At 35.1% G+C, this 57,671-nt stretch carries 50 protein-coding genes (1 of these 50 running past the window's edge); 33 read left to right on the forward strand and 17 right to left on the reverse strand.

The genetic code is table 11. The annotated features are described in order from the left end of the window. The first annotated feature begins 44 nt into the window (after window positions 1–44). The 5 genes from NCE97_RS10880 to NCE97_RS10900 all read left to right on the forward strand — a co-directional run bounded on the left by NCE97_RS10880 (window position 45) and on the right by NCE97_RS10900 (window position 3,936). Window positions 45–1,154: a papain fold toxin domain-containing protein gene (locus tag NCE97_RS10880; protein ID WP_353779230.1), complete on the forward strand. Its 1,110-nt coding sequence runs from the start codon at window positions 45–47 to the stop codon at window positions 1,152–1,154. Window positions 1,155–1,161: 7 nt separating this feature from the next. Next, window positions 1,162–1,512 (forward strand): hypothetical protein, encoded by a 351-nt coding sequence (locus tag NCE97_RS10885; protein ID WP_353779232.1) that lies wholly within the window; start codon window positions 1,162–1,164, stop codon window positions 1,510–1,512. Window positions 1,513–1,844: 332 nt separating this feature from the next. Beyond that, the gene (locus tag NCE97_RS10890) at window positions 1,845–2,906 is read left to right on the forward strand and encodes an RHS repeat domain-containing protein (protein WP_353779233.1); all 1,062 of its coding nucleotides are present in this window, start codon (window positions 1,845–1,847) and stop codon (window positions 2,904–2,906) included. Continuing rightward, window positions 2,896–3,384 (forward strand): hypothetical protein, encoded by a 489-nt coding sequence (locus tag NCE97_RS10895; protein WP_353779235.1) that lies wholly within the window; start codon window positions 2,896–2,898, stop codon window positions 3,382–3,384. The genes NCE97_RS10890 and NCE97_RS10895 overlap by 11 nt, the downstream gene beginning before the upstream one ends. A gap of 120 nt (window positions 3,385–3,504) precedes the next feature. After that, window positions 3,505–3,936 (forward strand): RHS repeat-associated core domain-containing protein, encoded by a 432-nt coding sequence (locus NCE97_RS10900; protein WP_353779237.1) that lies wholly within the window; start codon window positions 3,505–3,507, stop codon window positions 3,934–3,936. A gap of 110 nt (window positions 3,937–4,046) precedes the next feature. Here the strand turns inward: NCE97_RS10900 and NCE97_RS10905 are convergent, their stop codons facing one another. Together NCE97_RS10905 and NCE97_RS10910 are read right to left on the reverse strand one after the other, a co-directional pair. After that, on the reverse strand, window positions 4,047–4,199 hold the full coding sequence (locus NCE97_RS10905) for an SsrA-binding protein (protein ID WP_353779238.1): 153 nt from the start codon (window positions 4,197–4,199) through the stop codon (window positions 4,047–4,049). Window positions 4,200–4,789: 590 nt separating this feature from the next. Then, window positions 4,790–7,279 (reverse strand): TonB-dependent receptor, encoded by a 2,490-nt coding sequence (locus NCE97_RS10910; protein WP_353779240.1) that lies wholly within the window; start codon window positions 7,277–7,279, stop codon window positions 4,790–4,792. A 102-nt stretch (window positions 7,280–7,381) separates the two neighbouring features. Between NCE97_RS10910 and NCE97_RS10915 the strand changes: the two genes are divergently transcribed. Then, window positions 7,382–7,744 (forward strand): CoA-binding protein, encoded by a 363-nt coding sequence (locus tag NCE97_RS10915; protein WP_353779241.1) that lies wholly within the window; start codon window positions 7,382–7,384, stop codon window positions 7,742–7,744. Here NCE97_RS10915 and NCE97_RS10920 read toward each other — a convergent pair. Next, entirely contained in the window at window positions 7,721–9,178 is a 1,458-nt protein-coding gene (locus tag NCE97_RS10920; protein ID WP_353779243.1) for a sodium:solute symporter, read from the reverse strand. The two genes, NCE97_RS10915 and NCE97_RS10920, sit on opposite strands and share 24 nt — an antisense overlap. 77 nt (window positions 9,179–9,255) lie before the next feature. On the opposite strand from NCE97_RS10920, the gene NCE97_RS10925 reads away from it, so the two are divergent. From NCE97_RS10925 to NCE97_RS10940, 4 genes are all read left to right on the forward strand, one after another. Continuing rightward, the gene (locus NCE97_RS10925) at window positions 9,256–11,760 is read left to right on the forward strand and encodes a T9SS type A sorting domain-containing protein (protein WP_353779244.1); all 2,505 of its coding nucleotides are present in this window, start codon (window positions 9,256–9,258) and stop codon (window positions 11,758–11,760) included. Window positions 11,761–11,848: 88 nt separating this feature from the next. Further along, complete coding sequence (recR, locus tag NCE97_RS10930) at window positions 11,849–12,466, forward strand: recombination mediator RecR (RefSeq protein ID WP_353779246.1); 618 nt, start codon at window positions 11,849–11,851, stop codon at window positions 12,464–12,466. 9 nt (window positions 12,467–12,475) lie between these two features. Continuing rightward, window positions 12,476–13,573, forward strand: a complete 1,098-nt coding sequence (locus NCE97_RS10935) for a glycosyltransferase family 2 protein (protein WP_353779248.1) — start codon at window positions 12,476–12,478, stop codon at window positions 13,571–13,573. Between the two features lie 90 nt (window positions 13,574–13,663). Further along, entirely contained in the window at window positions 13,664–14,989 is a 1,326-nt protein-coding gene (locus NCE97_RS10940) for a dihydrolipoamide acetyltransferase family protein (protein ID WP_353779249.1), read from the forward strand. Window positions 14,990–15,063: 74 nt separating this feature from the next. Here NCE97_RS10940 and NCE97_RS10945 read toward each other — a convergent pair whose 3' ends face one another. The 3 genes from NCE97_RS10945 to NCE97_RS10955 are packed head-to-tail and all read right to left on the reverse strand — an operon-like array spanning window position 15,064 to window position 16,232. Beyond that, window positions 15,064–15,315 (reverse strand): hypothetical protein, encoded by a 252-nt coding sequence (locus NCE97_RS10945; RefSeq protein ID WP_353779251.1) that lies wholly within the window; start codon window positions 15,313–15,315, stop codon window positions 15,064–15,066. Then, the gene (locus NCE97_RS10950; protein WP_353779252.1) at window positions 15,308–15,688 is read right to left on the reverse strand and encodes a hypothetical protein; all 381 of its coding nucleotides are present in this window, start codon (window positions 15,686–15,688) and stop codon (window positions 15,308–15,310) included. The genes NCE97_RS10945 and NCE97_RS10950 overlap by 8 nt, the downstream gene beginning before the upstream one ends. A 4-nt stretch (window positions 15,689–15,692) precedes the next feature. Beyond that, window positions 15,693–16,232 (reverse strand): RNA polymerase sigma factor, encoded by a 540-nt coding sequence (locus NCE97_RS10955; RefSeq protein WP_353779253.1) that lies wholly within the window; start codon window positions 16,230–16,232, stop codon window positions 15,693–15,695. Between the two features lie 191 nt (window positions 16,233–16,423). Between NCE97_RS10955 and NCE97_RS10960 the strand changes: the two genes are divergently transcribed. The 9 genes from NCE97_RS10960 (at window position 16,424) to NCE97_RS11000 (ending at window position 21,711) form a co-directional block, all read left to right on the forward strand. Beyond that, window positions 16,424–17,200 (forward strand): exonuclease domain-containing protein, encoded by a 777-nt coding sequence (locus NCE97_RS10960; RefSeq protein WP_353779255.1) that lies wholly within the window; start codon window positions 16,424–16,426, stop codon window positions 17,198–17,200. 370 nt (window positions 17,201–17,570) lie between these two features. Continuing rightward, entirely contained in the window at window positions 17,571–18,182 is a 612-nt protein-coding gene (locus NCE97_RS10965; protein WP_353779257.1) for a fumarylacetoacetate hydrolase family protein, read from the forward strand. Then, the gene (locus NCE97_RS10970) at window positions 18,183–18,521 is read left to right on the forward strand and encodes an Hpt domain-containing protein (RefSeq protein ID WP_353779259.1); all 339 of its coding nucleotides are present in this window, start codon (window positions 18,183–18,185) and stop codon (window positions 18,519–18,521) included. Beyond that, window positions 18,521–19,768, forward strand: coding sequence for a competence/damage-inducible protein A (locus tag NCE97_RS10975; protein ID WP_353779260.1), 1,248 nt, complete (start codon window positions 18,521–18,523; stop codon window positions 19,766–19,768). Before NCE97_RS10970 ends, NCE97_RS10975 begins: the two co-directional genes overlap by 1 nt. A 79-nt stretch (window positions 19,769–19,847) precedes the next feature. Continuing rightward, window positions 19,848–20,084 carry a 50S ribosomal protein L28 gene (gene rpmB, locus NCE97_RS10980; protein ID WP_353779262.1) on the forward strand — a complete coding sequence of 79 codons (237 nt, stop codon included), beginning with the start codon at window positions 19,848–19,850 and terminating at the stop codon, window positions 20,082–20,084. 29 nt (window positions 20,085–20,113) lie between these two features. Then, on the forward strand, window positions 20,114–20,296 hold the full coding sequence (gene rpmG, locus NCE97_RS10985) for a 50S ribosomal protein L33 (protein WP_353779263.1): 183 nt from the start codon (window positions 20,114–20,116) through the stop codon (window positions 20,294–20,296). 7 nt (window positions 20,297–20,303) lie between these two features. Beyond that, complete coding sequence (locus tag NCE97_RS10990) at window positions 20,304–20,456, forward strand: DUF4295 domain-containing protein (RefSeq protein WP_353779265.1); 153 nt, start codon at window positions 20,304–20,306, stop codon at window positions 20,454–20,456. Between the two features lie 148 nt (window positions 20,457–20,604). Further along, on the forward strand, window positions 20,605–21,558 hold the full coding sequence (ftsY, locus tag NCE97_RS10995; protein ID WP_353779266.1) for a signal recognition particle-docking protein FtsY: 954 nt from the start codon (window positions 20,605–20,607) through the stop codon (window positions 21,556–21,558). A gap of 27 nt (window positions 21,559–21,585) precedes the next feature. Then, the gene (locus tag NCE97_RS11000) at window positions 21,586–21,711 is read left to right on the forward strand and encodes a hypothetical protein (RefSeq protein ID WP_353779268.1); all 126 of its coding nucleotides are present in this window, start codon (window positions 21,586–21,588) and stop codon (window positions 21,709–21,711) included. Between the two features lie 92 nt (window positions 21,712–21,803). On the opposite strand, the gene NCE97_RS11005 is transcribed toward NCE97_RS11000, so the two are convergent. Next, complete coding sequence (locus NCE97_RS11005; protein ID WP_353779270.1) at window positions 21,804–22,874, reverse strand: fibronectin type III domain-containing protein; 1,071 nt, start codon at window positions 22,872–22,874, stop codon at window positions 21,804–21,806. Window positions 22,875–23,006: 132 nt separating this feature from the next. Here NCE97_RS11005 and NCE97_RS11010 point away from each other — a divergent pair, with 132 nt between their 5' ends. Continuing rightward, the gene (locus NCE97_RS11010) at window positions 23,007–24,692 is read left to right on the forward strand and encodes an amidase family protein (protein WP_353779271.1); all 1,686 of its coding nucleotides are present in this window, start codon (window positions 23,007–23,009) and stop codon (window positions 24,690–24,692) included. Here the strand turns inward: NCE97_RS11010 and NCE97_RS11015 are convergent. Next, the gene (locus NCE97_RS11015; protein ID WP_353779272.1) at window positions 24,689–25,804 is read right to left on the reverse strand and encodes a serine hydrolase domain-containing protein; all 1,116 of its coding nucleotides are present in this window, start codon (window positions 25,802–25,804) and stop codon (window positions 24,689–24,691) included. The genes NCE97_RS11010 and NCE97_RS11015 overlap by 4 nt on opposite strands. An 81-nt stretch (window positions 25,805–25,885) precedes the next feature. Between NCE97_RS11015 and rimO the strand changes: the two genes are divergently transcribed. Beyond that, on the forward strand, window positions 25,886–27,190 hold the full coding sequence (gene rimO / locus NCE97_RS11020; protein ID WP_353779274.1) for a 30S ribosomal protein S12 methylthiotransferase RimO: 1,305 nt from the start codon (window positions 25,886–25,888) through the stop codon (window positions 27,188–27,190). 70 nt (window positions 27,191–27,260) lie between these two features. Here rimO and NCE97_RS11025 read toward each other — a convergent pair whose 3' ends face one another. Together NCE97_RS11025 and NCE97_RS11030 are read right to left on the reverse strand one after the other, a co-directional pair. Beyond that, complete coding sequence (locus tag NCE97_RS11025) at window positions 27,261–29,276, reverse strand: DUF8740 domain-containing protein (protein WP_353779276.1); 2,016 nt, start codon at window positions 29,274–29,276, stop codon at window positions 27,261–27,263. Between the two features lie 14 nt (window positions 29,277–29,290). After that, window positions 29,291–29,767 (reverse strand): T9SS type A sorting domain-containing protein, encoded by a 477-nt coding sequence (locus NCE97_RS11030; RefSeq protein WP_353779278.1) that lies wholly within the window; start codon window positions 29,765–29,767, stop codon window positions 29,291–29,293. 143 nt (window positions 29,768–29,910) lie between these two features. Between NCE97_RS11030 and NCE97_RS11035 the strand changes: the two genes are divergently transcribed. Together NCE97_RS11035 and NCE97_RS11040 are read left to right on the forward strand one after the other, a co-directional pair. Then, entirely contained in the window at window positions 29,911–30,474 is a 564-nt protein-coding gene (locus NCE97_RS11035) for an RNA polymerase sigma factor (protein ID WP_353779279.1), read from the forward strand. Further along, a complete protein-coding gene (locus NCE97_RS11040; protein ID WP_353779281.1) occupies window positions 30,467–31,096 on the forward strand; it encodes a tetratricopeptide repeat protein in 630 nt (209 codons plus the stop codon). The genes NCE97_RS11035 and NCE97_RS11040 overlap by 8 nt, the downstream gene beginning before the upstream one ends. Here the strand turns inward: NCE97_RS11040 and NCE97_RS11045 are convergent. Together NCE97_RS11045 and NCE97_RS11050 are read right to left on the reverse strand one after the other, a co-directional pair. Then, the gene (locus NCE97_RS11045) at window positions 31,093–34,062 is read right to left on the reverse strand and encodes a CHAT domain-containing protein (protein WP_353779283.1); all 2,970 of its coding nucleotides are present in this window, start codon (window positions 34,060–34,062) and stop codon (window positions 31,093–31,095) included. The two genes, NCE97_RS11040 and NCE97_RS11045, sit on opposite strands and share 4 nt — an antisense overlap. A gap of 208 nt (window positions 34,063–34,270) precedes the next feature. Next, window positions 34,271–36,754, reverse strand: a complete 2,484-nt coding sequence (locus NCE97_RS11050; RefSeq protein WP_353779285.1) for a M14 family metallopeptidase — start codon at window positions 36,752–36,754, stop codon at window positions 34,271–34,273. A gap of 85 nt (window positions 36,755–36,839) precedes the next feature. On the opposite strand from NCE97_RS11050, the gene bshC reads away from it, so the two are divergent. Then, window positions 36,840–38,441, forward strand: a complete 1,602-nt coding sequence (gene bshC, locus NCE97_RS11055; protein WP_353779286.1) for a bacillithiol biosynthesis cysteine-adding enzyme BshC — start codon at window positions 36,840–36,842, stop codon at window positions 38,439–38,441. A gap of 4 nt (window positions 38,442–38,445) precedes the next feature. Here bshC and NCE97_RS11060 read toward each other — a convergent pair whose 3' ends face one another. From NCE97_RS11060 to NCE97_RS11070, 3 genes are all read right to left on the reverse strand, one after another. Continuing rightward, on the reverse strand, window positions 38,446–39,432 hold the full coding sequence (locus NCE97_RS11060) for a cadherin repeat domain-containing protein (protein ID WP_353779287.1): 987 nt from the start codon (window positions 39,430–39,432) through the stop codon (window positions 38,446–38,448). A 21-nt stretch (window positions 39,433–39,453) separates the two neighbouring features. Next, window positions 39,454–40,413 carry a hypothetical protein gene (locus NCE97_RS11065; RefSeq protein WP_353779289.1) on the reverse strand — a complete coding sequence of 320 codons (960 nt, stop codon included), beginning with the start codon at window positions 40,411–40,413 and terminating at the stop codon, window positions 39,454–39,456. 192 nt (window positions 40,414–40,605) lie between these two features. After that, window positions 40,606–42,465 carry a tetratricopeptide repeat protein gene (locus tag NCE97_RS11070; RefSeq protein ID WP_353779291.1) on the reverse strand — a complete coding sequence of 620 codons (1,860 nt, stop codon included), beginning with the start codon at window positions 42,463–42,465 and terminating at the stop codon, window positions 40,606–40,608. A gap of 104 nt (window positions 42,466–42,569) precedes the next feature. On the opposite strand from NCE97_RS11070, the gene guaA reads away from it, so the two are divergent. The 7 genes from guaA (at window position 42,570) to NCE97_RS11105 (ending at window position 49,309) form a co-directional block, all read left to right on the forward strand. Next, on the forward strand, window positions 42,570–44,105 hold the full coding sequence (guaA, locus tag NCE97_RS11075) for a glutamine-hydrolyzing GMP synthase (protein WP_353779292.1): 1,536 nt from the start codon (window positions 42,570–42,572) through the stop codon (window positions 44,103–44,105). Between the two features lie 14 nt (window positions 44,106–44,119). Continuing rightward, the gene (locus tag NCE97_RS11080) at window positions 44,120–46,060 is read left to right on the forward strand and encodes a LysM peptidoglycan-binding domain-containing protein (RefSeq protein WP_353779293.1); all 1,941 of its coding nucleotides are present in this window, start codon (window positions 44,120–44,122) and stop codon (window positions 46,058–46,060) included. A 47-nt stretch (window positions 46,061–46,107) separates the two neighbouring features. Further along, entirely contained in the window at window positions 46,108–46,647 is a 540-nt protein-coding gene (locus tag NCE97_RS11085) for a DUF922 domain-containing protein (RefSeq protein ID WP_353779295.1), read from the forward strand. Next, window positions 46,647–46,877, forward strand: coding sequence for a DUF3820 family protein (locus NCE97_RS11090; protein WP_353779296.1), 231 nt, complete (start codon window positions 46,647–46,649; stop codon window positions 46,875–46,877). The genes NCE97_RS11085 and NCE97_RS11090 overlap by 1 nt, the downstream gene beginning before the upstream one ends. Before the next feature lie 63 nt (window positions 46,878–46,940). Next, window positions 46,941–48,344: a M20/M25/M40 family metallo-hydrolase gene (locus NCE97_RS11095; protein WP_353779297.1), complete on the forward strand. Its 1,404-nt coding sequence runs from the start codon at window positions 46,941–46,943 to the stop codon at window positions 48,342–48,344. Between the two features lie 2 nt (window positions 48,345–48,346). Then, window positions 48,347–48,928: a hypothetical protein gene (locus tag NCE97_RS11100; protein ID WP_353779299.1), complete on the forward strand. Its 582-nt coding sequence runs from the start codon at window positions 48,347–48,349 to the stop codon at window positions 48,926–48,928. Next, window positions 48,929–49,309, forward strand: coding sequence for a VOC family protein (locus tag NCE97_RS11105; protein ID WP_353779301.1), 381 nt, complete (start codon window positions 48,929–48,931; stop codon window positions 49,307–49,309). It abuts the gene before it with no gap. Here NCE97_RS11105 and NCE97_RS11110 read toward each other — a convergent pair. Together NCE97_RS11110 and NCE97_RS11115 are read right to left on the reverse strand one after the other, a co-directional pair. Then, window positions 49,304–50,107, reverse strand: a complete 804-nt coding sequence (locus NCE97_RS11110; protein WP_353779303.1) for a M23 family metallopeptidase — start codon at window positions 50,105–50,107, stop codon at window positions 49,304–49,306. The genes NCE97_RS11105 and NCE97_RS11110 overlap by 6 nt on opposite strands. 42 nt (window positions 50,108–50,149) lie before the next feature. Beyond that, window positions 50,150–50,839 carry a DUF6090 family protein gene (locus NCE97_RS11115; protein ID WP_353779304.1) on the reverse strand — a complete coding sequence of 230 codons (690 nt, stop codon included), beginning with the start codon at window positions 50,837–50,839 and terminating at the stop codon, window positions 50,150–50,152. Between the two features lie 414 nt (window positions 50,840–51,253). On the opposite strand from NCE97_RS11115, the gene NCE97_RS11120 reads away from it, so the two are divergent. After that, a complete protein-coding gene (locus tag NCE97_RS11120; RefSeq protein WP_353779306.1) occupies window positions 51,254–53,038 on the forward strand; it encodes a T9SS type B sorting domain-containing protein in 1,785 nt (594 codons plus the stop codon). Between the two features lie 564 nt (window positions 53,039–53,602). Further along, a protein-coding gene (locus tag NCE97_RS11125; protein ID WP_353779307.1) for a T9SS type B sorting domain-containing protein crosses the window boundary here: on the forward strand, window positions 53,603–57,671 show its 5' portion. The gene runs 770 nt beyond the window's last position; the window shows 4,069 of its 4,839 coding nt (coding positions 1–4,069); the start codon lies at window positions 53,603–53,605; its stop codon lies off the right edge, out of view.

Genomic DNA, 57,671 nt, shown 5'->3' on the forward strand with positions numbered 1-57,671 from the left:
TGAAATCGCCTTAAAAGGTGTAAAAATATAAGTCTGCATTTGGGATGCTAATCCCGAGACGCCACGGCGCCACTGATAGCTACCGTTACGGCTTCCAGGGACAGGAAAAAGACGATGAAGTTAAAGGGGAGGGAAATAGTTATAACTTCGGCAGTAGAAGTATTTACGATGGACGGGTAGCAAGATTCATTTCTTTAGACCCAGATGCTAGAAAATATCCTTCTATGTCACCTTACGCTTTCGCTGCAAATAATCCAATTTTTCTGATAGATTATGACGGTAGAGGGCCAATAATACCAGAATCATGGTGGAAAGGTAAAACTTATGCTCATGGTTTCTTAGCGGGAATTATAAATACGGGAGTTGCTGATGTAGAATCTCTTCTTAATATCGGCATATTTGGAACATTAGGAGCTGGAATAGAATTAGGTTATGAGAATCATAAAAACAGTTTAAGCAATCCTTTAAGTAGAGAAAATTACTTCTATGGTTATGGTATATGGGGAGAATTTGCTATGGCAGCTGTTGATGATGTTGATAAAGGTATAGAGACCGTTGAACTATTATTTAAAGATAAAGAAGTAAGGGAAAAATTTTATAACGCCGTTAAAGAAAGTATAGGTGAATTTAAAGATGATGCAACTTTTCAAAATAGTCCCTCTGATGCAGGTTATGCCCATGGACAATTATTAGTAAGAGTTTTAGAGACTTTAGGTGCCAGTAAAAATATACAAGCATTTTTAAAGACAGGGAGATTAAGTATAAGCTTAAGCCAAAAGTGGAGTCTAACAAAAAACGGTTTTTCGGGTAACAAACTTATAAGTAATATAAGAGAGGTAATTTCTACCATACCCCAATCATTAAAGAAAAAATTTGAATGCGATAAATTTGCGTCAGCTTTAATGGATGGATTAAAAGACAAAAAAATTAAGGGTACACACTTAAGAGTTGAAAATATCGCTGGCCCTAACGTTATCTCTAAAAAACATGGAGTTATAGGTGAATCAGGTTTTCATGAGGCAATTTTGATAGATGATATGGTTTTTGATAATATGAATCCTAATGGAATAGAATATAGTAAGTGGATTGATGATTTAGATATAGATTTGAATTATAAAATGGGCGCACAATATATAGAAGAAACTAAATTTTAAAGTATAAATGAATTACTCAAAAAAGAACCTAAAAAGTCTAAATATTAAAGAATTAGTTGACTACATTAAAATAAAATATCATACTATTTTTGATTATAGAGATATTTATCACTTATTCTATTTTTTAAATGGATTCTTAATGGCTAAAATTCAGTTACAGAAAAGTGAAGAAATCGATAATTATTTTCAAAAGTATTTTTCAACTTGGATGTCTGAAAAATTTCAAAATCAAATAGACCATAGTACTTCATGGGTAAAAATAATTGACAAATTATATTCTGAAGAAGAAGCAGTAGATAAGTTTTTTGTTTTTTTTGATGATTTTATAAAAGAATTTGATGCCTCCACTATCCGCTAGCATATAGCTAGTAGCGTTAATAGGGTAATGTAGTAAAAAAGGTCATGGACTAAAATGTGGCTGTAAATAAATGAAAACCAATGGTCAAAATAAAAACTCAACTATTGGTTTTCTATGTTCATTGAAATAAATGTTACTGGTTTTTGGGTTGGGTATTTTTGTTTTACCACCAGCTATAAGCTAGCGGTAGCGAGGTGTTTTCTAAAAAAATGATTAAATATGGTTACAAAAAATGTAAGATCAAGTTAATAGATTTAACTACATTTAGAGAGACCAAAAACGTTCATTGAAATCGCCAAAAAAAGGTGTAAAGTTATAAGTCTGCATTTAGGATGCTAATCCCCAAGCGCCACGGCGCCACTGATTGCTACCGTTACGGCTTCCAGGGACAGGAAAAAGATGATGAGATTAAGGGCGAAGGGAACTCCTTGAATTTTACTTTTAGAATGTATGATCCAAGACTAGGTAGATTTATGAGTCACGACCCTTTATTTAAATCTTTCCCTTGGAATAGTCCTTATACTATAAGTGAAAATAGATTGATAGAAGGAATTGATTTAGAAGGTGGCGAATTTCAATGGTTTATGATACAGGCAGAAGCTGGTGTTTATGGTAAGACTGTTCAGAAAATAACTAGAGGTGTTGGTAAATCTATCGAAAAGACTGTAGATGGAATTGTTTTTGTCGCTCAAAACCCTGGAGACGCACTAAGAGGTACAAAGGATTTTGTTGTAGGAGTTGTTGTTAAAGGTTCGGGCGTGCCTAAATCAAACGCAGAGGCAACGTTACAATATATAGATGAGAAGTTTGATACAAATACTTTAGCTACAAATAAAGCCTTTGAAAGTGCTATTGTCGAATCTGCTGATAAAGTTGTAAATGGCGATTTAGAAGACAGGACCGAAGTTGTTACAGATGTCCTTACTGGAATTTTAGGAGCTAAAGGAACAGATAAAATAGTTAGATTAGGAAAGTTTGCTTTATTGAAAAAGGCAAAATTTGCTGATTTCCCAAGAATTACTAATAAAGTTAAAAATGATGTTCAAACCAATCCTGAATTTGGCACTAAAAAATATTGGAGCAACAAGACCGAAATTAAAGATGGATTAATTTTTAAAGATGGAAAACAATACTCAGGCGCAAGTGAATATGTCGTTACTACAAAAGGAGAATTGATTTTAGGGAAAGGTCATGATTTTATGTCAGGAAATGCAGATGAAGTTTTTGGAGCGGGAAAATTGTATATTGAAAAAGGTAAAATTGTGGAAATGACAAATGAAACAGGACATTTTAGGCCTACTATGGCTGAAATGAAAAAAACACTAGAAGGGTTAAGGAAAGAAGGTGTTGTTGATCCAAAACTAAAAGAACCGACAGATTTATATGGAAATTAATAAAGATTATTCGCCTATATATGAAAAGTTCAACTCTATAAGAGATGATTTAAGACCTAAATTGATTCTATCAAATAATGATTATAATTTATTAGAAGATAATGGGTTGGCTTTTATCACAGATTCTTTGAAGCATTATTCCTCTTCTGATATCAAGAGATTATTTATTTTGGTTCCTGAAGTATGGTTTGAGATCGATAGAAATACTATAAAGCAGCTACTAAAAGATATTGACAATAAGTATTATGCTTTTGAAGCTTTCCATGGTCTTTTCTTATTTCTTTTTGATATTATAAGACTTGATCTTCATAATTTACTAGCCGAAGAAATTACTTTTAATAATAAATTTATTAACGAATTTATTAAAGAAAAGAGGGATGTTTTAAAAAATAATTCTCAAAAAGAGTCAATTGAATTTAAATTTATTGATGTTGATAAAAATAAATTTCAAAGAATAAAACAAAAGCTATCTTACTAGATAGTTTTTTGTCAATAAAAGCAAAAAATATTTATTTACATTCAAAGCAGTCTTAATAAAGCTAAAACGTTCATTGAAAATCGCCTTAAAAAGGTGTAAAATTATAAGTCTGCTTTCGGAATGCTAATCCACAAGCGATATGGCGCTACTGATGACTACCGTTACGGCTTCCAGGGACAGGAAAAAGACGACGAGATTAAGGGCAAAGGGAATAGTTATGATTACGGGAATAGATTCCATGATCCTAGAGTAGGTAGATGGTTAAGTTTAGATGCTGTAAGCAAATCTCATCAAGGTAATTATAATTTTGCCAGTAATAGTCCGAAAATGCTTATTGATAAACGAGGAGACGATGATTATTACTATGATGCTATAACAAATAGTATGTATGTAATACGAAATAGTGCTCCTCATAGATTTTTCTTTACTGAATATATTTATAGTGATAGCGAAAATGGGATATGTGAGTTATTCGAAAAATATAAAATAATAATGGACAATGAATTTCCAAGTGAAGAATTAAATTTTGCAATTAAAATCAGCGACAAATGAGCCTTGTGCTATAATTGCGATGAGGCTTTTGAAGCAATTTTAAATTAAAAATTTCATTATAATACATTAAGCAATCTGGTCAATTAGACTGTTTATTATTATCCTTACATTTAATCCAAAGCATTTTTGGTTACAAACCAGCGCCATCCTATTATGGCCATTTGTATCTTGCTGGCGCTAGCCAGATCTAATTGGCTTTTTGAATAACTTGGGAGGAGAGCTTTGTTAACTTTGGCAAGAAGCTTAAAAAAGGCTTTTTTCATTGTGAGGGTTGTTAGACACTGTAAAAATAGTAAAACTTATTCTAGAACTAAGCTTTACATTTTATGGTCTAAGTGATTAGCCGAAAATTACATCAATAATCAGCTTTGCTAATGTCATCATAATTCTTTGGTTTTTGGGTTAATATTATACTTTGTTTTTCGATTGAGTTTTCAATATATATCAAGAGTCAATCACCCACCAAACAAAATGGTGAAAAACAATATAATTGAATATGAATTTATAAGTAAAAAAGTATAATATGTTTCAAATTTTTGTGACTTGTCTTCAATTAAGTTTTTAATTGTAATTATAATTGCTTACTATAGTTTTTAATTATAATAATTGAAGGGTGTTTTTTGAGTATTTTTTTTTGACCAAGGCAAATTTCCTTGAAAAAAGTAGCTTTTTGAAGGTTTCTATCTTTTTTGGTATGAAAAGGAGTAGTATTGTAACACAATATTTTATGATAAAAAAACGCCTCTTTTGAGGCGTAAAAATAAAAACCCGAAGTCTAAACTTCGGGTTTTCTAATCTAATGGCCATACATTAACACTAACCATCAACTATTATGTTAGCCATCAAATAATCTTTATAGGAAACCTCCGCTTCCAGATTTTTCATCATTATCTCTTCGTTTACGAGATTTTGCTCTGTATTTACCACCACCAAAACGGTATGATAATCCTGCAAATACAGTTCTGCTTTCCCAATTGAAATCTCCAAACTGATCGAACGGTCTGTCTCCTTCAAACTTAAACTGCATCGTATTGAAGATATCATTAAAGTTAAGATTAAACGTTGCTCTACCTCCTAAGAAGTTGTAACGCATTCCTGTATTAACGAATGTAAAAGGTTTTTGGTCAAACTGAATTCCTTTGTTTGTCCCTCTGTATAATGCAAATAAAGAGAACGATAACGATTTGGAAACTCTAAAGTTATTGAATGCTCTAAAGTTCCAGATGATATTATCTACAGAAACGACATCAGTACGAATGTTTGATTCAGCAGCAACAGGTTCAGCATCAAAATCAATGATACTTTCTGCAATACTCTTTTGAGTTTGTGCATAGAGATCAAAACTACCATTTATACTCCACCATTTTGTTGGTCTGTAGTTTGAAGAAAACTCAATACCATAAGCTTCTGTATTATCAAAGTTGTCGAATGTAAGAATCAGCCTTGGAACTCTTGTATCACTATTTCTATCTACAAATACAGCTCTGTTGATTTCGTCCTCAATAAATCTAACGAATACACCAGCTGTAATACTACCTTTTTCAAGCTGTCTTGTGTAGTTTACTTCAAGAGAATTTGTAAACTGAGGTTCTAATGCTTGATTTCCAAAAGAAGAAATCAGTACAGTGTTCCATTCAGGTAAAGGATTTACTTGTCCAATTCCAGGTCTGTCGACACGTCTACTATAACTAAACTGATAAGAGTTTTTCTCTGAAGGATTATAAGTTACAAACGCAGAAGGATACACCTGGAAATAATCATTTTCAAAAGGTGTTAGAACTTCCTCATTAGTGTCCAAGAATACTTTGAACGCATCTGCATCCACATTAACAGACTCTGCTCTAAGACCTACTTGATAAGACCATTTTTCTAATGTTTTACCATAAGTAGCGTAAGCCGAGTAAATGTTTCTAGTATATTCAAAATCGGTCATTGTTGGCACATACTCCGTCGCATCCATGTTCAACTCTCTTCGGTTAGACTCATAGTCTATGGTACTATTGAAAAGACGCGCTTGTAATCCCAATTCTAGTTTAGACTTTTCCGATAATGGATTTACATAGTCTAAGTTAATCGTTGTACGATCTCTATCAGTATCTGTATCTTCCTCAAAATTTGGTCTAACGTTGTTGCCAAAGAATCTATTATCTGTCATGGCATTGGCATCAAATAAATTATAGTCAACTTCTAGCTCTATGTTGTGCCCTTCTTTAGCAAAGTCTAGTTTATAGTTGAAGTTGTATTGCTGAGAATTGTTGTCGTTGAAGTTGTTGAACGTTTGGTTGTTATCATCCTCAGGAGATAGAGGGAATCTAACGCGTGTTAGACCTTCTGTATCACCATCAAATATATTTTGATTTGTGAAGAATGATAGCGTGTTTTTATCATTCAAATAAAAATCTACACCTACCTTAAATAAATGTGACTGACCTCTGTCTAAAAAATTAAACAGCTGTACAGACTGATCATCAACTCTTTCAAGGTTACCATAGTTTTCATTTCTATTGATGTTGTTGCTATAGTTTCCGTAGAAATTGAATTTCCCGTTTCTGTAGTTCATGTCAATAGAACTATTGAATTTAGGATTGTCTTGGTAGGCTAAACCAACGTTTAGGTTTCCATTAAACCCAATCTTAGTATTCTTATGCAGAATAATATTGATGATACCACTCAATCCGTCTGGATTGTATTTTGCAGAAGGATTAGTAATTAATTCAATTTGCTTAATAGAATTAGAAGGAATCTGTCTCAATAATTGTGCAGCAGGAATGTTAGATAATTTTCCATCTACCATCACCTGTACATTCTGGTTACCTCTTAAGCTTACATTACCAGATTGCTGATCAACAGATACAGATGGTAAGTTGTTCATAATGTCGCTGGCAGTAGGACCACTTGTAGTAAGGTCTTTACCAACATTAATTACTTTTCTGTCTACTTTTTGTTGAATCGTAGAAACTTCAGCAACAACGGTAACTTCGTCTAGGCCTTCAGCTTCTTCTTCGAGATTGATGTTGCCGAGTTTTACATTGTAACCACTGTCACCTCCAATGGTAACTTCTTTGGTAACTGTTTTGTATCCAATGTATGTGATGTTTACATTGACTTTACCTTCAGGGATTTTGGTTATCTTAAATTTTCCGTCATCATCAGTAATACCACCAGTAATGGTTTCACCAGAAGCACTCAAAATAACTACGTTTACATAAGGTAATGGTTCATTTAGTTTTGCGTCCATAACCCTTCCAGAAATAGAACCATCTCTTGTTGAGTTACTGGCAGAAGGTTGTGCATAGATTAATGAAGTAAAAAATAATAAGCACAGAACGATTGATTTTTTCATTGAATTTGATTGATTAATTTGTTGTTAATGGATAGACGTTTATTTTTATATTGTGTTACTTGATTTAACACTAGTTAACAACATTTTAACATTTGAGATCGAATGCGAAAAAAAACCTTATTACTTGGAGCGTCAGAGAATCCTAGTCGATATTCTAATATTGCAATAAGAAGATTAATTAATAGTAATATTGATGTAGTAGCCATAGGTAATAGAAAAGGAGAAGTTGAAGGTGTAATTATTGAAACAGACTTAAAGCATTTTCAAGACATAGATACAGTCACACTTTATCTAAATCCTCAACGACAGAAGCAATACTATGATTATGTGCTTTCTCTTAGTCCAAATCGTGTGATTTTTAATCCAGGAACTGAGAATATGGAATTCGTTAAATTACTACATGATAACAATATAGATGTTGAAGTAGCCTGTACTTTGGTATTACTTTCTACGAATCAATACTAACCCAATGAAGGTGAGTAACCCGTTAATAGGCAATAACTCATAACCTACTTTGTATCCAAATAAATTTTCAGGCGGAATTTTTGCCAAGGCGAAAGTGGTCAATACAGATACTATTGCGACTAACCATACATACTTGTCTTTTACTTTATAATTTGTAAAAATTCCAAAAGCAAATAATCCAAGCAACGGACCATAAGTATAACCAGCTACAGTCAATAAGCTATCAATTACATTTCTATCTAGAACATGCTTGAAGATGATGATAACAACAACCAACAACAGGCTCATAAGTATGTGGATACGCTTTCTTATTTTTTTCTGATCCTCTTCGGGCTTTTTATCAATGCTCAAAAAATCCACACAGTAGGAGGTCGTTAAAGATGTCAATGCACTATCAGCACTACTGTAGGCAGCAGCAATAAGACCAAGCATAAATGTAACTGCAAGTGTAATCCCCAAACCGCTATTTAATGCTATTTCGGGAAACAATAAATCTGTTTTAGGAGCACCATCCATTAGAGGAGTAGCTATATTGAATTTTTCAGCATAGATAAATAAAAGTGCCCCAAGCAATAGGAATACAAAATTAACAGCGACTAACACAATACTAAAAGACACCATATTCTTTTGAGCATCCTTCAAAGATTTACAAGTAAGATTCTTTTGCATCATGTCCTGATCTAAGCCAGTCATACAAACAGCAATGAATAAACCTCCAAGAAATGATTTAATAAAGTGGTTTTTCTCCAAGAAGCTATCCACAAAAATCATTTGGTTATAGTTCTTGAGTTCTTCAGAAGAAAGGAACTCCCCAAAACTCCAACCAATCTTATCATTTATAAAATAAATTGAAAGCCCAACAGCTACCAGCATAAACAATGTTTGTAATGTATCTGTCCAAACAATGGTTTTGATACCACCTCTAAATGTGTATATCCAAATAAGTAATATGGAAAGCACTACAGTAATTTCAAAAGGGACATTCCAGGCATTAAAAACAAATTGCTGAAGCACTATTGCCACAAGGAATAACCTGAAAGAAGCCCCTAAAACTCTTGAGATAAAGAAGAAAAAAGCTCCAGTTTTATGACTTACGCGACCAAAACGTTGCAGTAAATATTCATAGATAGAAGTAACATTCAAGCGATAATAAATTGGCATTAAAACGTAAGCTATAATGAAATAGCCAACCAAATAGCCAAAAACGACTTGCATATAGCCAAATTTGGCACCTTCAACCCAGCCGGGAACAGAAATGAAGGTAACGCCAGACAATGAAGCGCCAATCATTCCGAAGGCAACAAGGTACCAAGGTGATTTCTTTCCTGCTTTGAAGAAATCGGCATTACTATCATTTTTCCCGGTGAAATAAGAAATTAGAAGTAATACACCAAAGTAGGCTGATATTAAAGAAATTATCATTAATGGCGTCATAATTTTGAGGATTCGTTAAAAAATTTGTAATGAAAGTAGTACATTTGTGACTTTATAAAAAAGAAAACCAAAGAAAAATGAAAAAGAACTACTTAACCTCAATTCTTTTTGCTTTTTTCTTGTGTGCATGGTCACAAGAATATAAGCAAATGATCATTTCTGGTGAATACACTGTACAAGAAATACAGACCGAAGCCGAAGCTTATTTTGCCATAGAAGGCACAGGACGTGGTACAGGTTTCAAACCTTACAAAAGATGGGAGTACCAAGCTTTACAAAACATGGATGAGAACGGAATGCTCAAAACTCCAGAGTTTTACTTCAATGAGCTTGAAAACTACAACGCTTACATTAACGAAAATTTTAATTCTGTTGCAAGAACTACAACAGGTAACTGGGAAGAGATGGGGCCGTTGTCTTGGAACGCAACTAGCGGATGGAATCCAGGTGTAGGACGTGTCACTTCCATATCTATCGACCAATCTAACACGGATCACATCATCGTTGGTGGAGAAACAGGAGGTGTTTGGAGATCTATGGATGGAGGTAACAACTGGTCGGTGCTTACTGATAATCTATCTAACATCCTTGTATATTCACTAACTATCGATCCGACTAACTCAAGTATATATTATTGGGGAACAACTAGCGGTACGATCTTCAAATCTACAGATTCAGGAAACACTTGGAACATTCTTGCTGATGTTGGTAGTGGAAACGTAAATAAGATATTAATCGATCCTACAGATACTACTAAAATGTACTGTAGTGCAGAAGGAGGTGGAATTTTTAAATCTACAAATTCTGGAACTACTTGGTCAATGATTAACCCTGCTGCTTTTAATGGGTACGATGTAGAGTTCAAACCTGGAGATACAAATACTATATATGCATCTGGTAATGCTTTCTTTTTATCAACCGATGGAGGTGCTAACTTTACTCAAGTTGGAGGATTTAATGGCGGGCCAAAAATGATTGGAGTAGCTGCAAATGATGCAATAAACCCTGGAGTGGTCTATGTGCTAGAATCTTCTAGTGGAGCTTTTGGAGCAATATATAAGTCATTTGACAGTGGTGCTACATTTACTGAAGTAGATCACACAGCTAAAAACTATCTAGGATACAGTACTACAGCAGCCGACGATGGTGGTGGTCAAGCACCTAGAGACATGGATATAACCGTTAATCCAGATAATGCAAATGAAGTAGTTATTGCAGGAATAAATACTTGGCGTTCAACTAATGGAGGGCTTACTTTTGGTATTACATCACAATGGCAACCTGGTTTTGCTTCTGGATTGGGAATAGGATATTGTCACCCAGATGTTGATATCTTAGAGTTCGTTGATGGGAAATTATATGTTGGAACAGATGGAGGAATCTATGTTGCTGATGATCCATCAGATGTTAATGCTTCATATTACAGAGATTTATCTAGTGGATTAGGAATAAGACAATTCTACAAAATAGGTGTTAGTCAAACTAACCCAGCAGTAGTTACAGGAGGTTCTCAAGATAACGGAACATCACTTATGGACGGTAATGGAAATTGGATCGATTGGCTTGGTGCAGATGGAATGGAAGGTTTTGTAGATAAAGACAATTCGAGTATTATTTACGGTACAACACAATTTGGAGGATTATTCAGATCTCTTAACTCTGGAGCTGGATCAAGCGGATTACCTTCACCAGATAACAAATCAGGAAATTGGATTACACCTTTTGAGCAACACCCAACAGAGCCTAATACTATTTATACAGGTTACGATCAAGTTTACGAATCAGACGACGGTGGGCTTACCTGGAGTCCAGTTTCTCAGGATTTTGGACCAAACTTAGATCACCTTAAGATAGCGCCATCCAATGGTAACCTTATGTATGCTGCTAGAGGAGGTTTCCTTTACAAGAATTCATTTGTAGGGATAATTCCAACTTGGAATCAAGTTACAGGGTTCAATGGATCAATTAACTCAATAGCAATTCATCCAACAGATCCAGATAGAGTAGCTATTGCTACAACTTCATCTCAAAAAGTATATGTAACTACCAATGGAGGTACAACATGGACATCTTATCAGTACGACTTACCAAACTTTAGTGCAAGAGCATTAGTTTGGGCAAATAATGCAGATAATGGCTTATATCTTGGTATGAACTATGGCGTATACTACATAGATGATACAACTGGGAATAGCTGGTTACCTTTCAATAATGGATTACCAAACGTAATTATTAGTGAATTGGAGATCAATGAAGCAGAAGGAAAGCTTTATGCAGGAACATACGGAAGAGGATTATGGAGAACTGATATTTACGATCCACTTAGTGTAGCTGAGTTCGAATTTAATACTGTTCAGTTAAGTCCAAACCCAGCTAAAGACTTAGTAACATTATCATGGGATAAACCAGACGATGTTGCAGTTAGAATTTTCAACTCAGAAGGAAAGCTACTTTATTTTAGTAAAAATGAAAGCCTTATCAACCCTAAGCAAATTGATGTATCACAATTTGCTACAGGATTATACTTTGTGAAGATTAATAACACAAGAGGAGAGATAACTAAAAAGTTGATTATTAAATAATAACTTATATCATAAACGAAAAGGTCCGGTGAAATTACTCACTGGACTTTTTTTTAGAGAATAACCACAATAGGTTTAACTTTGCTGCATGGAACTATCATCAAAAGTATTAGAGAAAGCTGTTGACGAAATGGCGCAACTGCCAGGCATTGGTAAGCGGACAGCACTTCGTCTTGTTTTGCATTTAATGAGGCAGCCCGAAGAGCAAACCATTAGGCTATCTAAAGCTTTGGAGGAGATGATTCTTAACATTAAGTTTTGTAGTAAATGCCATAATTTGAGTGATGATCATCTTTGTGATATATGCAAGAATCCTCATAGAGACGAAAGTGTGATATGTGTAGTGGAAGATGTAAAAGATGTCATGGCTATAGAAAGCACAGGATCTTTTAAAGGACTATATCATGTACTTGGAGGAAAGATATCACCAATGGATGGGATTGGTCCAAATGATCTTACAATTAACAAGTTAGTTGAGCGTGTAAAAAATGAAAATATAAAAGAACTTATTTTTGCTCTAAGCCCAACAATGGAAGGCGATACCACCAATTTTTACATATATAAACAAGTACAAGACGCTAACATCGAAACATCAACAATAGCAAGAGGAATAGCAGTTGGTAATGAATTAGAGTATACCGATGAGATTACTCTAGGAAGAAGTATTGCCAATAGGATTCCTTTTGAAATTTCTTTAAAATCTTAAAACCCCTTTTTGAAACTTTCCATAGTCATACTCAACTATAACGTACGCCATTTTTTGGAACTATGCCTTAAAAGTGTAGTTAAAGCCATTGAAGGCATTGACGCAGAAATCATTGTGGTCGATAATCAATCTAGTGATGATAGCTGTGCAATGGTAAAATCTTTATTTCCCGATGTGGTACTTATTGAGAATGGAGAGAATTTTGGGTTTTCAAAAGGGAATAATATAGGTGTTGAGCATGCAAAGGGTGAGTATATCTGTATTCTTAATCCAGATACTGTTGTCGCTGAAGATACCTTCTCATCAATTCTCAATTATACTGAAAGCATAGAAGATGCTGGAATCATAGGATGCCGATTAGTAGACGGTAAAGGAAAATACTTGCCAGAAAGTAAACGCAACGTGCCTTTAGTGAGTGTTGCGTTAAAAAAGATGATTGGTAATGCTAATGACTATTATGCAAATCATCTTCAGCAATACGATACAGGAAAGGCAGATATTATGGTAGGCGCTTTCATGCTAATAAAAAAAGATGTTTTCAAGGACATCAAAGGCTTTGATACCGATTACTTCATGTATGGAGAAGATATCGATATTTCATACAAAGCAGTAAAAGCAGGCTATAGTAATTATTACTTTGGAAAGACTTCTGTGATTCACTTTAAAGGAGAAAGCACACTCAAGGATAAAACATATGCCAGACGCTTTTTTGGAGCGATGCAATTATTCTACAAGAAGCACTTTAAGAAGAATATTGTTTTTGATAGTATAGTGTGGTCAGGCATAAAGCTAGCCTATATTATTAGAAAACATCCTAAAGAAATTCTGAGTAATCCCGATCAATATATATTGGTATCAGACAGTTTGAATACATCTTTAGAGTCTAAATTGAAAAAACCTATACAGATAAAATCTACATTAGATAAAGTTGAGAATAACACAGAAGTTATTTTTGATGCTAACTATTTAAGTTATAAAGATATAATAGGTTTCATGTCTAATCCAGACATAAATCGAGAAGCAACCTTCAAGATTCTTCCAAATACTTCAAATTTCATTTTAGGAAGTAATGACTCAAAGAACAGAGGAGAGATCATTACATTTTAGAGCTAATTAATTATTGAAATAGCAATAGAGTTATAGTATTTTAATTAATTTTGCATCCGTTAACCTGAATTATAGACTTACATTAAGAATATGGCAAAGTTTGAGCTTAAACTACCAAAGATGGGAGAGAGTGTTGCAGAAGCAACAATTACCTCATGGCTTAAAGACGTAGGAGATACTATCGAAGCAGATGAAGCAGTTCTCGAAATTGCTACAGATAAAGTCGATAGTGAAGTGCCTAGTGAAGTAGATGGTGTTTTAGTAGAAAAATTATTCGACGTGGACGATGTTGTTCAGGTCGGACAAACCATTGCTGTTATAGAAACAGAAGGAGAAGGCAATGTTGAGGTTGAAGCACCTAAACAAGAAGCAATAGTTGAAGAAGCTCCAACACCGCAAGCAGCAGTAGCAGAGGTCACTCAGACAGTGGTTGCTGCAAAAGAAGCAGTTGCTGTAGTCTCTAGTGGAGATCGTTTCTATTCACCATTAGTAAGAAACATTGCTAGTAAAGAAGGTGTTTCTCAAGCAGAACTCGATGCTATGCCAGGATCAGGAAAGGATGGAAGAGTCACAAAGAATGATATACTAGCTTACATCGAAAATCGTTCTTCAGCTCCAAAGGTTGAAGCACCAGCAAAAGTTGAAACTGCACCAGTTAAGACTGAAGCACCAAAGCAAAAAGAAGCAGCTCCAGTTGTAGCAAGTGGAGATGATGAGATTATAGAAATGACCAGAATGGGCAAGCTTATTGCGCATCATATGGTTGAATCAGTACAAACTTCGGCTCATGTACAAAGCTTCATCGAAGCAGACGTAACGAAGATTTGGAACTGGCGTAAGAAGGTTAAAGATGATTTCTTCAAGCGCGAAGGAGAGAACTTAACCTTCACTCCAATCTTCATGGAAGCAGTAGCAAAAGCTTTACGTGATTTCCCTATGATGAATATTTCCGTACAAGGCGATAGTATCATTAAAAAGAAAAATATCAACCTTGGTATGGCAGCAGCCTTACCAGATGGTAATCTTATAGTGCCTGTAATCAAAAACGCAGACCAGCTTAATCTGGTCGGAATGACAAAACAGGTTAATGATCTAGCTATAAGAGCAAGGAACAACCAACTGAAGCCTGATGATATTCAAGGAGGAACATATACAGTAACGAATGTTGGGACATTTGGTAGTATCATGGGAACACCAATTATCAACCAGCCGCAAGTAGGAATTCTGGCATTAGGAGCCATTAGAAAAGTGCCTGCTGTAGTAGAAACTGCTGAAGGTGATTTTATCGGAATCCGTTACAGAATGTTTATGTCGCACTCATATGACCATAGAGTGGTTAATGGAGCTCTTGGAGGTATGTTTGTAAAAGCAGTTAAGGACTACCTTGAAGCTTGGGATCCTAATAGAGAAATTTAAATTATCATATAAATACTATATACAAAACGCACAGTATTTACTGTGCGTTTTTTTGGTTAAAAGAGTTAATATAATTAAACTAATTCTTCACAATAATAACCTCTAGATTTTACCAGATTGATAATGTCCTCTTCACTTAAGCTCTCATGAGATTCAATCTTCAGTACTTTGTCAATATCTTCAAGGTCTATGGACCATTTTATAATATATGAAATAGAGTCAAGTAATGGCTTTAAAGTGTTAAGATCAGATTCTGCTTTAATATTTGTCTTAAAAATTTGAATTTTTAGTTCTTTAGCATGATTTGAGTAAGATGGACTAATCATTTGATTCTTCTTTAGAGTTTATACGATCTACGTAAGCCTCATACGCTTTATTTCCTTCTTCTTTCCAAAAATCATCATAATGCTTCCATTTGGAAAATTCTTCTTTAGACTTTTTTGAACCTTTTTTGTCTTTGCCGCCAAAGCCACCACATCCTCCTAAGAGAATTTTAAATAGAATAAAAACACCAACTGCTTGCCAATATGTTAATGTAGTAAGACCAAATATCATTGGCATTAACCAATTCCACAACCACATAATAACAAAACCAAATAGGATAGCTAATCCTGCTATAAATAAGGCGCCGAAAATTATTATCCCAGCAATTTCTCCCGGAGATTTACCTCTCATTTTATGTTTAAAGTAATTTGACATAGTTTTATTTTTTATTAATACTGTTTTTTAAATTTTTATATAAGAGCGAAATGGCTCTATGTCTTCTAGACATTAATGTACCAATAGGAACACCAGTTTCTTGTTCTATTTCTTTATAGGTATAACCTTCAAAATCTATTGCTATAATGATATCTCTATAGTTTGGTTTAAGGTTAATTATTGCAGCTTTTAATTCTTGTTTCATCTGTTCAGGATATAAGTCTGAGGGTGTCTCGTAAATTAAAGTTGCAAACTCAATTAATTTTGCTTCGTTATGAGATTCATAATCAACCTTACTTTTTGTTGATGCTCTCATGATATCAATAAGCTTATTTTTGAGAGCTCTGTATACAAAGCCAGCTACATTACTTATAGGTGAATATCTATCTGCACTAGAAAATAGTTTTAATGCTACATCTTGTATAATATCTTCCGGATCTCTATTAATACTAGATTTAAGATTTGAGCTTACATAAGATTTAAGAGTATTATATTCTTCGTTAAAAAATGTGTTAAGCTTTTTGCTATTTTCTGATTGATTCATTTAGAAGTGCTTTTTTACAGCTCTCAATTATATAGACGTGAGTTTTAAAATCTATTGCATTTTTTATTATTAAAATATGACGAGGTAGTTAAGAATCTGTTTCAATGTTTTTTATTTATAAAGACAAATCCTATTTACTGATTACTAATTCCTAGTCACTTTATTTTATCTTTGCACTAAATTAATAGCACATGATTCTTAACCTTAGCAAACCTATTTGCTTTTTTGATTTAGAAACTACCGGAATCAATATATCCAAAGACCGTATTGTAGAGATTTCAATACTCAAAGTTCATCCAGGAGGAAAGGAAGAGCGTCATACATGGTTAGTAAATCCAGAAATGCCGATTCCTAAAGAAGTAACTGCAATTCATGGTATTACAGATGCAGATGTAGCAGATAAACCTACTTTCAAAGAATTAGCTAAGGAGGTTCATAATCTTATCAAAGATTCAGATTTAGCAGGATTTAATTCTAATCGGTTCGATATTCCATTATTAGCAGAAGAGATGTTGCGAGCAGATGTGGATTTCGATATGAAAAACCGTGTTGCTGTAGATGTACAGACCATTTTTCATAAGATGGAACAACGTACATTGAGTGCAGCATATAAGTTTTATTGCGATAAAAATTTAGATGATGCGCATAGCGCCGAAGCAGATACCAATGCTACTTACGAAGTACTAAAAGCACAAGTAGAAAAATACGATGAACTTCAGAACGACACTAAGTTTTTAGCAGAATTTAGCTCTCGCAAAAAGTTTGCAGATTTTGCAGGCTTCATCAACTTCAATAAAAAGGGAGAAGAATGTTTTTCATTCGGAAAGCATAAAGGAAAACGTGTTGTAGATGTCTTGCAAGAAGAACCAGGATATTTTGGATGGTTGCTAAACGCTGACTTCCCATTATATACGAAGAAAGTCTTGACTGCTATTAAGCTAAGACAGTTCAATAATAAACTGCTATAGTAATTGAGTTATACAAGAGTAAATCCATATGATTATAGGTCGTATTTGCCTTTAAGTAAATTCATCGCTAAGTGGACTTTTATTACAGGGTCTATTGTTTTTTTATTAAGCTTTATAGATATTAATTTAGCATTTATTGTTGGAATATTTTACACAAGTATTGTAGGCCTAATTAATATTACCGTGTTTTCATTTTTAATTATTCTTGCTATCAGTCAAATAAGGTCAAGGGATAACATGAAGTCATTATTACTGTCTTCAGCAATATTATTAACTAATATTCCGATAGGATTGGCTTACTTTAATATGTTTTTTAACAGACTATTTTCAAACCTATAAACGATTAAACAACTTACCATCAACTACAAATATGAAACTCATCTGCATAGGGCGCAATTATACGAAGCATATAGAAGAACTAGATAATGAACGCCCAGAAGAACCAGTAGTATTTTTAAAACCAGACTCAGCGATTCTCTTAAAAAAGCAACCCTTTTTCATTCCAGACTTTTCGGACGATATTCATCATGAAGTTGAGTTACTCGTGAAGATTAATAAGATAGGGAAGCATATCAATAAGAAGTTTGCACACAAGTACTACAATGAGATTGGACTAGGTATAGATTTTACAGCCAGAGATTTACAATCTAAGCTCAAAGAAAAAGGATTGCCATGGGAGCGTGCTAAAGCTTTCGATGGTGCTGCTGTAGTTGGGAAATGGATTGATAAATCTAAGTTTGAATCCATTGACGACATTTCATTTTCATTAGAAAAAAATGGAGAAGTTGTACAACAAGGACAAACCAGCCATATGCTTTGGAAAGTAGATGAACTCATCGAATATGTGTCCAAATATTTTACTTTAAAGATAGGAGATGTTATATTTACAGGCACACCTTCAGGAGTTGGCAAGGTGATTGCTAATGACAAGCTTAGAGGATTTATAGAAAACGAAGAAATGTTTTCAATAACAGTAAAATAAATGGAAAAACATTACAAATTGCATCGTGTAAAGGATTTAGCCGATAATGATCAGGATTTTATTTTGGCATTGGCACAGACATTTTTGGAAGAAGTTCCAGAAGATGCAGAACGTCTAAAAAATGCTGTAGCTCTAGGTGATCATTACACAGCCTATCAAGCAGCCCATAAGATGAAACCTACTATAGACTTGTTCGAATTAGGAGTTCTGGAAGATTTAATCGTAGTCCAGGATTGGGGAAAGTTCGAACAATCTCACGATGTTAATGATAAACTTACTATTGTTTTAGAAGCCATAGAAAACGCTTCAAACGAAATCCGCGCAGACTTTAACCTGTAATGCAAGCCGAAATAATTACAATAGGAGATGAGATTCTTATTGGTCAAGTTGTAGATACAAATTCTACATACATAAGTAAGGCCTTAAATAAGATCGGTGTTTCCATATATCAAATTACATCAATTCAAGATGACAGGACGCATATCCTAAAGGCTCTAGAAGAAGCAGAAGCCAATGCGGATATTGTCATTATCACAGGAGGCTTAGGCCCTACCAAGGATGATATTACCAAAAAAACGCTAGCAGAATATTTTGATGATGAGTTGGTGCAAGACGATGCGGTTTTAGACAACATTAAACGCATCTGGAAAGCCTATATCAAAAGACCATTGCAACAAGTCAATATAGATCAAGCTTTAGTACCCTCAAAGGCAGATGCTTTAATGAATCTTTACGGTAGTGCACCAGGCATTTGGTTTCAAAATAATGACAAAGTCTTTGTCTCTTTACCAGGCGTTCCCTACGAAATGCAGTATTTAATGGAGAACGAAGTTATCCCTAAGCTTAGGAAGACCTATAAGTTTCCATACATAATGCACAAAACCCTGATGACTTATGGATTAGGAGAAAGTGCTTTAGCAGAACGTATTGAAGAGTGGGAAGATAACTTACCAGAATTTATTAAGCTAGCATATCTGCCAAATCTTGGAAAAGTAAGACTCAGACTATCTGCCAAAGGGATGGATAGGCAAGTTATAGAAGAAGCCATGCAAGAGCAGATACAATTAGTATTGCCGCAAATTGTAGATATTTTTGTTGGGTTTGAAGGTGAACATTCTATAGAAGCATTAATAGGAGAACAATTAGTGAAGCTTGGTAAAACTATAGCCACTGCCGAAAGTTGTACAGGAGGGAAGATAGCCGAAACCTTTACAGCCAATGCAGGCGCATCAGCTTACTTTAAAGGAAGCGCCGTATGTTATGCTACAGAAAGTAAAGTCAATGTTTTAGGAGTTTCAAAAGACCTTATAGACACACATTCAGTGGTCAGTAAAGAAGTAGCAGAAGCAATGGCAACACAAGCAATCGATTTGTTCGATACAGATTATGGTATTGCTACAACAGGAAATGCAGGGCCAACAAAAGGTGACTCAGATGCAGAGGTCGGGACTGTACATATTGCTATAGCTACGAAAGATAAAGTATATTCAGAGGAATTCAGTTTTGGAAAGCATCGCGTTAAAGTCATTAATAAAGCCGTAAATAAGGCAGTTGAAATGCTTCAAAAAGAAATTTCAAAAAAGTGACAACTTTCCCTTGTCAGAACAATAAAGATTTCCTAAATTTGCACCCTGTTTTAAAATAACACGTTTAAAGTTAGAAAACATGTCAAGAGTTTGTGAACTTACAGGAAAGAAAGCGATGGTTGGGAACAACGTGTCGCACGCTATGAATAAAACCAAGCGCAAGTTTGATGCTAACCTTATCAAAAAGCGTTTCTACATTCCTGAGGAAGATAAATGGGTTACGTTAAAAGTTTCTACTTCTGCCTTAAAAACCATCAACAAGATTGGTATTTCTGCAGCAATCAAAGAAGCTAAGGCAAAAGGATTTTTAAAATAAATTAGGCATAACGTTATAAGACACGTAAAATGGCAAAGAAAGGTAATAGAATACAAGTAATTTTAGAGTGTACTGAGCACAAAGACTCTGGTATGCCAGGAACGTCGCGTTACATTACTACAAAGAACAAAAAGAATACGCCAGATAGATTGGAGATCAAAAAATTCAATCCTATCCTTAAGCGTATGACTATTCATAAAGAGATAAAATAATTAAGTCATGGCAAAGAAATCAGTAGCATCGTTACAGACAGGATCAAAGAGATTAACAAAAGCTATCAAAATGGTGAAGTCGCCAAAAACAGGATCATACATGTTTGTTGAGTCTGTAATGGCACCAGAACGTGTTAATGACTTTTTGAATAAGAACTAATCGAATTTTAGTGTTCGATTTTTAAGAAACTGCTTTCATTTGAAAGCAGTTTTTTTATATCTATATTTGAGCCAAAGCATGACAAGTTTTCAGTTTTAATTTTAGGCAGGAAATTTGTTCTGGAACAAGCAATAATGATAATTAAAGAATGAGCTTTTTTAAAAAAATATTTTCTTCAGAAAAAAAGGAAACCTTAGACAAAGGACTCGAAAAATCTAAAACCTCTTTTTTTACAAAACTGAATAAAGCAGTTGCTGGAAAATCTAAAGTCGATGATGATGTTCTCGATAACTTAGAAGAAGTTTTAGTAACCAGTGATGTAGGTGTTAATACTACCCTTAAGATTATTGAGCGTATAGAAGAACGTGTATCAAGAGATAAATATCTTGGTACTTCAGAATTAAATCAAATCCTAAGAGAGGAAATTGCTGGTCTACTATCCGAAACCAATAGCGGAGAAGACACTGAGTTCTCCATTCCATCAAATAAGAAACCTTATGTGATCATGGTTGTCGGTGTTAATGGTGTTGGTAAAACAACAACCATCGGAAAGTTAGCTTACCAATTCAAGAAGCAAGGATTAAAAGTTGTACTTGGAGCAGCAGATACATTTAGAGCAGCAGCTATAGACCAATTGCAAGTTTGGGCAGATAGAGTAGATGTTCCTATAGTCAAACAAAGCATGGGAAGCGACCCAGCTTCAGTAGCTTTTGATACACTTCAAAGTGCAGTAAATCAAGATGCAGATGTAGTTATTATTGATACTGCTGGACGTTTGCACAATAAGGTTAACCTCATGAATGAGCTAACCAAAGTAAAGCGTGTCATGCAAAAGGTTGTAGACGATACGCCAAACGATGTGCTTTTGGTTCTAGATGGTTCAACAGGTCAAAATGCATTTGAGCAAGCTAAGCAGTTTACTGCTGCCACAGAGGTGTCTTCACTGGCAGTGACAAAATTAGATGGAACCGCAAAAGGCGGTGTTGTAATTGGCATCTCGGATCAATTTCAGATTCCTGTAAAATATATAGGTGTAGGCGAAGGCATTGAAGACCTTCAAGTCTTCAACAAATATGAGTTTGTAGATTCGTTTTTTAAATAAAAAAAGTACTATAAACTTAATTTCTTAATGCTTATAGTACTTTTTGATATTATCGCTTCAGTAACAAATCAATTACACAAATCTTCTACAGATAAAATTATACCAGCCTCTGGATCAGTGGCTGATGCCATAAGCTCACCACTAGGGGCATAAATTTCATAGACAACTTCCTCAGTCCATGAGCCTTCTATGAATTCAAAGATAAGCGTATGAGTGTTACCAGGAACATTAATAATTTGAGTGCCCTACGACCCAGATTGAAGCGTAGCGTTTGTAACCACATCATTAACTGTGACTGTGATTAGATTACCACTCCAACCATCTCCATATAAATCAGTCATTTCAATTGTCCAATCACCAATGTAGCTTTGATCTATTTGGTCACTGGTCACAACTAATGCTTCTGTATACTCGCTATAACCTTCTGAACCACAATTTGCTCTGACGTAAACTTCATAGGTCGAACTAGGAGCTATGTTTTCTGTTAAGATAAAATTGGTATCAGATGTATTTATAACTGTACCAGTGCCTAAGGTAAACCCAACTTCACCGTATTCAACCTCCCAAGCAGTTTCGTTGTTATTGCTCCATTCTATTCCAATTGAACAAGATTCTGTTGAAAAATTATATAAACTTGTTGGTGCAATACAAGATGCTTGTGTGGTAAACGTTGATGGGCCAATGAAATCAGAACTATTAACAGTACAGTTAGATTTAATATAGAAGTCATACTGAGTTGAAGGTGATAAGTTATTTAAATGATAATTAAACTCAGAAGTCGTTATGGTGTTTCCAGTTCCTAAGGTAAAACCAGTTACACCATATTCAATGTCAAATGATACTATAGCATTCTCATTTGTACTATCATTAATATACCACCCTAAGACTGCAGAGTTATCGTCTATATTATAAGCATTTAAATCTATCGGGAATGGACAATCTTCCACAATCTCTTCTTGTGTTGTGAAATTATAAGGACCAACCCAATTACTAAAACTATTGACTCCACAATCAGTTCTTATATAAAAATCGTAACTGGTGTTAGCTGCTAAATTCATTAGTACTGTATTATTACTAACTGTGATTATAATAGTACCATTTCCTTGATTAAACCCTGCTACTCCAAGTTCTATTTCATAAGAGGTGTTTTCACTATTTGATATCCAAGATATATTTGTAGAACTTGTTGTTGTTGAACAAATGGATATGCTAGAAGGGGTGTTGCAATTCATATTTCCGTTATCTGCATTACTATCGCTATTTGAGCACGAATTGAGTATTAGTATAACAGTAAATAATGTTATGATTTTTTTCATAAAATGTAATTAAATTAAAGAGCAAATATAATACAAAGTGTAAGAAAATACTTTAATTTTTAAATTGAAATGAAGGAAAAATATTACTTTTATTCTCATGGCTAATTAGTATTTTTATAAAAAATACTAACCATGCGCTATTATCTTCTTTGCCTAGTCCTTTGTGTCTTTTTTGCCTGTAAAAAAGAATCTTCAAAATCATCTACTACAAACCAATCCAAAACCGAACAATCTGATGAAGTTAAGGTTGACAATAATTCTGGAGCAGAAGATGACCTAAGCGATATTTCTACCAAAGATTTTAGAGAATTTAAGGTGCTGGATTCGGACTATATTAATACAGATGAACTTTGGTCTGTACTTGGGCCTCAAATGGAAGAGTTCTCGCAAGAAGATCATGATGCATTAAGTTCAATGATCCTAGAACAAGATATGTATACAATTCAAAAACATATCTCGGACAAGAATCTTACTTATGAGAATCTGGTGAAATTCTTTTTGTTCAGAATCCAGAAATATGATAGAGAGAATTCAAAATCTTTAAACTCTGTAATAGCTTTAAATCCTAATGTTATAGAAGATGCTAAGCAAGCAGATATTTTGGGATATAGTAACGAAAACCATGCAGTTTTTGGAATGCCAATTCTTCTAAAAGATAACATCAATGCATCAGATATGTCAACTACAGCTGGAGCAATGGCACTCTATGACAATAAAACTTCAGATGCTTTTATAGTTCAGCAACTAAAGGATAAAGGAGCATTAATTCTTGGCAAGGCTAACTTAAGTGAATGGGCTTACTTCTTTTGTGGAGACTGTCCAAGTGGTTATAGTGCGGTAGGTGGACAAACCCTTAATCCTTATGGCAGACGAGCTATCGATACAGGAGGATCTAGTTCAGGAAGTGGCGTGTCAGTAGCAGCAAACTTTTGTGTAGCCGCTGTTGGTAGCGAAACATCAGGATCAATATTATCACCTTCAAGTCAAAATTCAGTCGTAGGACTCAAACCAACGATTGGCTTGCTTAGTAGAAGCGGAATAGTGCCAATCTCATCAACCTTGGATACTCCTGGTCCTATGACCAAAAATGTCATAGATAATGCCATTCTACTAGATGCTATGTTTGGAGAAGATGAGGAAGATTCCAAATCATTCATGATTATGTGGGAGTCTGGATTTTATACAGATGATTTAGAAATGTCTTACCTAAAGGATAAACGTTTTGGAGTTCCTAAGCGGTTGCTAACAGATACGCTATTCGTTGATGCTATCAAAGTTCTGAAAGATAAAGGTGCTGAAATAGTAGAGATTGATGAAGAACAATTAGGCTTACCTAACTTCCTAAGACTGCTAAATCTAGATATGAAAAAAGATCTACCAGACTATATGGAGCATTATGCCAATAAAGATATTTCCTTGCGAAAAGTATCAGACGTTATCAAGTTTAATCTAGAAGACTCAACACGAAGAATGCCATATGGTCAAAGATTATTTGAAGGTATAGCTGCAGATCAGGGAGATTCACTGTTTTTAGAGCGTATAAAGGATACGCTAAAAATGAATGGTAAACAGTATTTCAATGTACCTATGGAACGTCATAAACTAGACGGATTTTTATCCATCAATAATTACCATGCTGGTTATGCTGCTGTAGCCGAATATCCTGCATTAACTGTTCCTATGGGCTATACTGATGAAGGCGAACCTAAAGGGTTAACGTTTATTGCAAAACGACTTCAGGAAAAGCAGTTATTACAATGGGCTTATGTTTATGAGCAAGCCTCTCAAAAGCGTATTCCACCAAAAGGCTATGATTAATTGATTACAGCATTTAGCTTTTCCCAGATCATATTATCAAAACCAGAAGGTCCAAGCTGCATCTCATTAGCAGACTCTCCCAATCGTATTACGACTAGGTTTTCGCTTGGTACAACATACAATTTTTGATCATTAGCACCCAATCCAGCTACCAAATCATCAGGCGCATTTGGGATTAACTTTCCGTTAAATAGCGAAGTGCTTGCTGGCAGTCTGTACGTGTTTTGTCCGTTGAGCCACCATAAATAACCATAAGCTTCATTTAGGTTTTGTGAAGTTGTGGTCATGGCTTCAAAATAATTAGAATCACTGAGTATGACATCATCATCCCAAATACCATTATTTAAGCAAAGCAAACCGAAACGAGCCATGCTTCTTGCGTCACTACGATAAATATTGTTATAACCACTTTGTAACCAGAATCCATTCATGCCAATTCTGTTTTTAAGCTTTTCATTGAAATAATCTTCAAAATCTTCACCGACTGCTCCAGTGACAATACTTTGTGACAATGTATAAGGCGCATTATGATAGTACCAAAATGTTCCTGGCTCATTAAGATAAGTCAGACAATCCCAATCTGTACAGAACTGATTTAATAAATCTGTATAATCTAGACCAGTTGTCATGGTAATATGATGTATTACTTTGATGTTCAACTCTTCCTCAGTAGTAAGACTGGACCAACCTGCTCCCAGATAATCAGATGAACTATTGTTGATGTTTAGAAGGCTTTCTTGTTGGGCTATTCCAACTGTAAAAGCGGTCAAAGTTTTTCCAGCCGAAGCCCAATACCAAAAATCGCTTTGTTGAAAATCACCAAAATACCATTCAATAGCAATTTTTCCATCTTTCAATACAATAAAAGCATTGGTGTCATTATCATCGAGTAGATTAAATAAGTCATCAATAGCAGATGTATTCCAATTTATGGATTCTAATGAAACCGTTTCCCAAGTGTTTGAGCCAATAGGAGGGAAATAAAGGTTATTATTCTCTTCTTGTTCAATTTCTTCAGTGTTTTGATTTGTATTGGAGTCGTCTGACTGAGAACAACTAAGGAATGAAATCGAGAATGAAAGATATATGAATAGAATTCTTTTTAAAAACATACCATTAGGTTTGGTTTTAAGACCTTTAAAGGTAAAAAAGGTTTAATTAAGATTGTATCTTTGCATCCACTAAAAATAGGTATGCGTACAAAATCACGAAAGAAGAATAAGATCAATGTTATCACACTAGGCTGTAGCAAGAATGTGTATGATAGTGAAGTGTTAATGGGGCAACTTAAGGCCAATGGTAAAGAAGTTGTACACGAAGAAGAAGGCAATGTTGTTGTAATAAACACTTGTGGTTTTATCAATAATGCCAAAGAGGAAAGCGTGAATACCATTTTGGAATACATGCAAAAGAAGGAAGAAGGTGAAGTAGACAAGGTCTTTGTAACAGGTTGTTTGAGTGAGCGCTATAAGCCAGATTTAGAAAAAGAAATTCCGAATGTAGACCAATACTTCGGAACGACTGAATTGCCAGGCTTACTTAAGGCTTTAGGTGCTGATTACAAGCATGAACTTATAGGAGAACGTTTAACGACGACGCCAAAAAACTATGCATACCTTAAAATTGCTGAAGGTTGCGACAGGCCGTGTAGTTTTTGTGCCATTCCTTTGATGCGTGGAAAGCATAAAAGCACACCAATAGAAGAGATTGTTATCGAAGCAGAGAAGCTTGCTGCTAATGGGGTTAAAGAATTGATCTTGATAGCGCAAGATTTAACTTATTATGGATTAGATCTTTATAAGAAGCGAAATCTAGCCGAGCTGCTAGAGCATTTGGTAAAAGTAGATGGTATCGAATGGATTCGTTTGCATTATGCCTTTCCAACAGGATTCCCTATGGATGTACTTGAGGTTATGAACCGTGAGCCAAAAATTTGTAACTACTTAGATATTCCATTACAACATATTTCTGATGCTATTCTGAAGAGTATGCGTCGTGGTACAACAAAAGAGAAAACCACGAAACTTTTAAAGCAATTTAGAGAAGCTGTTCCAGAAATGACTATTAGAACAACTTTGATAGTTGGATATCCAGGAGAAACAGAAGACGATTATCAAACCTTGAAGCAATGGGTTAAGGATATGCGTTTTGAACGCTTAGGTTGTTTTACCTATTCACATGAAGAAAATACACATGCATATACTCTAGAAGATGATGTGCCAGAAGAAGTGAAGCAACAACGCGCCAATGAAATTATGGAAATTCAATCTCAAATTTCTTGGGAATTGAATCAAGAGAAAATAGGCAAGACGTTCAAGGTAGTTATTGATAGAAAAGAAGGAAACTATTTTATAGGGCGTACCGAATTTGATTCGCCAGATGTTGATAATGAAGTATTGATTTCTGCTGAAAATACATATCTTAAGACTGGTGATTTTTATGATGTGAAAATTATTGATGCTGCAGATTTTGATTTATATGGTGAGATTTCTCAATAAATGATATTCAAAAAGGCTAGCGATATCACTAGCCTTTCATAACATTATCCACTAAACCAGAATTAAATCGCTAATTCTTTTTATCCACTTCTACTTGTAATGGATTCTCTAAAGCCCATTCATCAATTCGGACTCCAGTAACTTGCCAACTTACTTCAATATTTGGTTCGCTAGTTTTTATAATAAATGTGTTAGTTTCAGAATCAATCTGCTCCCAGATCACTGCTTGCGCAAAAGATTTATCGAGTACCGTTAATTGATATTTGAAATATCCATTTAAGGCACTCATGTAGTCAGGTAATTGCACTTCATAAAACCCATCTTCATTGGTTGTTATGTTACCACTGTATATATTCATACGTTCATTGCTCTCAATAGAGTTATGGTATAAGAATTGTTTTTCAGGATATACTGGATGATCAATTTTGAAGGCTTTTGCTGGTGCCGAAATTGAGGTTGTAACCGTGAGATCTGTGATTACTGCTGTACCAGCCGTAAACGAAGTAGGAACGAATAGTGTTCCAATTTCTCCGGTTAAAGCCTCCACATCACCACCTATAAGAAGATCTGAGGCTATATCTACATTACCTTCAAAAACACCAGCAAATTCTGTAGGATCTGCAGGAATTACTCTAAGTGCACTTGTTCCAAGACCAGTTGCAGAGGAGGTAATAAGTACAGCCGAATCAGTAAATGTTCCTGCGTTAGCTAAATCAAAATGAGCAACTCTACCTTTATCTGCTGCAATAGAAGCATCTTCTTGTTCTACAAACAAGGCCGTTCCTGTATCTATGGCAACAATATCTGCTGATACGATATGCACACCATTACCCATACCTTCATTGAGTACCTCTACAGCTGCACTAGTATTGGTTAGATTGTCTACTCTAAAATAGCCAGCATTACCAAAACCAGAATGCAGGGCCAATATACCTGGTTCTGTATTACTGTCGCCTCCAATTTCTGTATTACCTATTGTGACGTTTAAACCAGCGCCTTTACCATTGGTTATAATATTTACAGCAGGACTCATATTTAATTTTCCAACAGGTTCATCCATTAGAGAAAATGTTGCAACACTGCCAGTTCCCATGTTTATCGTTTCTAGCGTAGAGGCTCCATTAGCATTATTGTCTTCTGTCATAATTGATACTACCGTGCCGGTTCCCAATGTTGAAGCAAATAATGTATTGTCCGCATTAGCCGCACTTGCATTGACGAAAAACGCACCTTTGCCAGGGCCTCCATTATCTAAGAAGAATGCAGTTCCTGTTCCTGCCTGACTAATACTTAAGGCATTGCTTCCATTTGCAGGATTTCCGTTAAAAATATCCAGACCAATTCCAGTACCTGTATTTTCAATAAAAATCCCTTTACCTGTGCCAGAATGCAATATATCTAAACCATTACCAGCACCACAATGAAAGCCATAAAAAGCTGAAGCAGTTCCTAAGTTACTTGCCCAAATACTGTAAGCATCACCTTCTGCTAAACCAAAAATAGAGGTTTGACCAGCCAGCGAAGACCCTTCAACATATAAGCCTGTATAATCTGGATCGCCAAAGATTTCGATACCACGACTATCAGTAGCTAAGATTTCCACAGAACCTGCATCAACATTAATCGTTCGACCACCGCCTGAGACCAAACCCTCATCATAGGCTTGGTCTAGGGTGTTTCCTATTTCCACGGTTTTGGAGTGGAGTGCATATGGAACACTTATCAGTTCATTTGTTCCAGTAATGGTATAGTTAGTTCCACCAGCAGAATCTGTTTCTACTTTGATAAAGTATGGTCCGTTTTCCCAGTCAATGGTGGTAAAATCACCAGACACTAATACACCTGTGCCAATATCAATACTTATTAGACCATTGGTATTGGTTGTTGGTGTGTGTGTTTCTACAAAAACTGCTGTTCCAGTAGCAGATGTTTCCAAAATGCTTACTTGCATACCTACTGTAGTATTCATCAATAAATCTCCGCCACCATCTCTTATTACAGCTTGGTAGCTTACTTTTTGTGGTGCTTGGGCAAAAACAATACATGTATTAAATAATACAAAAAGAAGGGTAATTATATTTTTCATGATAAAGGTGTTTATTATTGTTTTATGATTTTAAAGGTTTTAAATAGTCTAGTGCCTTGCATCACTGACAAGAAATATGTAGATGCAGCATAATCATCAAGATGAATTTTGGTGGTTTTAGATGTGATATTCTTGGATAGCAATAGCTTTCCTGTGTTGTCCATCACTTGATACATTAGGTTATCCAAAACCTGATCTCCAAGATCCAGCTCAATATGATTTATGGTTGGGTTAGGATATACTTTGGCTAATAGATTAATAGTATTTATTGGACCTGTACTCAAGGTAGGTTCTATAAAAGGTTGTTGTAAACCTTCAATAATAAAACCAGACCCACTACTTACAGTCATGTAGCTGACTTGTCCTATAGAATAACTTACACTGCCATTACTTCCGGTGGCGTCACCTCCAGCAGATACTGTATTGCTTTGAGCACTTATTGTCAAAGCAAAAAAGAATGACATAACATAAAGCGTAATTTTTATTTTCATAGTGATTAAAATTTAAGTTCATTGTTTAGTCAACCCTCAAATTCACTTTGTAACCTCTTTTCGTATTTTTTTTGATATTTTTATTACAAACCTCATTCTTTAATTGACTAAGTATTAAAGCAACGTTTTCAGATAAAGAGCTATTGAACCTAATTTTGGATGGTAAAGTGAGTCGCAATAAGGCTTTGCGACATATTTATTCTGGGAATAAAAACAAGGTTTATGCCTACATCTTATCAAATAGCGGAAATGAGGATGATGCCAAAGATGTCTATCAGGAGAGCATCATAGCGTTTTACGAAAATGTTAGAGATCAAAAGTTTAAAGGGCAAAGTGCAATAGGAACATATATTTACAGCATAGCAAGGTTCAAATGGCTCAATAAATTAAAAAGTAAGGCAGTGTCTGAAAAGCATCATGAACAATTAGAAACTGGTGAAGAATTTAGCAAAACCCCTTTAGCCAGTTTAATTGAAGAGGAATACAGAGCACAAATTATGGAAGTTCTGGGAGCGCTGGGTGAATCCTGCAAGCAATTGCTTATCGATACCATTTACTATGATAAATCCATGAAAGATATTGTTGAGGAGAGGGATTTTACCAATGAGCAAGTTGCCCGAAACAAGAAGTATAAGTGTATGAAGAAATTAAAGAACTTAATTATAGAGAGACCTCAATTAATAAAGATTTTGAAACATAATGACTGAGGAAGAACAAGAGAAGATAGCACATCGCATTATCGAAGAAGCTGGTCGATTGGATTTGAAGCAAACGCTCGATGAGTTTGATGAAGACACACCTTATCGGAATAATAAAGGTGTGGTTTCACTTTGGGTAAAACAAAGCCTCAAAGTTGCTGCTATATTTTTAGTGGCTTTTGGTATTTATCATTTTGGTTTTAATAGCACAACTCCAAGTGAATTATATGAATCGTATTATACGATTTATGATGCGCCAAGTGCTATTAGAGGAGAAGAGGATAATCAACAGCCAAATTGGAATAAAGCCTTAGAATATTATAAAGCGAAAAATTTTAATGACGCTAATGTATATTTCGAAAGGGCAAAAGGAGAAATCCCAGAGTATCAATTGAACTTTTTCTCAGCATCCACATTTTTAGCAATGGACAATGTTGAGAAAGCTTTAAAAGGATTCAATGAAGTTCTTGAAACTGATAATGACTACAATCAACAGGCAAAATGGTATAAAGCATTATGCTTGATAAAGCTTGAAGATATTGAGACTGCTAAGAAGATTCTCAATACAATAATTGCGGAAGAAGGCTATAAGAGTGATGAGGCAAAGCAAATTCTAAGTGCTTTAGACTAAGCTGCTACTATGGTCTGCACTCTTAGGTACCTTATAATTAAAAAGATTAAAAGAATTATACCGACTCCATACAGCACATATCTAAACTTTGAAGGTTTTGATAATGCTTTGGTATTTCCGGTAAGTTTGAAACTACTCCAATAGTAAGGGGTTAACTGTTCTGGATTGGCCGTGCTTAGAAACGAGATTTTCGCTTCTTGTAAGGCGATGTCTTTTGGTTTTCCAGCTTTCAATCCTTGCAAAAAGGACTGCGTTAATTTAGATGAAGCTTCATCATCTACAGTCCATAGAGTAGATAATAATGATTGACTTCCGGAATATTGAAAAGCACGTTCCAAGCTCAATATGCCTTCACCTTTAAGAAGTTTACCAGTTGCAGTATTGCACGCGCTAAGAATCACCAATTGCGCAGGAATATTGAGATTGTATATTTCATAAGTATGTAAAATCCCATCGTCAGTTTCAGAAGCGTTAAGATAGAGTTTCGATAGCAAAGGTTGTTGGTCTTCTACATCACCATGCATTGCCAAATGTAAGATGCCAGAAGTATCAGATATGGATTTTATTCTAGCTTCAGAAGCTTCAACACCAATAAAGCTTTTACCTCCAAAAAGACCTTGTGCATTGGTGATTTCTTGTTTTGTATGAACAAGATTCGCAAGCGTTTTGCGGCTTTCATTATAGATTTGATTTTTATAATCTGGAGCAAACCCTACATAATGAAAGTTAGAATTTTTGGAAGTTTCAGTAATCCATTTTATAGATGCTGAAGGGCTGTATGAAATTGACTTGCTTTTAATGAGATATGGAAGCGATTTGTAGTTTCTAGATTGTTCATCATTAGTATTAGTCAATAAAGCTTCAAATGGAATATAAGAAAGCATTCCGTCCGGGATTATAATGAGCCTTGATAAATCATCAGAACTTGAAACTTCCTCCTCAACAAGCATTTTATAAAGATTATGACCTAAATGGCTATAGGTATTGAAGGCTAATTCAGGATCATTAATAAAGGAGTCTTTAGTGTTAATTAGATTGAAAAACCGTTTTAATTCAGTATTTAGATCTGCAACATTAGGAATAGATCTTACATTGATGTGCTTTTTGGAAATTGAAAATACATAAGTATCAGTACTTCCTGAAAAGTAAGAAATGAGTAAGGTGTTATCATCTAAAACCACTTCTCGTATGTCAGCTATTGAAACGGGTTCAATATTATGCTTTAAACTGAAGTATTCCGGATAGTCAACCTTTATAGTATTCAATAAAATATCATAATCGTTCTGTTTCGCTGCTAGGTCTTCGCGCCAAAGGTCTAACATCTTTTGCCTCAAAGCTGCACATCTATTTTCTTCGTTAGCAATTTTACCCTTCAGCAAGTTTATAGTGTTAAGCAATTCCTGTTCTTTTTTAGTAACCTCATTAGGAACATTAGCGAAGGAAATTTCGGTTTCGTTTTGAAGCGCAGCTAATAACAAAAGGCTTTTGTTTTTTTCTGAAAACGTAAATGCTTCTTCAAGATATGTGTCATCATTAGTATTCTCATGAAGCTGCAGAGCAAGCGCAATACTCTTCTCAACAATATCACTTACTTTATTAGTCCAGAATAGGCGAGACGCCTCAGACATCTGACCATTTTTTACATCTTCTAGTACAGCAATAGCAGACTTATAAGTATCAAAGGCAGCCAGCAGGTCTTTTTGATTATTCGTCTTTTTAAATAGTGATTTTAATAAATCTGCTTTAGCAGAAAGGGATTCAAAAAGATAGTGATGAGATTGAATAGTCATCTCAGTTGAAGGGTTGTCGTATAACGAACTGCCTTCCATCTCTATAACCAAAATATCTATAGCGTCCTGATAACTTTTTAAGGCATCTTCTATATTACCAGAAGAACCAATTGCCCTGGCTACGAAATTTTGACACGCTCCTGTAACCACATGGTTTTTGCCAAAGGTTCTTTCGCGCCATTGATAAGCGTTATTGTAATATTGTATTGCAGAGTTATAATTGCCCATATTCGATAAGCTATCACCTTTTTTTATGTCAGATTTACTAATGTCATTATCTATCAGCTTTTCACCAGCAGTAGCCATATCAAAATACTTCAAAGCATTAGGCTTATCATCCAGTTCCCAATACATGTCGCCAATAGCTTCGTTGAGATATCGCATGTAACGATAATCTGGTTCATAGACTTTTGACCAAACTTTATGAGCTTCTAAGAAACGGTCCAAGGCATCTTGATATTCTAACTTTTCATAATGAATGGTGCCCAAATGATAGTTACAAGTAGCAATGTTTAAATGATCTGGTTTTAGCCATTGCGAGAGCTCATCATATTCTTGTTGATAGTAGGCAAAAGATTTATCAAAGTCACCTAGAACACGTGTCATGTTTCCAAGATTTTTGAGCATTTCCGCCCTATAATAGCGTTGCTCTTTATTGAGATACTTGAATGCATTTTGAAGATTCTCAACAGCTTTGTGTGTATTACCACCTTTATCGGTCACTAAAAACTGAGCATGGTAATATCTGGCTTTATTAATGCTGTCTGAAAATGAGGCGTTCAGTACTTGCTGTTCTAATGGGGCAATTAGTTGATGATATTCTTCATCTTTTCTAACAAAAGCATAGCTTTCTGCCACCAACATCTTAAAATCAAGGGTTTCATTATCGCCAAGGATTTTATTTAGCGAGTCAGCTTTCAGCATCGCCCTATGAGAACTACTCTTTTTAAAGATATTTCTATAGAGTTTGTATTGCCATACATAAACATCTTTGAGTGCCTCGTTTCGTACAGAATCACAGGTTTTGAGATGCTTGGTAATTGCTAAAGCCTCGTTATAGCTTCCCTCAATGTATAAGTCTTCTATAGCTTCTAACTCAGATTTTACATCACAGGATTGACTATAACCAAATAATGGATAGCTAAGGGTAAGGACTATCGCGATGAATCGCTTCATCAAAAAGTTGATTTTAAAGAGGTTGCCTAGTAAAGATAATAACTCAATCGCAAATATTTACAGAGATGTGACTTTTTAATACCACATGAGTCTTAAAAAAAGAAAAGCAATGACATGGACTTTATAGAAAAGAACAAACTCAAAATCTTCTTAGTGGTATTTTATACGCTCTTCTGTACTCTTCTATATTGGTTATTCTTCTAGAAGCTTATAGCTCAAAGGCATTATTATTTACAAAGAATATGGCATTGGTAAGGAACAGCTTGCCGTTTTCCCAAAAGCTTCTAAACATTACGTCATCTACAAAGTAGATAATACTTCCACTTCCAACACGTTCTTCACCAAAAATGAGAGAATTAGGAAGGTTTTTAAAAGCTTTCTCACCCACAAAACCTGAAACTTTTACTGGCTTTGCATCCAAATAACCAACATTATAATTATTGTTGCCTAATTGTTTATAAGATCTTCTTCCAATTTTAAGCGTATAATAATGATCTGGATAACCAAATGCCAATGGATGTGTATTGTCCAATGACGTTTTGAAGACAGCACCAGTGATTAATTTTTTTACATTTTCTCGCTCTCTATTTGCATAAGGTACCTTATTAATAGTGTCCTGCTTTCGGTCTTCTTTTATAGATTTTAAATTGAATCCTTTTTTGTCAGCAAAAGAACTGATAGCGTTACCAAAGGCGATTACTTTTCCGCCTTTAGCAATCCAACTCTTCAATTTTTTTAATCCGCTCTCATTCAAAATACTGGAGTAACTACCATTTGGCATAATGAGTACATTGTATTTGTTCAAATTTACTCTACCAAAATGTTCAGAGTTAATTGATGTCACAGGATATTTTAATTGCTGCTCAAAGAAATGCCATAGTGCACCATAATTAAGAGAGGAAGTATACTTTCCAGAAAGGATAGCAACCTTTTGTTTGTTTACTAATTTTATATCTGGAGATCCAAAGTCTGGTCCACTTGTCGCAAAACCAGAATACAGCGGATGAATCTTTCTTGAAAATTTATTGGCAGCAGCAACTATAATTGCATCCAAATCTTGTTTTTTAGGATTATCACCTTTCGTAATGATTAGTGAACCACGATCAAATTCTTTTCCTTCTTGAGTAAATGGTTTTTCAGTAAAACGGATTTTTACCCCTTGTTTTAATAAATCGGCCAAAAATTTCGCATCAGTCAGTGAATTCCATTCCAAAGCATAACCAATTGCACTAGTATCTACACTATTACTTACACTAGTAGCTTTTGCAGCAGATCCTCTTACTTTTTTGGTGCTCGCAATAGCTTTTAATCCATAAGCATAAGGTAAACTCCAAGACGTAATATCATAAGTGAGGGAGTCGCTCAATTTGGTATTTGGCTCAAACAATACCTTCACCATTTTCCCTTTTGGTTGATCCGAATGGACTACAAGATCATTAGAAGTTGTATTCATAGAACCTTGTTGCATCGTACTATAATTGTAACCAGAAGCGGAACCATTTCGCGCACTTTCGTAAGAGATTTCATGAGCGTCTAGTAGAGATTTTAAAGTTTCAATTCTATCAGCATTACCTTGAAGGACATAACTTTTATACTTCAAATTAGAATTATCAAAAAACTTCTTGAATTCCGTATTTAAAGACTTTGCATTCTTTGAAGAAATCTCTACAGTTGATAATCCAGTTGTGGTATGATGCGCAATTCTATCTTTTAAAGTTAGAATTATACCTTCATCATTAAGAATTCCTAAACCACTTCGACCATGACCAGCTTGCTCGTAAGTCATACCAATGGCTCCCATAAAAGTTGGGTAAGTGTCTCCATAACTTGGATATAGAAGATCGAAGCGCTCTCTTGTAAAGTACAACCAACCTTCTTTATCAAAATACTTAGCATGGTTTTTTCCTATTTGAGTTTGGAAATCTCGTTGCCAATCGGAAATAACTTCATGAAATGGTTCAGCAGCAGGAGCAAAATAATAAGGCTCATTAATACCTTGCTCATGAAAATCCACATGTATGTGAGGCAACCATTTATTATAAACTTTTAATCTAGAAGCGCTTTCTATTTGTGATGCCCAAGCCCAATCCCTGTTGAGGTCAAAAAGATAGTGGTTTGGTCTTCCGCCTGGCCAAGGCTCGTTATGCTCCGAAGCTTGTTGGTCGATATCATAAGGTTTGCTTGAGGTTTCATTAAACCAGTTGGCATAGCGATCGCGGCCATCTGGATTTACACAAGGGTCAATGATAACCACAGTGTTTTCTAACCAACTCTGATTTTCGGTCAATAACCTGTAAAGTGTACTCATTGAAGCTTCAGTAGCTGATGCCTCATTACCATGTACATTATAACTCAACCACACTATCGCTATATCTTTTCCGGAAGCATTACCTTTTATAATTCCGGTATTCTTTAGATTGTTTTCTCGTATAGTTTCAAGATTTTTAATGTTTTCTTCTGAAGACACAAAAGCTACAGTTAACGGTCTACGCTCATAAGTCTCACCATAATTTTCAAGCTTTACTTGAGCGCTGTTGGTCTTAGCAGCATGCTTGAAATAATCTATAACTTGATGATGTCTAGAGAATTGAGAGCCCAAATCGTATCCCAGAAATTCTGAGGGAGATTGTAATTGAGCAAAAGAAATAAGACTAATAAAGAAAAGGACGATGCTTAGAAATCTTGTGTGCATAATCTGATTTTGATGAAAACCGAATATAACAAATTTTTAAGACTATAAGTAGTATCTTTAGCCACTTTAAAAAGTAGAACGATTTATGTCATTACAGTCCATAGATTTTAAAGATACTGGGTACTTCTCATCATTAATGAATGATTATTTAGATGAGTTAGAATCCCTAAAGCCGTTCTACAATCGTTTTCCAAAACTGGAGAACTTCAAAGACCAAATTGAAGAAAAAGAATCTTCATTCAAAACAGACCATCGAACAGTTTTAGTAGATGCTTTGAAGCGACAATATAAAGATGTAGATGCTTCAGAAAAGACATTACAAAATATTGAAGCCTTAGCCAAAGCGAAGACATTTACGATTACCACTGGTCATCAGCTCAATCTATTTACAGGGCCACTTTACTTTTTATATAAAATAGTGTCTGCCATCAGTCTTTCTGAAGCATTGAAAGCAGAGCATGCTGGGTACAATTTTGTGCCTATATATTGGATGGCTAGTGAAGATCATGATTTTGATGAAATCAATTTTTTCAATTTCAAAGGAAAAAAGATACAGTGGAATAGAGAAGCTTCAGGTGCTGTTGGAGAATTATCTACAGATGGACTGGAAGCTGTATTTAATATCTTAAGCCAGGAGTTTGGTAGTTCTCAAAATGCTGAAACGCTTAAGCAGTTATTCAAGAAGGCGTATTTAGAGCACGATGATTTAGCCAAAGCTACTATGTATTTAGCCAATCAATTGTTTAAAGAGTATGGGCTGGTTATTGTTGATGCAAACGATTCTGAGCTGAAGCGTTTATTTATTCCTTATGTTGAAAATGAACTTGTAGAGCAAACGTCTTTTAATGTCGTTCAAAATACTTCTGAAGCTTTAAGAAGCTTGTCTTCATCTTATAAAATTCAGGTTAATCCGCGAGAGATTAATTTGTTTTACCTCACAGAAAATTTACGTGAGCGCATCATTTTTGAAGACAATCAATTCAAGGTTAATAATACGAGAATAGTATGGTCCGAGAGTGAACTTTTAAAGGAAGTGAACACTTATCCTGAACGGTTTTCTCCAAATGTGATCATGCGTCCTTTGTATCAAGAAGTAATATTACCAAATCTCTGCTATATAGGTGGCGGAGGAGAGTTGGCTTATTGGTTGCAACTCAAAGCTTTCTTTGACAAAGTTGAAGTGCCATTTCCAATGTTATTGTTGCGTAATTCTGTGTTGATTCAAACGCAACAACAACAGCAGAAACTTCAAAAGTTGAACATCTCGCTGAAAGATATTTTCCTCAAACGAGATGGTTTTATCAATAAGAAGGTAAGAGAGATTTCCAATATCGATATCGATTTTTCATCTCAACGAGAACACCTAGAGGAACAATTTAAAGCCATGTACGAATTGGCTGAGCAAACGGATAAATCATTTATAGGTGCAGTAGCTTCACAAGAAAAAAAGCAAATAAAAGGTTTAAATCACCTTGAAAAACGATTGCTCAAAGCGCAGAAGAAAAAACTGGCAGATGAGGTGTCGAGGATGACTGAGCTACAAAACCAATTATTTCCTAATGGAAGTTTGCAAGAGCGCTACAATAACTTCTCTGAACTTTATCTAGAGTATGGGAATGCACTTATCCCAAAATTGATGAGTTCATTAAACCCTTTATCTGGCGATTTTTCTATTATTACGCTTTAACAAGCTAATCCCATTGTTTTTGAGTCGTGCTAAGACCTTGATACATGACTACGAGACCACCAGCTGCGGCATTGTCTTCTTTGTTGAAGAAATCGGAAGCAGCACAAGCATTACTGTAAACATTTGTACCTTCAATACGTTTATAGCCCATACCATCGGACTCACAAACACCTAAATAACCTAAAGCACTGGTAGGTGTGTTATTCCCTTTTAGAACAAAAAAGCGATCACCATTTTCATGAGTTGGCAATGTAAAACCAAGATCATAATATCCGTTGGCAATATCTGTTTCCGATATCTTTACTTTTGCATTTTCTATTGGAGGAACTGCGCCACCAGTCTGATTGACATAGGCATGATATTTAAAGGCAAAAACATAGCTGCCAGAAGGAATAGTCAATGAATTATTATTTATTATGGTAAGCCCTTGATTAATTGCTGGTTCCGTTTGGATATCATCATCGTATTGACCATCTGATGTGCCAAGTTTTGTCACCTCATTGAGACTAGACGCAAGTATGTTGTATTCGTCTTCAGTTATAAGGACCCAGTTTCCAATGTCTGTATCTAAATAATCTTGCTCGGAATCAGTTAACCGGAATGCAATATCATCCAAGTCGTTGATGTTAATAACTACACTAGCTTGAGCTACTTCATCAGTACTACTCACTTGGACAGTAGCCTCTATGGTTTGGTTTATTTCATAATCAAATGCACTGGCATCAGATATAGAAATATTTCCTGTTCCTATATCTATACTCAAAGCATTTGACGGATTTTGAGATAAAATAGCGAAAGATGCTTCCATGTTAGCCTCAATGGTACCTAAAAATTCGCCACCAATTGGATGTTCATCAATTGTGGTCATAAAATCTTCTGCAATGAGCTGTTCCATTGGTTCTCCAGAAACGGCATTATCATTGTCGCTACAGTTCGCTAGTACAAGAACTAAAATAGCCACTAAACCAAGTTTATTTAAGAAAGTTTTCATGATTATCAAAGATAAAGAATTCTAATCCCATTGCTTCTGGGTTGTGCTAAGTCCTTGGAACATAATCAATGCAGAATTGGTGCCACCATTGGTATCGAGGTTTGTGGCATTATTGTAAGAATAATAGTAATCGGTATGTTCGTCTATAACCTTGTATCCCAAATTCATGTTTCTGGTATGGACTGCCAAATAACTTGTTTGGGTAGTTGGTGTATTGTTCCCTTTGAGGATATAATAATGATCTCCGAGAAATGTTATAGCAGGTAAGGGGCCGCCAAAATTTTCATAAGCTCCAGTCACGGTATCACTAGAGATTTTTATCTGAGAATCATTATCGACATAGCCACCAGCAATGTAATATCGGAATGCAAAACAATAGCTTGCAGGAGGAATTGTGACATTATTGTTGTTGGCCATTGTTATCTCGGTATTACCGGCTAATCCTACTTGTAATGCGATATTAGCAAATTCATATTGCTCATCAGTGGTAGAATTCTTGGTGATGTTATTTAATGTGGTCGCAATCAAATTATACTCTTGCTCGGTTACTTTTACCCAATCACCATCATTTGCTGCTATATATAAATTTAGAGAGGTAGTTAATAAGGGCTGAATGCTATCGACAATATCACTAATATTAATGGTGATGTTGGATGTTGCAGAGTTTTCATCGTTTGATAGTGTAATGGTACCGACAATTTGTGCGTTATTTTCATAATCAAAAGCAGAAGGATTGACTACATAAACTTCATTAGTTTCAGTATCAAAACCTATAGCCGAATTATCGATTACAGAAGTAAGGTTCCCTTCTAGATTGGTTGAGATTACTCCTAGGATTTGTCCTAAATAAGGGTTTTCTTCAATGGTGACATTGATATCTGATGCGCTTGCTGTAAAGCCGTCATCATTGTTGCTGCACGATACTATTGTAATAAGAGCGAGTGCAATACATACTGGTCTAAGAAATAATTGATTTTTCATGACATATAGTTTTGTGATTATTACGTAGTTTATTTCAGTTGCGAATGTCTTGCTCTATAGGGTCTACTATTTCTAATCATCGAGCAAGACATCACAAAACTGAATGTCAAATACTTGACGTCACAAACCTATGGGTATCAGTATTTAAAAGGAAAAAAAGTGAGTGGACAATAGGTGGACAGGGTAAAAAAATTAAACAGAGTGGATTAAATCTTCCAGAGAATCGTCAGTGGACAAGCCCATTTTTTTTCTTAAGCGGTATCGTGCTTTTTTGATGCCCTCAGCAGATATACAAAGAATATTAGCTATTTCTTTATTGGACAGATTCATCTTAAGCAACGAGATCAGGCGAAGGTCATTTGAAGTCACCTCAGGAAATTGTTGTTGTATTTTAGAATTAAACCCTTGGTGCACTTCTTCAAAATAGCGACTGAAATTATTCCAGTTCTTATCATTTTGTAAGTCAAAATTGATGGTTCTGATGAGTTGTTGGTATCCTTCTTTTTTGTCTGTTTCTAGTTTAAAGTGCTCAGCTTTTGATTTTAAGTCTTCCAGAACTTCATTCTTTTGTGCTAAGTGTAACGCATGTGTAGTTAATTCTTTCTTTTTGAAAGTTAGTTCAGAGTCTAATTTTTCACGTTCAAGCCTGTTACGTTTTAGTTTTTGTCTAAAGGCGTATAAGCCCAAACCTATGATTAATAATGACAAGCTTAGACCACCAGCCAAAAGAAGTTTTTGCAAATTGCTAATCCTGGTTTTTTGCTCTAGGAGATCAATCTCACTCTGCTGTAATGCTATTCTTTGTTCACGTCTTTCGGTCTCGTAGATTACTTGTAGTTCGTTTGTTTTTTGCTGGTTTTCAATGTTAAAAATAGAATCACTTAGGACTTTACTTTCTTTGTAAACTTGAAGGGCTTCATCCACTTGGTCTAAGGCTTCAAGTGCTAGTGATTTATAGAATAAAGCGTCTTTCAATCTTCCTGAATCGTCTATTTGTTTGGAGATAGCTATACTCTTGTCTAGTTCAGCTATAGCTTTTCTATAGGCTTGTTTTTCAAAATAAGCTTTACCAATAAAAAACCGTGCTCTTGTTTCATTATGAGGTATTTTAAGAGCTCTGTATAATTCCAGTCCTTCATTTAAAACACTAATAGCTTCATCATACTTTTCCTCATACAATTTTAGCTTTCCTAAGTTCAAATAAGTTCTACCAATGTTGGCAGAGAATTGTAACTCTTTTGAAAGCGTCAAAGCCTGGTTTAAGTAATGTTCAGCTTCTTTGAAGTTTTTTAATTCAGTATAAGAATCTCCAATATAACTTTGAGCTTGTGACATGAAAATTTTATTGTCTATAGATTCATACAGTTTTAGAGCTTCTTTAAATGAATTAATAGCTTTATGATGGCTGTTTTCAGTTTGATAATGGTCACCAATTAACATTAAGCTTTGTGCAATATTTCTAGTGTCATCTAGAGTCGAGTATATTTTTAAGGCAGCTTGAGACGCTTCAAGAGATAAATTTGAAAACCCCTTAAGATTGTATGCTTGCGATTTTATGACGAAGGTATTGGCCAATTTTGCTGAATCTCCATATTTTGTAAAAACTGGAGTTAAAGAATCGAGCATGGAAATTGCTGTATCAGTATTACCATCGGCTAGCTCCAGATAGGCCAGATTAGAAGTCTGTCCAGCAGCATTTAGAGTATCTCCAGCCAGAATAGACTGCTCAATATTTTTTCGCATGAAAAACCTAGAGGAATCTAATTTTCCAACAGAATTGTAATAAGCAGAATGGTAAAAGTAAGCTTTAGCCAGGCCTTTATGATGATTAGCTTTTTCATAAAGTTTTAAAGCCTTCTTAGCATAATCGAAAGTTAATTTTGGGTTTTGAAATCTTTGTAAGTTCGCAAGCTCAATATAGTTTCGAGCTAATATAGTATCCGTTTTGTTGGTTTCGATGAGCCTTAAAAGACTATCAATTTTTTTTTGACTTTGAGAATGAACAAAAAAGGTCAGCAATAGTAAAACTAAAGAGAAAAAGTTTTTCTTCATAAAGAACGAGATTACAAGCAGACCACATTAAATATACGAAAAATTAGTTCAAAAAAATTGCTGGTTCCAAATCGTAAATCCTAAATCAATTACTATTTTTGCGCATGCAACACGACAAGATTTTAATTTTAGATTTCGGTTCCCAATATACACAGCTTATTGGTCGACGTGTTAGAGAGCTTAACACCTATTCCGAGATAGTTCCTTTCAACAAAATTCCTGAAGATATAGACAGCTATAAGGCAGTAATTCTGTCTGGTAGCCCTAACTCCGTTAGAGGCGAAGATGTGCTTCATCCAGATTTATCTGAGATACGAGGTAAGAAGCCACTGCTAGGAGTATGCTATGGTGCACAATATCTGGCTCATTTTTCTGGCGGAGAAGTAGCACCTTCAAATACCAGAGAATATGGAAGAGCTAATTTATCGTACATCGCAAACAGCAATCAGCTTTTTAAAGGTATTTCTGAAGGCAGTCAGGTATGGATGAGTCACAGTGATACGATTAAAGACCTTCCAGATAATGCAGTATTGTTAGCGAGCACTAATGATGTTAAGAATGCTGCATATAAGATTGAAGGAGAAGAAACCTATGCAATCCAATTTCATCCAGAAGTATATCATTCTACAGATGGCAGAACATTACTAGAAAACTTTCTAGTGAAAGTTGCTGGTGTAAAACAAGATTGGACACCAAATGCTTTTGTGGAAGAAACAGTCGACTCTTTAAAGAATCAACTCGGTAATGACAAAGTGGTTTTGGGATTATCTGGAGGCGTAGATTCTTCTGTAGCAGCGATGCTTTTGCATAAAGCCATAGGTGAGAACCTATATTGCATTTTTGTAAATAATGGATTACTGCGCAAAAACGAGTTTACAGATGTCCTTAAGCAGTATGAAGGTATGGGGCTAAATGTAAAAGGTGTTGATGCTTCGGCACGCTTTTTGGATGCTCTGGCTGGAAAGAGCGATCCTGAAGAAAAAAGAAAAACTATAGGTCGTGTGTTCATTGAGGTTTTTGATGATGAAGCACATCTAATTGAAGATGTAAAATGGCTGGCACAAGGCACAATTTATCCAGATGTTATTGAGAGTGTCTCAGCAACTGGAGGACCAAGTGCGACCATAAAGAGTCATCATAATGTAGGCGGATTGCCAGATTTTATGAAGTTGAAAATTGTTGAGCCATTAAAAATGCTTTTCAAAGATGAAGTAAGACGCGTAGGTGCTTCGATGGGAATGGATAAGAACTTATTAGGAAGGCATCCATTTCCTGGTCCAGGATTGGCAATACGAATTTTGGGAGATCTAACTGCTGAAAAAGTTCGTATATTACAAGAGGTAGATGCTATTTTTATTAATGGACTACGCGATTGGAATTTGTACGACAAGGTTTGGCAAGCAGGTGCTATTTTACTTCCAGTAAATAGTGTTGGTGTAATGGGAGATGAACGAACTTATGAAAAATGCGTAGCATTAAGAGCAGTAGAAAGTACAGATGGAATGACGGCAGACTGGGTAAATTTACCCTATGAGTTTCTACAAAAAGTCTCTAATGATATAATAAACAAGGTCAAAGGCGTTAATAGAGTAGTGTATGATATCAGCTCTAAACCACCAGCGACCATAGAATGGGAATAAAGATTAATCACTATATGAAGAGAATAGTTTTAATAGCTATCACGTTTTTTGCTTTTACATGTTTTGTAGAAGCGCAAGAATTCAAGACACACAAAATAGTTGAAGGCGAAACGATTGAATCCATTGCGAGTAAGTATTTGGTAACACCGTTTGATATTTATGCGCTCAATCCGGATGCCAAATCAAAGTTTGCACCAAACATGGTGTTGATCATTCCAAATTCAAAAGTAAAAAACACAGAAGAGTCATCAGAAACTAAAGAAGTTATAGGCTTTAAAAAACATAAAACTAAGCGAAAAGAAACTCTATTTAGCATTTCGCAGAAGTATGATGTTGAGATTGAAGATATAAAAAAATACAACACCTTTCTGTACGCGGAGAATCTAAGAAAAGGCGATAGACTTAGAATTCCTAGATTTAAAACGATAATTAATAAGGTAAGCCTTAAGAACACGCTAAAAAAGTATAAGGTATTACCAAAAGAAGGCAAATGGAGAGTTGCCTATAAGTTTGGAATTACTGTTGATGAGTTGGAAGCGTTAAACCCAACAATGAATGCTGTGCTTCAACCTGGAGATGAACTCAATGTTCCAAACATTGCTGACAATGAAGAGAAGCAAACAGAAGAGAACTATAATTATTATGAAGTTCAGCCTAAGGAAGGATTTTACAGATTGAAAGTGAAACTTGGATTGACCCAAGAAGAGCTTGAAGCTTTAAACCCTGAACTCAAAGAAGGCGGTTTAAAAGCGGGAATGGTGCTAAAGGTTCCTGCAGATGTAGAGTCTAATTTAGAGACCAATAATGTAGATTTAGACAATACAAACCTTGCCAATTCCATAAAAAATTACAGTGAAAAGGAAATTGCTTTATTACTTCCTTTTCAACTTAATAGAATTGATGTAGATACTATACAGGAAGCAAAATCTTTGATTCGTAATGATAGACTCTTAAGCATGACTCTAGATTTTCATTCTGGAGTATTAATGGCATTAGATTCTGCAAAACAATTAGGAATCTCAACGAACCTTAAAGTATTTGATACTCAAAATCAGATAAGCGAGATAAGAAACATCTTAAATGAAAATGATTTTTCTGGCTACGATGCAGTAATCGGACCTTTAATGCCTTCAAATTTTGACAGAATGGCAAATGCTCTAAAATCTGATAGAGTACCAATGGTTTCACCTTTAGCTCAGGCTAAGAAGATATATGATAATGTATTTCAAACGGTACCATCAAGAAAACAGCTAAGAGATAAGATGATAGAATTTGTTAAGGCAGATTCTACCATTACCAACATTATTATTATAGCCGATCATGACCATAAGACATTGAGTAATACTTTGAAGTCTCATTTTTCTAACGCTAAGCAAGTTTATTCTAGAAAGAATAAAGAAGGTAAGGATAGCTTTTATTTGTTGACAAGCGACATTGAGCACTTATTTGTTAGAGGAAAGAATGTAGTATTCCTGGAAACAGAAAATGAAGGTTTTGTATCTAATATTACCAGTATGCTCAATGGATTAGATTTTGATGAAAACCGTGTAAGAATAAAGCCTGAAGATATCGAAGTAATCTTGATGACTACAGATAAGAATAGAGCTTTTGATGGTGAGAGTATTCAGAATATGCATTTGTCCAATCTGGCATTTCATTATCCATCATCTAACAAGGTTTTTGAAGATAAGAATGATGGATTTATCAAGGCCTATAAGTCAAGATACAAAGTAGCACCGAATAAGTATGCAGTAAGAGGTTTTGATCTTACTTTGGATGTATTGCTAAGACTAGCTTCAAATGATAATATGTATGAAGCATCAGGTAGTGATATCGAAACAGAGTATCTTGAGAATAAATTTAGATACAGTAAGAAGCTTTTTGGAGGTTATTATAATGAAGCCGCTTATATCGTGAAATACCAAGATTTGCAAATTGTAGAAGCAAAGCAATAAAGCAGATAGAGTAGCCGTTTTCATCTACAGGTATTTATCTATAAATAATGATTAGAACAGTTTTCGCTTTTGTAGCCTTGCTATTTCTGATTCCTCAGCAATTAGAAACGATTTCTTGGAGCAAAGCGCGTAAGCTAACCTGGCAAGACTTCAAAGCAGAACCCGTTACAGGAACCACAGCAGTAGCCTTAACAGCTTCAGGAATTACTTTTGGGTATTCAGTTCAAAAACTAAATGGAAGTATCGTTGAATTTGATGCTAGAATCTCTTCGCATTTTTATCCTGAAAAATCCTGGGTAGTAAAAGAACATGCCAATGACCATATTCTTAGACACGAACAACTGCACTTTGATATTACAGAATTACATGTTAGAAAACTTCGTGAAGCAGTAAGTAAACTTCGTCCTTCAAACAGGGTTCCAAGACAATTGGATGAACTTCATGCCCTAGTAAATAAACAATTAAAGGATACACAACACGCCTACGATACACAGAGTAATCATTCCATAAATATCGAAGCCCAATTGGAGTGGGAAAAGTTGATAGCAGTAGAGCTTGAAAAGCTTGATGAATTCGCTTCAAAATAATGGTCAATTTAGAGAAAGAAAAGCTCATTGAGCTAGCGCACTACAAAATGCCTTTTGGGAAGTATAAGAATGAATATTTAATAGATATTCCGGAGTACTACTACACCTGGTTTAAGCAAAAAGGATTTCCTAACGGTAAACTCGGTCTCATGATGCAGCAGATCTACGAGATTAAGATCAATGGTCTGGATGAATTGATTCAAAAGATAAAACAAGATTTTCCGAAATAGGTTTAACACTTTTTTAAATTCGAAAAACTTTTAAGTAGTATCTTTAAGCTTTAAAGTTAACCCATGAAGAAACTATTCTCAATCGTATTAATTATCGCCTTTGCAAGTTCGTTTTCTCAATCGGACGAGGAGGTGCTAAAGACAATTTACCATCAAACATTAACTAACGGCAAAAGCTATGAGTGGCTAGATTATTTGTCCAATCAAATTGGAGGGAGATTGTCCGGTTCGTTAAATGCCGAATTAGCGGTAGAGTACACCAAGAAAGAATTAGAGTCTCTAGGCTTGGATAAAGTATGGTTACAACCAGTTATGGTGCCTAAGTGGGTGAGAGGAGCAAAGGAGTTTGCCTATATCGAAACAGGCCCTGGACAAACTACGAATGTCAATATTTGCGCTCTGGGAGGTTCGGTTGCCACTAATCCAACTGGGTTAAAAGCTGGAATCGTTGAGGTAAAATCTTTTAAGGAATTAGAAGACCTGGGCAAAGAAAATATCCAAGGTAAGATAGTGTTCTTCAATAGACCAATGCAAGCAGTTCTTATAAACACTTTTGAAGCTTATGGAGGCTGTGTAAACCAGCGTTATGCTGGAGCTAAAATAGCTGCTGACTATGGAGCAGTAGGAGTCATTGTAAGATCTATGAATTTGCGCTTAGACGATTTTCCACATACAGGAGCAATGTCTTATGGTGATTTGCCAGTCGATAAACGTATTCCTTCTGCTGCAATAAGTACCAATGATGCAGAATTGCTTAGTGGAATGTTAGCACTCAATAAGGATATTAAATTTTTCTTCAGACAGAATTGCAAGCAATTACCAGATGTACAATCGTATAATGTGATTGGACAAATAACAGGTAGTGAATATCCAAACGAAATTATTGTTGTTGGTGGACACCTAGATTCCTGGGACCTTGGAGATGGCGCTCACGATGATGGGGCAGGTGTAGTGCAATCTATGGATGTTTTGCGACTACTTAAAGAAAGCGGAATTACACCAAAACGTACGATTAGAGTAGTACTATTTATGAATGAAGAAAATGGTTTGCGAGGTGGAAATAAATATGCTGAAGTAGCAAAAGCAAAAGGTGAGAACCACATCTTTGCACTCGAAAGTGATTCAGGAGGTTTTACACCTAGAGGATTTTCTTTTGATTGTAGTGATGCTAATCTCAATCAAGTGAAACAATGGGAGCCTTTATTTAAACCATATTTGATCCATTACTTTGAAAAAGGCTATGGAGGCGCAGATATTAACCCACTTAAGGTTGATGGTATTGTATTGGCTGGACTTAGACCAGATAGCCAACGTTATTTTGATCATCATCATGCTAGTAATGATACCTTTGAGCATGTTAATAAGCGCGAGTTAGAACTTGGAGCTGGAACGATGACCTCGTTGGTATATTTGTTTGATAAGTATGGTGTGAACCCAATCCCGAATATAAAAAACATTAAAAACTAACTATGAAATCTATTTTTATATGCTTGTTTAGCTTCATAGCTATTGGGTTGAATGCTCAACAAGAAGAATTACCATATCATCAAATCCCTGATTATCCTGAAGATTATACAGCAGGCTCTGTTGCTGCCAGAATGATTGATGGCTTAGGATTTCGCTATTACCATGCTACAGACGGACTTACTGAAAAAGACTTAGCACATCGACCAAGCGATATGGCCAGAACAGCTGGAGAAACTATTGATCATATTTATGGATTGTCCAAAGTTATTGTGAATGCTGCGTTACAGAAGACTAATGATCGTACGGTTAAAGAACAGGAACTTAGTTTCACTGAGAAAAGAAAGCAGACGCTCATAAATTTCAAAACAGCAGCAGATATCCTTAGAGGCAAAACTGATCTAGCAGATTATAAACTCATCTTTAAGAGCGATAGAGGAACTTCTGAGTTTCCTTTTTGGAATAATATCAATGGACCAATTGCAGATGCGCTTTGGCACTGCGGGCAAGTAGTTTCATTTAGAAGATCTTCAGGTAATCCGTTTAACTCTAAAGTGAGTGTGTTTCAAGGTAAAGTAAGGAACTAGATGATGTCAAAAGCTTTTCTCAAACAAGTTCATCCTGTGATTCCGGTAAAAAATGTTTCGGAAGCTATAACGTATTACACAGAGCGATTAGGGTTTACCATAGCATTCAAGGATGCTGGCGATAACCCAATGTATGCAGGCGTTATAAGAGATGGTATAGAGTTGCATTTACAATGGCATGCCGAAGAGGAGTGGAAAGCAGGTTTAGATGCGTTGTCGCTTAGAATATATGTTGATGAGGTAGATCTGCTTTTTGAAGAGTATAGTGATAGAGGTGTTTTTCATGAACACACTTCGCTTAAAAACACAGCTTGGGGAACACGAGAGTTTGCATTTTACGATCTAAGTAAAAACGGACTAACCTTTTATAGAGACTTATAATCTTCGCCTATAATGTTTACCTTGTTTTAAAGGTTTTCTTGGGTAATCTTTAAAGTAAATCGGTATGGCTTCACTTCCATATTTCATGACGACGAAATGTAAATGTGGCGTCGTAGTGAATCCAGTATAACCAGAAATGCCTATGTTTTGACCTGTTTTTACAGTATCTCCGGTTTTAACCAATAAGCCTTTATAATCTAAATGTACGTAATGCGCAAAAGTACCATCATCATGATATACGATAATCTTGTTCGCTTTTCCCATCGCTTCTCTACCACCTCGTTCTTTGGAATTGTCTTTGGTGAAAATTACAACGCCATCTCTAGCTGCGACGATAGTGTCACCTATTTGGGTACTAAAATCGTAAGCATATTTTGAGTGCTTAGAACTATGAGAAAACTTGCCTTTAAACCCCTGGATAATCTTATATTTTCTGCCTTTTTGATATGGTAATGTGTATAAGTGTTTTAGGTCTGGCTCCAGGTTTGGGTCTCCAAACTTTCCATTGAAATCAATATAATCGTTAGAAGAAATATTAGCTGTGTCCTTGATTATTTTTAAAGGTAAACTCATACCATTTTTTAAAGTGTCATTCGGGTAGAGAACAGCATAGCTTTTCGCCTTCATTTGATCCTTTAGAGAGTCTTTGATACTTATTTTGACTTCGATAGGTGCAGCAAAAGGATTTATGTAGCTTACATAAAGTGTATCATCTTCAATAACTTTATGTGTTTTGATTGTTTGCCCAAAACTAAGTTGACAAGCAAAAAGGAAGCACAAGACGTAAATAGATTTCATAATAGCTTTACTATAAGATGGTTTTATGCTTTTATTGTTACACTATTCAGACGGTTCAAGCCGATTATTAATAAGCGTTAATAATTCTGTAACGTCGTTTTTGTATCGTTTTAATATGGCTTGATGATTACTCGTAGCCAATATATTATTGCCCACAACACGATTTCTATAATCCATGCTTTCACCAAAGTATGCTCTTATCTCCTCAGTAACTCTACCTTGTGACCAGTCTAGAAACCAAGGTTGTTTTTTAAAAAACTCAAGATTATTCAAAACTTCGGTTTTTATCATGTCATTATTATTTTCAATTGTAGATTCGTACAAGGCATAAAATTGTCCAATGTCTATATATAAAGAGTCAGATTTATTAGTGGTGACTTGAGAATAATTTTCTAAAAGTTTATAGCCTTTTTTCTGGATAGTCATAGGTTGATAAAGTGTTATCAAACTTCTACAAATAGGGAAACTATCTATGTTTTCAACATTAATTTCTTTATTAATATACTTGTGACTATACTTGTTTATCGTATCGTAAAACTGTACAATTCCAGAGACAACTATGGTATCGGTTTTAAGGTCTTCTTTAATGGTTTTGAGAATGGTGTTGAGCTGAGTCTTAAGCTTTCGGTCTTCATTCCAATTATTAACTTGTAACGCCAAGAGTATACCTATCATTACTAGAATTATTTCACCAAAAGCGTACTTAAGGTATTGCGTTGTTTTACCTTTCATAAGATTATTTTTTCTAATATTTCTAAAGATTTTTAGCATTATTGTCCTAGCAAGATCGCTTTTTATTTTTAAGACGCTTTAAAAAGTTAATCATTGGAGTTCTCTTCTTTTTGTGCCTTTTTTAATTTTATATATTCTGTAACCAATCGCACACCCAATCTTGCAAACAAAATAATGGCCATAACCATTACTATATCAAATCCATTCATTTCAATTCTTTATTAATCTGTACTAGATCTAGGCTTAAAGTTACACAAGTTGTATTAAATATTCGTATCTTTAGATTATACTGTTGACACCGAGGTCTGTTCTCCTAAGGGAAAATAATTAATGGTTTAAATATTTTTGACTTCGGTGTCTTTCACATTTTCAAACTCAATTATTTTCGTAATTTGGCAATAAAAATTGCTCTAAGTGAAACCTATACTGGTTATATTCTTTCTATTCTTACTGGGTTTCCCTCAACTTAGCATAGCACAAGATGTATCTCTTTATCAGCAGTTTAATGGCCGGTACGATTATACAGCTATTGGCAATACCCTGAATTTAGTTGAAAACGGACCGTTGAATACTTGTGATATTATTACATCTTCCTCAGCCGATTTAAGCCTGGATGCAGATCAGACCATTATTGCAGCCTATTTGTATTGGGCTGGCTCAGGCAACGGAGATTTAGATGTTGAACTTAATGGGCAGCCTATTTCTGCAGAGCGAGTTTTTAATGATGCTCTAGATCCAACACGAGTATTTTTTGCTGCTTTTGCAGATGTAACCACACTAATAGAGAATCAAAGCAGTACAACTTATACATTATCTGAGTTTGATATCAGCACCACAATACCACCATATTGTCCAACAGGAACCAATTTCGCTGGTTGGGCGATAACTGTTATTTATGAAGATAGTGACCTTCCGCTCAACCAAGTTAACGTCTATGATGGTTTACAAAGTGTGCCAACCAACCTCATGATTACGCTAGACAACCTTAACGTTCTCGACAACGAAGGAGCTAAGATTGGCTTTGTAGCCTGGGAAGGCGATGCAGCTCTTGCAGTAAATGAGCAATTAACTATCAATGGAAATGTTATTGGTAATCCTCCTTTAAATCCATTAAACAATGCCTTTAATGGCACCAATAGTTTCACAGGCGCTACAGATTTATACAATATGGATATTGACGTATACGATATCCAAGACAATATTAATATAGGTGATACCACAGCTACTATAAACCTCACTTCAGGTCAGGATTTTGTGATGATCAATAATGTAATTACAGTGTTGAATAGCCAATTACCAGATGCTACGATTGTAGCTGATAACTTTGGAGTTAGTTGTGGATTGAGAACAGTAGAGTTAGAATATACTGTTAGCAATACTAATAGTACCGATCCACTACCATCTGGAACTCCGATTGCGTTTTATGCAGATGGCATTTTGGTTGGCCAGAGTAATACAATTAATGTGATTCCGATAAATGGGAGTGAAGCGAATAATATAACTCTATTGATACCAGAATCTATTGACTATAATTTTGAATTAGTTCTGGTTGTTGATGACGATGGAACTGGCTTAGGAATAGTTACAGAGATAGTAGAAGATAACAATACCTTTTCTATTAATATTGAATTACTTCAAACACCTGAACTGATTACGCTTTCTGGTGAATTATTATGTGATGAAGGATTTGACTCAGCAATATTTAACCTTGTGGAACTTGCTCAAAATCAGATTGAATCTATAACAGGAGATATTTCATTTTATGAAACATTAGAAGGTTTAGAAGCTGGGGAGAATCAGATAAATGATCCCGAAGCGTATAATAATATTACTAACCCTCAAACTGTATATATTAGGGTAGAAGACATTCCATGCTATCGAAGTTATGCTTTAGAACTTGAGGTTGAAAACTGTCCTCCTGTCGTACCACAAGGTTTTTCTCCCAATACAGACAATAAGAACGATTGGTTCAATATTCAAGGATTATATAACATTTTTGAAGATCATCAACTACTGATTTATAATAGACATGGTGTACTGATTTTTGAAGGTAATAATGATAAAAAATGGGACGGCATCACCAACAGAGGTATTAATAATCGAGGAAAGTTGGTTCCAGTTGGCACTTATTTTTACATTCTCTACTTAAACGACCCAAATTACGATGCACTCAACGGATGGGTTTATGTGAACTATTAATTCCGACATCGACGTAATAATTTCATTTGTAAATAAAAACCTACAAACGTTAATTTAAAGTGTTGTTTGTCTTTTTTATTTGGTATCCAATATTACTACTTATAGTTTTAAATAATAAATGGTATTAGTTTTCAAACTCACTATGAATAAAATGCCAATTGCCCCAGCACCAAGTATAGGAATGTGTGATTATGAATCTAATAGTAATGTGGAGATTAAAGATTTAATGACTCACTAGCATACTATTCTTGGTATGCTGGATGGCTACGACAGAAAAATTTCCTACAAGATTTACACTAATCTATTATTGAAAAATACCACTTCTTTTGATAAAAGAGTATTCAACAGTAATTAAATAATTGGGACTTTACGTGTTTTATATTATGTAATTTATACTATAAGATGATGGTTTAACTATAAATATCATCTTTTTCTTACTAAAATGTTAAAGTTTGATGCATTTCGTCGTATTTTATTGCTACTTGTCTTATTATTTTGGATATTTAAAATTAAAATTAGCTAGGAAAACCTTTTAACGATAAAATTAACCCATTAAACCTAGATATGAAACCGCTTAACCTTTCCCTCATAATACTTCTTTTTGCGTTAGGACAAGTGGTCTTTCCTCAACAAGTCAGCATAGATAATTCTGTATCAGCTCAAGATTTAGTTCAGAACCACCTTATTCAAGGATGTGTGGAGGTTAGTAATATATCTTCTTCAGTGAATGGATCTGTTGACGGCTTTGGTAGTTTTGGTTATTTCGATCGATCTAATTCTAACTTTCCTTTTGAAAATGGAATTATATTATCTACAGGAAATGCAAGTTCTGGAGGAAACACTTTAAACTCAGCAGTCTTAAATGAAGGTAGTGACTCATGGGGTACAGATCCAGATCTTGAAACTGCCTTAGGGTTATCTGGAACACAAAATGCAACATCAATTGAATTCGATGTAATATCCAGTACAAACCAAATTCAGTTTAACTATATCCTAGCATCAGAAGAGTACTTTGGGAATTTCCCATGCCAGTATTCAGATGGATTTGCATTCCTAATTAGAGAGACGGGAAGTAATGGGCCTTATACCAATATTGCTGTTGTACCACAAACTTCAATACCAGTAAATACCAATACAATCCATGAAGAAATTGTTGGTTTTTGTGCTGAAGAAAACGGACAATATTTTGATGGTTATAGCATTGGTGACACCAATTATAATGGACGAACTGTAACGCTAACGGCTACTGCACCAATTACACCAGATGTACAATACCACATTAAGTTAATTATTGCAGACGAGCGTGACACCAATTATGATTCGGCAGTCTTTATACAAGGAAATAGCTTTAGTGCTTCAGTAGATCTTGGAGATGATGTAAGCACTTGTGCCGATAGTATAACTTTAGATGGAAATATTGGGAATCCAGATGCTACGTATCAGTGGTTTTTTAATGGAACTGAAATTAATGGCGCTACAGCAACAACATTTGATGCAAATGCTTCAGGAAATTATCAGGTTGTAATTACATTACCTTTAGCAGGGTCTACCTGTACAATAGAAGACGACGTAAATATAACGTTGAGTTCAACACAAAGTATGGATCCAATTTCCGATTATGAGCTTTGTGATGATATCAGTATGGATGGCGTTGAGATTTTTGATTTATCTACAAAAGATGAAGAAGTATTTAACGCGTTGCCATCTGCTAACTATAATATTTCATATCATTTATTAGAATCTTGTGCACTGAATAATACTTGTCCAATTACTGGACCTATTCAAAATGTAGCAAGCAGCCAAGCAATTTTTGTGAGAGTAGAAGATGTGGATACAGGATGTTTAGCATATACCTCATTTGATATTGTAGTTAATCCGTTACCAAGCATTATAGATCCAACACCATTAATAGTGTGCGATGATACTAATGCAGACGGAATTACATCAATTAGCTTATCAGACAAAGATGATGAGATTACTAGTGGGCAATCAAACTTATTTGTAACCTATCATTTTAGTCAGAGTGAAGCAGACTCTGGAGTAAATCCCATCAGTTTACCATATACGAATACAAATCAAACAGAACAGTTATTCGTTAGAGTTATTGACCAACAAACGGGTTGTGCGTCTACTAGCTTATTAACTGTTCAAGTACTGGATAACCCAGTAATTAATACTGAAGATTTATATCTAGATGCTTGTGATCAGGAGCATGATGGTTTTGCAACATTTAATCTTACAGATGCCATAGATGATATCTTACAAGGGCTAACAGGTGTAAGTATTACATACCACGAAACGCAAGATGATGCAGCTACCGGAGCAAATCCAATACCAGACCCTACAAGTTATGATAATGCAGTTCAAGATGAGCAGATAATTTATGTAAGAGTAGTTGATGATTTGACAGGATGTGCTTCTATTGCGCCTCTAGAAATTCACTCTAACTTATTATTAACTGCAACTAACATTAGAGATTTCTCAAGATGTGATACTGATAATGATGGCACTGAAAATCACGACCTTATTAATATCGCTAACATTATCATTAACGATTTACCTGACCCTACAATTACAGTAACATTTTATGAATCAGAAAGTGATAGAGATAATGCTATAAACCCAATTGATATATCTCAGCCGTATACACCTAGTTCATATCCTTTTACATTATATATTACGATAAGTAATTCTACCTGTGAGGAGGTTGATGAAATAACGCTTGATATTAACGCTATAACAGAGTTTGAGGCTGTTGGAGACCTTCAGGTTTGTGATGAGGACCAAGACGGGTTTACTAATATAGACCTATCTCAATTCGATGATTTAGTAAATCAAGGCCAGCCAGGATTTGCAGTAACTTATTTTGCCACTCAAGCAGATGCAGATAACAATGAGAATCCTTTGCCGACAGTTTATGCTAACCCAACAAATCCGATAACCCTTTATCCCAGAATTCAAAGTACAACAACAGGATGTGCAGATTCTGATGGAGCGTTTCAATTAGAAGTTCTTCCAGCACCATTGAGTTCTGTGCCTTCAGATGTTATTATCTGTGATAATGATCAAGATGGTTTCAGTTTAGTTGATTTGAATACTAAAGTTATTGAAACAGCTCCAGATTTAACAGATAGAACAGTCTCTTTCCATACATCTCAGGCAGATGCAGACTTTTATACAAACGCAATTAGTATGGCTTCACCATACAATGCGCAAACCGAAACAATCTTTGTAAGGATTGAAAATGATATTACTGGATGTCATTCTACAGAATCATTCGAAATTATAGTAAACACACTACCAGTCTTTACTGCAATAGATAGTTACAACATCTGTGAAAATAATAGTGATGGTGTAGCGGACTTTGTTTTTGAAACAAAAGATTTAGAAATCCTAGATGGGCAAACAGGCAAGCAAGTGTTATACTATACAAATCAATCTGATGCCGATAATCGTGTTAACGACATTGATAAAACACTAGCTTATCAAAATATATCGAACCCACAAACAATTTTTGTTAGAGTGGAAAACTTAACTGACCAAGATTGTTATGGTACATCATCTTTTACCATAGAAGTTGGAACAAATCCAGAATTCAATATGCCTGCTGATTGGTTTGTGTGCGATGATTTAAGTAATGATGGCTCAGAATTGTTTGATTTAAACTTGAAAGTTCAAGAAATTTCGCAAGGCATAAATGATACATTAGACATTACATTCCATACATCCCAATCGGATGCAGAAAGTGGGAATAATGCTTTACCTCTAGAATTTGCCAATACTGTTAATCCTCAAACCATTTACGCAAGAATAGACAATGGTACTATTTGTAACTCAATAGCTTCTTTTGAACTTAATGTTATTCAATCACCAGAAGTAGCAAATGCTACTAGTACTGTGACAGTCTGCGATGATGATTTTGATGGGATTGTTACTGTAGACTTAACAATTTCTGAAATAGACATTTTAGATGTAAGGCAAGACGATATAGTTATTTCGTATTTCGAGACTATAGAAGATCTACATAATGATCAGAATGCTATCAATAATCCAGAAGCGTATACTAATCTTTCTAATCCACAAACAGTATATGTAAAGGTCAATAATACCATCTCAAACTGCTATGTTACAGTTCTTGTTGATATAGTTGTCAATTTACCTCCTGCAATCAATGATTTTGGGACATATGAAATCTGTGATAACGAAGATAACAGTTTTGACCTCACAGAAATTAATGAAGTGGTAACAGAAAATACGTTTAATATACTTTATACCTACTATACGAACCTTACTGATGCTGAAAATGCTGAAAACGCATTAAATACTAATTATACGTACCAATCCAATAATGATCAACTATTTGTGAGAGTACAATACAGTACAACACACTGCTATTTTATTTATCCGTTTACCCTTCAGGTGAATCCTAATCCAGTGGCAAATGAGCCAAACGATATGGAGGCTTGCGATGACGATTTTGATGGACTTTTGGTATTTGACCTTTCAACACAAAACGATAGTATTCTTGGAGGACAAAACCCAGCAATATTTAACGTTAGCTATTACACGAGCGTTAGTGATGCTGAAGCAGGTATAAACGAATTACCATCAGAATATGAAGCTATTGATGGTG

The organism is Winogradskyella sp. 3972H.M.0a.05 (assembly GCF_040493455.1).
In the GTDB taxonomy this organism is placed as follows: domain Bacteria; phylum Bacteroidota; class Bacteroidia; order Flavobacteriales; family Flavobacteriaceae; genus Microcosmobacter.

What these genes read in the sequence shown, in the direction of transcription:
- NCE97_RS10925 (WP_353779244.1), top strand. Translation starts at nt 9,256, where the DNA reads ATGAAAAAGAACTACTTAACCTCAATTCTTTTTGCTTTTTTCTTGTGT.
- NCE97_RS10905 (WP_353779238.1), bottom strand. Translation starts at nt 4,199, where the DNA reads ATGAAAAAAGCCTTTTTTAAGCTTCTTGCCAAAGTTAACAAAGCTCTC.
- NCE97_RS10950 (WP_353779252.1), bottom strand. Translation starts at nt 15,688, where the DNA reads ATGTCAAATTACTTTAAACATAAAATGAGAGGTAAATCTCCGGGAGAA.
- NCE97_RS10975 (WP_353779260.1), top strand. Translation starts at nt 18,521, where the DNA reads ATGCAAGCCGAAATAATTACAATAGGAGATGAGATTCTTATTGGTCAA.
- NCE97_RS10940 (WP_353779249.1), top strand. Translation starts at nt 13,664, where the DNA reads ATGGCAAAGTTTGAGCTTAAACTACCAAAGATGGGAGAGAGTGTTGCA.
- bshC (WP_353779286.1), top strand. Translation starts at nt 36,840, where the DNA reads ATGTCATTACAGTCCATAGATTTTAAAGATACTGGGTACTTCTCATCA.
- NCE97_RS11090 (WP_353779296.1), top strand. Translation starts at nt 46,647, where the DNA reads ATGGTCAATTTAGAGAAAGAAAAGCTCATTGAGCTAGCGCACTACAAA.
- NCE97_RS10910 (WP_353779240.1), bottom strand. Translation starts at nt 7,279, where the DNA reads ATGAAAAAATCAATCGTTCTGTGCTTATTATTTTTTACTTCATTAATC.
- rpmG (WP_353779263.1), top strand. Translation starts at nt 20,114, where the DNA reads ATGGCAAAGAAAGGTAATAGAATACAAGTAATTTTAGAGTGTACTGAG.
- NCE97_RS11015 (WP_353779272.1), bottom strand. Translation starts at nt 25,804, where the DNA reads ATGTTTTTAAAAAGAATTCTATTCATATATCTTTCATTCTCGATTTCA.
- NCE97_RS10895 (WP_353779235.1), top strand. Translation starts at nt 2,896, where the DNA reads ATGGAAATTAATAAAGATTATTCGCCTATATATGAAAAGTTCAACTCT.
- NCE97_RS10890 (WP_353779233.1), top strand. Translation starts at nt 1,845, where the DNA reads ATGCTAATCCCCAAGCGCCACGGCGCCACTGATTGCTACCGTTACGGC.
- NCE97_RS10915 (WP_353779241.1), top strand. Translation starts at nt 7,382, where the DNA reads ATGCGAAAAAAAACCTTATTACTTGGAGCGTCAGAGAATCCTAGTCGA.
- NCE97_RS10960 (WP_353779255.1), top strand. Translation starts at nt 16,424, where the DNA reads ATGATTCTTAACCTTAGCAAACCTATTTGCTTTTTTGATTTAGAAACT.
- NCE97_RS10885 (WP_353779232.1), top strand. Translation starts at nt 1,162, where the DNA reads ATGAATTACTCAAAAAAGAACCTAAAAAGTCTAAATATTAAAGAATTA.
- NCE97_RS11110 (WP_353779303.1), bottom strand. Translation starts at nt 50,107, where the DNA reads ATGAAATCTATTTACGTCTTGTGCTTCCTTTTTGCTTGTCAACTTAGT.
- NCE97_RS10880 (WP_353779230.1), top strand. Translation starts at nt 45, where the DNA reads ATGCTAATCCCGAGACGCCACGGCGCCACTGATAGCTACCGTTACGGC.
- NCE97_RS11060 (WP_353779287.1), bottom strand. Translation starts at nt 39,432, where the DNA reads ATGAAAACTTTCTTAAATAAACTTGGTTTAGTGGCTATTTTAGTTCTT.
- NCE97_RS11070 (WP_353779291.1), bottom strand. Translation starts at nt 42,465, where the DNA reads ATGAAGAAAAACTTTTTCTCTTTAGTTTTACTATTGCTGACCTTTTTT.
- guaA (WP_353779292.1), top strand. Translation starts at nt 42,570, where the DNA reads ATGCAACACGACAAGATTTTAATTTTAGATTTCGGTTCCCAATATACA.
- NCE97_RS11025 (WP_353779276.1), bottom strand. Translation starts at nt 29,276, where the DNA reads ATGAAAAATATAATTACCCTTCTTTTTGTATTATTTAATACATGTATT.
- NCE97_RS11045 (WP_353779283.1), bottom strand. Translation starts at nt 34,062, where the DNA reads ATGAAGCGATTCATCGCGATAGTCCTTACCCTTAGCTATCCATTATTT.
- NCE97_RS11065 (WP_353779289.1), bottom strand. Translation starts at nt 40,413, where the DNA reads ATGAAAAATCAATTATTTCTTAGACCAGTATGTATTGCACTCGCTCTT.
- NCE97_RS11000 (WP_353779268.1), top strand. Translation starts at nt 21,586, where the DNA reads ATGCTTATAGTACTTTTTGATATTATCGCTTCAGTAACAAATCAATTA.
- NCE97_RS10945 (WP_353779251.1), bottom strand. Translation starts at nt 15,315, where the DNA reads ATGATTAGTCCATCTTACTCAAATCATGCTAAAGAACTAAAAATTCAA.
- NCE97_RS11080 (WP_353779293.1), top strand. Translation starts at nt 44,120, where the DNA reads ATGAAGAGAATAGTTTTAATAGCTATCACGTTTTTTGCTTTTACATGT.
- NCE97_RS11030 (WP_353779278.1), bottom strand. Translation starts at nt 29,767, where the DNA reads ATGAAAATAAAAATTACGCTTTATGTTATGTCATTCTTTTTTGCTTTG.
- NCE97_RS10990 (WP_353779265.1), top strand. Translation starts at nt 20,304, where the DNA reads ATGGCAAAGAAATCAGTAGCATCGTTACAGACAGGATCAAAGAGATTA.
- rpmB (WP_353779262.1), top strand. Translation starts at nt 19,848, where the DNA reads ATGTCAAGAGTTTGTGAACTTACAGGAAAGAAAGCGATGGTTGGGAAC.
- NCE97_RS11010 (WP_353779271.1), top strand. Translation starts at nt 23,007, where the DNA reads ATGCGCTATTATCTTCTTTGCCTAGTCCTTTGTGTCTTTTTTGCCTGT.
- recR (WP_353779246.1), top strand. Translation starts at nt 11,849, where the DNA reads ATGGAACTATCATCAAAAGTATTAGAGAAAGCTGTTGACGAAATGGCG.
- NCE97_RS10955 (WP_353779253.1), bottom strand. Translation starts at nt 16,232, where the DNA reads ATGAATCAATCAGAAAATAGCAAAAAGCTTAACACATTTTTTAACGAA.
- NCE97_RS10970 (WP_353779259.1), top strand. Translation starts at nt 18,183, where the DNA reads ATGGAAAAACATTACAAATTGCATCGTGTAAAGGATTTAGCCGATAAT.
- ftsY (WP_353779266.1), top strand. Translation starts at nt 20,605, where the DNA reads ATGAGCTTTTTTAAAAAAATATTTTCTTCAGAAAAAAAGGAAACCTTA.
- NCE97_RS10965 (WP_353779257.1), top strand. Translation starts at nt 17,571, where the DNA reads ATGAAACTCATCTGCATAGGGCGCAATTATACGAAGCATATAGAAGAA.
- NCE97_RS11095 (WP_353779297.1), top strand. Translation starts at nt 46,941, where the DNA reads ATGAAGAAACTATTCTCAATCGTATTAATTATCGCCTTTGCAAGTTCG.
- NCE97_RS11005 (WP_353779270.1), bottom strand. Translation starts at nt 22,874, where the DNA reads ATGAAAAAAATCATAACATTATTTACTGTTATACTAATACTCAATTCG.
- NCE97_RS11115 (WP_353779304.1), bottom strand. Translation starts at nt 50,839, where the DNA reads ATGAAAGGTAAAACAACGCAATACCTTAAGTACGCTTTTGGTGAAATA.
- NCE97_RS11085 (WP_353779295.1), top strand. Translation starts at nt 46,108, where the DNA reads ATGATTAGAACAGTTTTCGCTTTTGTAGCCTTGCTATTTCTGATTCCT.
- NCE97_RS11105 (WP_353779301.1), top strand. Translation starts at nt 48,929, where the DNA reads ATGATGTCAAAAGCTTTTCTCAAACAAGTTCATCCTGTGATTCCGGTA.
- rimO (WP_353779274.1), top strand. Translation starts at nt 25,886, where the DNA reads ATGCGTACAAAATCACGAAAGAAGAATAAGATCAATGTTATCACACTA.
- NCE97_RS11040 (WP_353779281.1), top strand. Translation starts at nt 30,467, where the DNA reads ATGACTGAGGAAGAACAAGAGAAGATAGCACATCGCATTATCGAAGAA.
- NCE97_RS11050 (WP_353779285.1), bottom strand. Translation starts at nt 36,754, where the DNA reads ATGCACACAAGATTTCTAAGCATCGTCCTTTTCTTTATTAGTCTTATT.
- NCE97_RS10920 (WP_353779243.1), bottom strand. Translation starts at nt 9,178, where the DNA reads ATGACGCCATTAATGATAATTTCTTTAATATCAGCCTACTTTGGTGTA.
- NCE97_RS10900 (WP_353779237.1), top strand. Translation starts at nt 3,505, where the DNA reads ATGCTAATCCACAAGCGATATGGCGCTACTGATGACTACCGTTACGGC.
- NCE97_RS11100 (WP_353779299.1), top strand. Translation starts at nt 48,347, where the DNA reads ATGAAATCTATTTTTATATGCTTGTTTAGCTTCATAGCTATTGGGTTG.